The organism is Alicyclobacillus suci (assembly GCF_017329615.1).
Taxonomy (GTDB): domain Bacteria; phylum Bacillota; class Bacilli; order Alicyclobacillales; family Alicyclobacillaceae; genus Alicyclobacillus; species Alicyclobacillus suci.
This window is the reverse complement of the sequence record NZ_JAFMTW010000008.1, coordinates 57,672-115,342: the sequence shown is the minus strand read 5'-3', so window position 1 is coordinate 115,342 and position 57,671 is coordinate 57,672. Positions and strand designations below refer to the sequence as shown.

General features: G+C 51.5%; 56 protein-coding genes and 3 pseudogenes (2 of these 59 cut by a window edge). 48 read left to right on the top strand and 11 right to left on the bottom strand.

Annotated elements, in window-relative coordinates; genetic code table 11:
- From J3482_RS06450 to tnpC, 3 genes and pseudogenes are all read left to right on the top strand, one after another.
- On the top strand, positions 1–5 hold the 3' portion of the coding sequence (locus J3482_RS06450) for an ATP-dependent Clp protease ATP-binding subunit (RefSeq protein ID WP_146824701.1). The gene continues 2,185 nt to the left of window position 1, outside the view; only the last 5 of its 2,190 coding nucleotides appear in the window; the start codon falls outside the window, past its left edge; the stop codon is at positions 3–5.
- A gap of 245 nt (positions 6–250) precedes the next feature.
- A complete protein-coding gene (gene tnpA / locus J3482_RS22115; RefSeq protein WP_438938609.1) occupies positions 251–550 on the top strand; it encodes an IS66 family insertion sequence element accessory protein TnpA in 300 nt (99 codons plus the stop codon).
- A gap of 171 nt (positions 551–721) precedes the next feature.
- Positions 722–1,862, top strand: a pseudogene (gene tnpC / locus J3482_RS06440) (IS66 family transposase); the annotation flags it as partial.
- On the opposite strand, the gene J3482_RS06435 reads toward tnpC, so the two are convergent.
- Positions 1,832–2,191 (bottom strand): hypothetical protein, encoded by a 360-nt coding sequence (locus J3482_RS06435; RefSeq protein ID WP_206922203.1) that lies wholly within the window; start codon positions 2,189–2,191, stop codon positions 1,832–1,834. The pseudogene tnpC and the gene J3482_RS06435 sit on opposite strands and share 31 nt — an antisense overlap.
- A gap of 156 nt (positions 2,192–2,347) precedes the next feature.
- Between J3482_RS06435 and J3482_RS20860 the strand changes: the two are divergent.
- Positions 2,348–2,545, top strand: a pseudogene (locus J3482_RS20860) (transposase domain-containing protein); the annotation flags it as partial.
- Positions 2,546–3,192: 647 nt separating this feature from the next.
- Here J3482_RS20860 and J3482_RS06425 read toward each other — a convergent pair.
- Positions 3,193–4,440, bottom strand: coding sequence for an MFS transporter (locus tag J3482_RS06425; RefSeq protein ID WP_206922202.1), 1,248 nt, complete (start codon positions 4,438–4,440; stop codon positions 3,193–3,195).
- A gap of 828 nt (positions 4,441–5,268) precedes the next feature.
- On the opposite strand from J3482_RS06425, the gene J3482_RS06420 reads away from it, so the two are divergent.
- Positions 5,269–6,585 (top strand): IS1380 family transposase, encoded by a 1,317-nt coding sequence (locus J3482_RS06420; RefSeq protein ID WP_206922201.1) that lies wholly within the window; start codon positions 5,269–5,271, stop codon positions 6,583–6,585.
- A 172-nt stretch (positions 6,586–6,757) separates the two neighbouring features.
- On the opposite strand, the gene J3482_RS06415 is transcribed toward J3482_RS06420, so the two are convergent.
- Entirely contained in the window at positions 6,758–7,306 is a 549-nt protein-coding gene (locus J3482_RS06415) for a hypothetical protein (protein ID WP_152498790.1), read from the bottom strand.
- A 254-nt stretch (positions 7,307–7,560) separates the two neighbouring features.
- Between J3482_RS06415 and tnpA (J3482_RS22110) the strand changes: the two are divergent.
- The 6 genes and pseudogenes from tnpA (J3482_RS22110) to J3482_RS06390 all read left to right on the top strand — a co-directional run.
- A pseudogene (tnpA, locus tag J3482_RS22110) lies at positions 7,561–7,713 on the top strand (IS66 family insertion sequence element accessory protein TnpA); the annotation flags it as partial.
- 16 nt (positions 7,714–7,729) lie between these two features.
- Positions 7,730–7,894, top strand: coding sequence for a hypothetical protein (locus J3482_RS06410; protein ID WP_206922200.1), 165 nt, complete (start codon positions 7,730–7,732; stop codon positions 7,892–7,894).
- Positions 7,884–8,066: an IS66 family insertion sequence element accessory protein TnpB gene (gene tnpB, locus J3482_RS06405; protein ID WP_206922199.1), complete on the top strand. Its 183-nt coding sequence runs from the start codon at positions 7,884–7,886 to the stop codon at positions 8,064–8,066. Before J3482_RS06410 ends, tnpB begins: the two co-directional genes overlap by 11 nt.
- A 411-nt stretch (positions 8,067–8,477) precedes the next feature.
- Complete coding sequence (locus J3482_RS06400) at positions 8,478–10,205, top strand: DEAD/DEAH box helicase family protein (RefSeq protein WP_146824278.1); 1,728 nt, start codon at positions 8,478–8,480, stop codon at positions 10,203–10,205.
- Positions 10,132–11,508 carry a helicase-associated domain-containing protein gene (locus J3482_RS06395; protein ID WP_206922198.1) on the top strand — a complete coding sequence of 459 codons (1,377 nt, stop codon included), beginning with the start codon at positions 10,132–10,134 and terminating at the stop codon, positions 11,506–11,508. Before J3482_RS06400 ends, J3482_RS06395 begins: the two co-directional genes overlap by 74 nt.
- A gap of 169 nt (positions 11,509–11,677) precedes the next feature.
- Positions 11,678–12,247, top strand: a complete 570-nt coding sequence (locus tag J3482_RS06390; protein WP_146824276.1) for a YpiB family protein — start codon at positions 11,678–11,680, stop codon at positions 12,245–12,247.
- 172 nt (positions 12,248–12,419) lie between these two features.
- Here J3482_RS06390 and J3482_RS06385 read toward each other — a convergent pair whose 3' ends face one another.
- Together J3482_RS06385 and J3482_RS06380 are read right to left on the bottom strand one after the other, a co-directional pair.
- Positions 12,420–13,289, bottom strand: coding sequence for a YitT family protein (locus J3482_RS06385; RefSeq protein WP_146824275.1), 870 nt, complete (start codon positions 13,287–13,289; stop codon positions 12,420–12,422).
- A gap of 79 nt (positions 13,290–13,368) precedes the next feature.
- Positions 13,369–14,418 carry a YkvI family membrane protein gene (locus tag J3482_RS06380; RefSeq protein WP_206922197.1) on the bottom strand — a complete coding sequence of 350 codons (1,050 nt, stop codon included), beginning with the start codon at positions 14,416–14,418 and terminating at the stop codon, positions 13,369–13,371.
- A gap of 211 nt (positions 14,419–14,629) precedes the next feature.
- On the opposite strand from J3482_RS06380, the gene J3482_RS06375 reads away from it, so the two are divergent.
- Positions 14,630–15,439 (top strand): undecaprenyl-diphosphate phosphatase, encoded by an 810-nt coding sequence (locus tag J3482_RS06375; RefSeq protein ID WP_146824273.1) that lies wholly within the window; start codon positions 14,630–14,632, stop codon positions 15,437–15,439.
- Between the two features lie 160 nt (positions 15,440–15,599).
- Here J3482_RS06375 and spoVV read toward each other — a convergent pair whose 3' ends face one another.
- Positions 15,600–16,880, bottom strand: a complete 1,281-nt coding sequence (gene spoVV / locus J3482_RS06370; protein ID WP_438938608.1) for a dipicolinic acid transporter SpoVV — start codon at positions 16,878–16,880, stop codon at positions 15,600–15,602.
- A gap of 143 nt (positions 16,881–17,023) precedes the next feature.
- Here spoVV and J3482_RS06365 point away from each other — a divergent pair, with 143 nt between their 5' ends.
- From J3482_RS06365 to J3482_RS06315, 11 genes are all read left to right on the top strand, one after another.
- Positions 17,024–17,359: a nucleotide pyrophosphohydrolase gene (locus J3482_RS06365; RefSeq protein ID WP_223204252.1), complete on the top strand. Its 336-nt coding sequence runs from the start codon at positions 17,024–17,026 to the stop codon at positions 17,357–17,359.
- A gap of 111 nt (positions 17,360–17,470) precedes the next feature.
- Positions 17,471–17,956: a tetratricopeptide repeat protein gene (locus J3482_RS06360; protein ID WP_206918266.1), complete on the top strand. Its 486-nt coding sequence runs from the start codon at positions 17,471–17,473 to the stop codon at positions 17,954–17,956.
- On the top strand, positions 17,898–18,617 hold the full coding sequence (dapB, locus tag J3482_RS06355; protein ID WP_146824269.1) for a 4-hydroxy-tetrahydrodipicolinate reductase: 720 nt from the start codon (positions 17,898–17,900) through the stop codon (positions 18,615–18,617). The genes J3482_RS06360 and dapB overlap by 59 nt, the downstream gene beginning before the upstream one ends.
- 16 nt (positions 18,618–18,633) lie before the next feature.
- Positions 18,634–19,752 carry an N-acetyl-alpha-D-glucosaminyl L-malate synthase BshA gene (bshA, locus tag J3482_RS06350; RefSeq protein ID WP_146824268.1) on the top strand — a complete coding sequence of 373 codons (1,119 nt, stop codon included), beginning with the start codon at positions 18,634–18,636 and terminating at the stop codon, positions 19,750–19,752.
- A 24-nt stretch (positions 19,753–19,776) separates the two neighbouring features.
- On the top strand, positions 19,777–20,784 hold the full coding sequence (locus J3482_RS06345) for a biotin--[acetyl-CoA-carboxylase] ligase (RefSeq protein WP_146824267.1): 1,008 nt from the start codon (positions 19,777–19,779) through the stop codon (positions 20,782–20,784).
- 70 nt (positions 20,785–20,854) lie between these two features.
- On the top strand, positions 20,855–22,297 hold the full coding sequence (locus J3482_RS06340) for a tetratricopeptide repeat protein (protein ID WP_206922196.1): 1,443 nt from the start codon (positions 20,855–20,857) through the stop codon (positions 22,295–22,297).
- A gap of 86 nt (positions 22,298–22,383) precedes the next feature.
- Positions 22,384–25,203: a helicase C-terminal domain-containing protein gene (locus J3482_RS06335; protein ID WP_146824265.1), complete on the top strand. Its 2,820-nt coding sequence runs from the start codon at positions 22,384–22,386 to the stop codon at positions 25,201–25,203.
- Between the two features lie 77 nt (positions 25,204–25,280).
- The gene (gene ku, locus J3482_RS06330) at positions 25,281–26,099 is read left to right on the top strand and encodes a non-homologous end joining protein Ku (RefSeq protein ID WP_206918276.1); all 819 of its coding nucleotides are present in this window, start codon (positions 25,281–25,283) and stop codon (positions 26,097–26,099) included.
- Between the two features lie 144 nt (positions 26,100–26,243).
- Positions 26,244–27,044 (top strand): S-methyl-5'-thioadenosine phosphorylase, encoded by an 801-nt coding sequence (gene mtnP / locus J3482_RS06325; protein ID WP_146824263.1) that lies wholly within the window; start codon positions 26,244–26,246, stop codon positions 27,042–27,044.
- Positions 27,045–27,046: 2 nt separating this feature from the next.
- Positions 27,047–28,075 carry an S-methyl-5-thioribose-1-phosphate isomerase gene (mtnA, locus tag J3482_RS06320; RefSeq protein WP_206922195.1) on the top strand — a complete coding sequence of 343 codons (1,029 nt, stop codon included), beginning with the start codon at positions 27,047–27,049 and terminating at the stop codon, positions 28,073–28,075.
- Entirely contained in the window at positions 28,076–29,371 is a 1,296-nt protein-coding gene (locus J3482_RS06315) for an amidohydrolase (protein ID WP_146824261.1), read from the top strand.
- Here J3482_RS06315 and J3482_RS06310 read toward each other — a convergent pair whose 3' ends face one another.
- Positions 29,372–29,548, bottom strand: a complete 177-nt coding sequence (locus tag J3482_RS06310) for a hypothetical protein (protein ID WP_188332347.1) — start codon at positions 29,546–29,548, stop codon at positions 29,372–29,374.
- 87 nt (positions 29,549–29,635) lie between these two features.
- On the opposite strand from J3482_RS06310, the gene surE reads away from it, so the two are divergent.
- The 8 genes from surE (at position 29,636) to J3482_RS06270 (ending at position 36,405) form a co-directional block, all read left to right on the top strand.
- Complete coding sequence (gene surE, locus J3482_RS06305; RefSeq protein ID WP_146824260.1) at positions 29,636–30,382, top strand: 5'/3'-nucleotidase SurE; 747 nt, start codon at positions 29,636–29,638, stop codon at positions 30,380–30,382.
- 14 nt (positions 30,383–30,396) lie between these two features.
- Complete coding sequence (locus J3482_RS21270; RefSeq protein ID WP_031218728.1) at positions 30,397–30,576, top strand: YpmA family protein; 180 nt, start codon at positions 30,397–30,399, stop codon at positions 30,574–30,576.
- Positions 30,573–31,085: a hypothetical protein gene (locus J3482_RS06295; RefSeq protein ID WP_146824259.1), complete on the top strand. Its 513-nt coding sequence runs from the start codon at positions 30,573–30,575 to the stop codon at positions 31,083–31,085. Before J3482_RS21270 ends, J3482_RS06295 begins: the two co-directional genes overlap by 4 nt.
- Positions 31,086–31,183: 98 nt before the next feature.
- Entirely contained in the window at positions 31,184–31,726 is a 543-nt protein-coding gene (locus tag J3482_RS06290; protein WP_146824258.1) for a hypothetical protein, read from the top strand.
- Positions 31,720–33,255, top strand: a complete 1,536-nt coding sequence (locus tag J3482_RS06285) for an AAA family ATPase (RefSeq protein ID WP_206918307.1) — start codon at positions 31,720–31,722, stop codon at positions 33,253–33,255. Before J3482_RS06290 ends, J3482_RS06285 begins: the two co-directional genes overlap by 7 nt.
- Positions 33,256–33,383: 128 nt before the next feature.
- Positions 33,384–34,679, top strand: a complete 1,296-nt coding sequence (asnS, locus tag J3482_RS06280; RefSeq protein WP_146824256.1) for an asparagine--tRNA ligase — start codon at positions 33,384–33,386, stop codon at positions 34,677–34,679.
- 23 nt (positions 34,680–34,702) lie between these two features.
- Positions 34,703–35,488: a DnaD domain-containing protein gene (locus J3482_RS06275; RefSeq protein ID WP_206922194.1), complete on the top strand. Its 786-nt coding sequence runs from the start codon at positions 34,703–34,705 to the stop codon at positions 35,486–35,488.
- Positions 35,489–35,505: 17 nt separating this feature from the next.
- The gene (locus J3482_RS06270; RefSeq protein ID WP_146824254.1) at positions 35,506–36,405 is read left to right on the top strand and encodes a complex I NDUFA9 subunit family protein; all 900 of its coding nucleotides are present in this window, start codon (positions 35,506–35,508) and stop codon (positions 36,403–36,405) included.
- 51 nt (positions 36,406–36,456) lie between these two features.
- Here J3482_RS06270 and J3482_RS06265 read toward each other — a convergent pair whose 3' ends face one another.
- Positions 36,457–37,587 (bottom strand): D-alanine--D-alanine ligase, encoded by a 1,131-nt coding sequence (locus J3482_RS06265; protein ID WP_146824253.1) that lies wholly within the window; start codon positions 37,585–37,587, stop codon positions 36,457–36,459.
- A 54-nt stretch (positions 37,588–37,641) separates the two neighbouring features.
- On the opposite strand from J3482_RS06265, the gene J3482_RS06260 reads away from it, so the two are divergent.
- From J3482_RS06260 to J3482_RS21525, 12 genes are all read left to right on the top strand, one after another.
- The gene (locus tag J3482_RS06260) at positions 37,642–39,024 is read left to right on the top strand and encodes a UDP-N-acetylmuramoyl-tripeptide--D-alanyl-D-alanine ligase (protein ID WP_146824252.1); all 1,383 of its coding nucleotides are present in this window, start codon (positions 37,642–37,644) and stop codon (positions 39,022–39,024) included.
- A 130-nt stretch (positions 39,025–39,154) separates the two neighbouring features.
- Positions 39,155–41,437, top strand: a complete 2,283-nt coding sequence (locus J3482_RS06255; RefSeq protein WP_146824251.1) for a bifunctional diguanylate cyclase/phosphodiesterase — start codon at positions 39,155–39,157, stop codon at positions 41,435–41,437.
- Positions 41,438–41,581: 144 nt separating this feature from the next.
- A complete protein-coding gene (locus tag J3482_RS06250; RefSeq protein ID WP_146824250.1) occupies positions 41,582–41,821 on the top strand; it encodes an RING finger protein in 240 nt (79 codons plus the stop codon).
- 133 nt (positions 41,822–41,954) lie between these two features.
- Positions 41,955–44,066 carry a S9 family peptidase gene (locus tag J3482_RS06245; RefSeq protein WP_206922193.1) on the top strand — a complete coding sequence of 704 codons (2,112 nt, stop codon included), beginning with the start codon at positions 41,955–41,957 and terminating at the stop codon, positions 44,064–44,066.
- Between the two features lie 434 nt (positions 44,067–44,500).
- Entirely contained in the window at positions 44,501–45,313 is an 813-nt protein-coding gene (locus J3482_RS06240) for a Tle-like phospholipase domain-containing protein (RefSeq protein ID WP_236017951.1), read from the top strand.
- Between the two features lie 44 nt (positions 45,314–45,357).
- Positions 45,358–45,609: a serine aminopeptidase domain-containing protein gene (locus tag J3482_RS06235; RefSeq protein WP_146824247.1), complete on the top strand. Its 252-nt coding sequence runs from the start codon at positions 45,358–45,360 to the stop codon at positions 45,607–45,609.
- A 346-nt stretch (positions 45,610–45,955) separates the two neighbouring features.
- Complete coding sequence (locus tag J3482_RS06230; RefSeq protein WP_146824246.1) at positions 45,956–47,209, top strand: NRAMP family divalent metal transporter; 1,254 nt, start codon at positions 45,956–45,958, stop codon at positions 47,207–47,209.
- Between the two features lie 37 nt (positions 47,210–47,246).
- Entirely contained in the window at positions 47,247–47,771 is a 525-nt protein-coding gene (gene yjjX, locus J3482_RS06225; protein ID WP_188332345.1) for an inosine/xanthosine triphosphatase, read from the top strand.
- 146 nt (positions 47,772–47,917) lie between these two features.
- On the top strand, positions 47,918–48,790 hold the full coding sequence (locus J3482_RS06220) for an aldo/keto reductase (RefSeq protein ID WP_146824245.1): 873 nt from the start codon (positions 47,918–47,920) through the stop codon (positions 48,788–48,790).
- A 384-nt stretch (positions 48,791–49,174) separates the two neighbouring features.
- Positions 49,175–49,996, top strand: a complete 822-nt coding sequence (locus tag J3482_RS06215) for a site-specific integrase (RefSeq protein WP_206922192.1) — start codon at positions 49,175–49,177, stop codon at positions 49,994–49,996.
- A 364-nt stretch (positions 49,997–50,360) separates the two neighbouring features.
- Positions 50,361–51,371, top strand: coding sequence for an FTR1 family iron permease (locus J3482_RS06210; protein WP_146824243.1), 1,011 nt, complete (start codon positions 50,361–50,363; stop codon positions 51,369–51,371).
- A gap of 331 nt (positions 51,372–51,702) precedes the next feature.
- A complete protein-coding gene (locus J3482_RS21525) occupies positions 51,703–51,927 on the top strand; it encodes an SDR family NAD(P)-dependent oxidoreductase (protein WP_328702665.1) in 225 nt (74 codons plus the stop codon).
- Between the two features lie 642 nt (positions 51,928–52,569).
- Here the strand turns inward: J3482_RS21525 and rpsD are convergent.
- The 3 genes from rpsD to J3482_RS06190 all read right to left on the bottom strand — a co-directional run bounded on the left by rpsD (position 52,570) and on the right by J3482_RS06190 (position 54,405).
- Positions 52,570–53,175 carry a 30S ribosomal protein S4 gene (gene rpsD / locus J3482_RS06200; protein ID WP_146824241.1) on the bottom strand — a complete coding sequence of 202 codons (606 nt, stop codon included), beginning with the start codon at positions 53,173–53,175 and terminating at the stop codon, positions 52,570–52,572.
- A 7-nt stretch (positions 53,176–53,182) separates the two neighbouring features.
- A complete protein-coding gene (locus J3482_RS06195; RefSeq protein ID WP_146824240.1) occupies positions 53,183–53,614 on the bottom strand; it encodes a hypothetical protein in 432 nt (143 codons plus the stop codon).
- 359 nt (positions 53,615–53,973) lie between these two features.
- Entirely contained in the window at positions 53,974–54,405 is a 432-nt protein-coding gene (locus J3482_RS06190) for a hypothetical protein (RefSeq protein WP_146824239.1), read from the bottom strand.
- 292 nt (positions 54,406–54,697) lie between these two features.
- On the opposite strand from J3482_RS06190, the gene J3482_RS06185 reads away from it, so the two are divergent.
- The 5 genes in view from J3482_RS06185 to srlE are tightly spaced (at most 44 nt apart) and all read left to right on the top strand, a layout consistent with a single transcriptional unit that may run on beyond the window.
- On the top strand, positions 54,698–54,967 hold the full coding sequence (locus J3482_RS06185; protein WP_206918365.1) for an HPr family phosphocarrier protein: 270 nt from the start codon (positions 54,698–54,700) through the stop codon (positions 54,965–54,967).
- Positions 54,968–54,993: 26 nt separating this feature from the next.
- A complete protein-coding gene (locus tag J3482_RS06180) occupies positions 54,994–56,247 on the top strand; it encodes an NAD(P)H-dependent oxidoreductase (protein ID WP_206922191.1) in 1,254 nt (417 codons plus the stop codon).
- 44 nt (positions 56,248–56,291) lie between these two features.
- Positions 56,292–56,759 (top strand): transcriptional regulator GutM, encoded by a 468-nt coding sequence (locus tag J3482_RS06175; protein WP_206922190.1) that lies wholly within the window; start codon positions 56,292–56,294, stop codon positions 56,757–56,759.
- Between the two features lie 13 nt (positions 56,760–56,772).
- The gene (gene srlA, locus J3482_RS06170; RefSeq protein ID WP_146824791.1) at positions 56,773–57,333 is read left to right on the top strand and encodes a PTS glucitol/sorbitol transporter subunit IIC; all 561 of its coding nucleotides are present in this window, start codon (positions 56,773–56,775) and stop codon (positions 57,331–57,333) included.
- A 34-nt stretch (positions 57,334–57,367) separates the two neighbouring features.
- On the top strand, positions 57,368–57,671 hold the 5' end (the start) of the coding sequence (gene srlE, locus J3482_RS06165; protein WP_146824792.1) for a PTS glucitol/sorbitol transporter subunit IIB. 698 nt of this gene lie beyond the right edge of the window; the window shows 304 of its 1,002 coding nt (coding positions 1–304); its start codon is at positions 57,368–57,370; the stop codon falls past the right edge of the window.

Here is a 57,671-nt window from a genome sequence, read left to right as displayed (position 1 = left end):
AGTAATGTTCAACCTGCGTTGATATTCCGGCAAAATGGATGTTGTGTAACAGAGGCCTGGCGGTTGTCGATGCCAGGCCTCTGTTTTTATCAGTTGAGGCGTAAAACTCCTAGCTTCAGCTATGGGGATATAAGGCGCTCGCCGCTAGGCGAAAGTATCTAATCTTTACACCGTAGTATGATAAAATATAAATATGAGGAGAAAAAGAGCTTACCGATAAAGAATAATGAAAAGAGTGGATTTAGAGTAGTTGCGCGAGACGTGGCGGGAACGCATTGACCAGTTTCGCGCTAGCGGTCTGTCGGGTGCAGCTTGGTGCGCTGAAAATGGCATCAAAGAGCATCAACTGTGGTACTGGATTCGTCGGTTCCCCGATTCACTATCTGGCAATCAACCGCGTTTCGTGTCTGTGTCCGTAGAGCCTCTTCCTCCTTCTTCATCAGGTTCTCCTATTTCCATACGCATCGGTGCTGCCACCATGGAAGTTCAACCGGGATGTGACCTGCAATTTCTTAAGCAACTCGTGAACGTTCTTGCCTCGACATGCTAGACGAGAACTGAACTGGTTGCTGGACGGCCTGTCCGTCACACAGCAACGTGCACATGCCAGGGTCACAGCCACCCGAGTTGTGTAAGATTTGGCAGGGGGGTTGTTGAAAAAACCCGCTCGAAAACGCAGTCACGACAAGAGATTTGGATGTCTTGTGTCGAAACCTTATACATGGAAAATACGAGAACGGATACCCCGGACAAAACTGAAAATCTAGAGGCGTGGTGTACAGCCTTAGAACGAGAGAATGCACACCTGAAGGCACAGTTGAACTGGCTCACGAAGCAAGTGCGCCTCTCTCGGCATCAACAGTTCGGGACACAAAGTGAGCGGTCGAGCGACATCCAAATCCGGTTATTTAACGAGGCGGAGTGGACATCTGAATCGTCTGAGCCGTTACTTCAAGAACAACCGGAGACGGAAACCATCACCTATGAGCGGAATTAAGAAGCAATCCGGTCAACGCGAAGAGTGATTCAAAGATTTGCCGGTAGAGCGAGTAGAATACCGGTTGCCGGAAGAAGAGCTTGGTTGTCCCTGTTGCGGTGAACCCATGCATGAAATGAGTACGCAGGTGCGGCGCGAGTTAAAAATCATCCCGGCCAAGGTACTGGTCGTGGAGCATGTGCAGTACATCTATGGCTGTCGACCATGTGAGCAAAATGGCCCCGCGTTTCCGGGAAGTTTCGCATCTGCATCTGCTGTGGCGTATGTCATGGGTAAGAAGTACGTTGAGGGGATGCCTTTATATCGCCAGGAACAACAGTTTGCAAGACAGGGCGTGGCATTATCCCGGCAGACGCTGGCCAATTGGGTGGTCACAGGTGCGCATCGGTGGTTGCGGCTGCTCTACGACCGCCTCCACACTGAACTGCTTGCACGCAAGTACCTTCATGCCGACGAGACAACGCTGCAGGTATTGCATGAAGCTGGCCGGGCTGCAACGTCAGATTCCTACATGTGGTTGTATCGAAGTGGGAACAACGGCCCGCCCATTGTGCTCTACGACTATCAAGAAAGTCGGTCGAAAGAGCATCCGAAGAAATTCCTGAAGGGATTCGCGGGTTATCTGCACGTGGACGGATATAGCGGATACCACGATGTAGAGAACGCGACACTCGTTGGATGCTGGGCACATGCGCGGCGCAAGTTTGACGAAGCAGTGAAGTCACTGCCATCGTCGGATCAGAAAATGCCAACTGCTGCGCGAGTTGGACTCCTGTATTGCAATGAGTTATTCAAGATAAAGCGTGGGCTCAAAGATAAGATGGCGGAACAACGTCATGAACTCTTAAGCCCCGCGGTTTCTGCCAAATAAACTATATAGCCGTCAATCACCTGTTCGATCGGGTCATATTCAGCGTGATGGGGTAGAGAATGGCCAATCTTGATGAGATAACGCCGATAGGCATGCAGTGCTGCTCTAACGATTTTGTAATCTCCCGGGCGGTTGGCAATAGCGTCATCCGGATTCAGGTACTCGGCGATCAAAGTGTCATGGGACAAGCTGTGCGCCGGGTCATGCTCCATAGACAATGACTGAAACTTTTGAATAATCTCACCATACTGCCTCACAGTTGCTGGTCTATACTCCTCCTTCAGCAAATCTTGTTGGAAATCCTTTGCCGCTACAAATCCCATAATCATGTCACCTCGAATGGTTTTTTCCCGACAAGCGGGTAACATGATTATGTTGTCAGTACAATAGCCATAGGCCAAGCTCTAAAGGCCAACTGCCGTGTTATAGCACATAACTAGCTCGAGGACATAATTCGATTATGTTCGCGCGAACATAATCGAAAAAACTTCCTGTTTGCCAACACGCCGAAGGGCGCAATGGCAAGTGCCATCACGTATAGTCTCGTTGAAACGGCAAAAGAAAATGGACTAGACCCAGTCTCGTATCTCCAACATCTGTTTGAGCAGTTATCCAATCTTGATTGTGAGGAACCGGATGCCTTAAACACCCTACTGCCATGGTCAGAGGAGCTACCGGAGCACATTGAGGTCGGCGTAAAACCAAATAAGCACGACAATTATCCCTGCCGATGGGCGGGGATGATTTGTTTTTTATGCCATAACATCTGGCGAAATACTAGGTGTGCCCTTTTTGACGCTCACTATTCGAACAGTTGCCGAACATGGGCACCATTGATGCTGATGCAATGGCGTCGCTCATGCCGTGATCTAAAGCCTTGCCTGAGCGAACATGTCACCCAAAACGGAAATAACCTTTATGGAACTGAAACATCCCCATCACTCGCTGGTGGGGATGTTTTATATTCTACTTCCGAGCGACGAGCTAGCAATACGTGTGCGTGCTTTGACGCTCACTTATGTGCGATGACAACCGTGGCTCGTTTCTTGCTTTTGCGACGTACTATTGACCAGAACTTTGACCCAAGGAAAGTACGAGTTTTGCTGGCGGCCCATTTGTGTTTCGTTCAGCAACGGAATCTCCTCACGCGTAACGTAGCGTTCGGATATGCGCGGTTTTGTACTACTATGCAGTTGAATTGTGGCGCACTTTTTACACTCATGTGTTTTAAGCTTAAAAATATAAGCGGACGCGGCGTTCCAATTGCCGCGCTGTCATATTTATGTGGATTGGGCGGTGCGGGCTTCATTGCGTATAAGCCCCCTTATGTTGAACAAGCATTGTTCGAGGCGGAATCCTTTAGCTGTCGCTGATTACTCGGCACATATGCAACAAATACTATGACCAGTGCTGCCAAACTCATCAACGTTGTTATTCCGACCATTAAGCTACGTACTCCCAACCAAGTGGCTACAAAACCACCAAACAGTATAAACACGATGTTTAGCAATTGTTGAGGTGGGCCGACCACGCTATTGATTCTTCCCATGTGCGATACCGGCATTATTTTTTGAGTGTATGTAGTGAAGCCCACACTCGCACTTGAGCCAAACAACCCTAAAATGATAAGTCCGATAACAGCCTCCCAGAAAGAATGTGCCAAAGCATACGCTAGATATCCCAGCGCATTGAACAGAGTTCCGATACCTAGAAGCCATATTGTACTGAGCCGCTTGGACATAATCGATAACAGCAGGGACCCAGCAACAAATCCGATTCCTGCGGAAGTGACCATCATACCGTAACCGAGTTGCCCAAGGTGTAGTGCTTGCCGAGCAAAGACAACCTCTTGTGTGTCTGCCGTAAGGGCAAAGATGCCAATGAGTGCGTTCAGACTGAATAAGACGGTAAACAGTCGGTTCTCATTGAGAAATTGGATTGCAGTTTGCCAATCCGTAAAAACAGTACGCCATGGATGCTTTCTCTCCGTAGACGCTTGTGGCACACCCAATTCAGGCAACAAGATGAAGGACGCCGCAGAAACCAAAAAACTCATCGAGTCCAACCACAGAGGGATAGAAGCACTTCCGTGCATCAAGAGCACACCAGCAATAGCAGGTCCCGTCAGAAAGGCACTGTATCGCAAGGTGCTGACAATGGAATTCACTCGTTTTCGTGATTCCTCTGGAACAAGCAACGTTTGATACGGAAGAAATAGACTACCAAAATATGTATTGCCAACGCCGAGTAAAAATAGAATTACGTAAATAGAAGTCAAGTGTGATAGGAGTGGCAAAAAACCGATCAATAGCGCACGGGTAGCCTCGACGCCAATCAGTTGCTTCCTACGGGAAAATCGGTCCGTAATGCTCCCAATCCACGGTCCTACTATTAAAGCCGCAATCCTGGATACAACCCACAACCCGGCAACTGCTGTTGCTGAGTGCGTCTTATTAAGAACAAAGACATTTATAGCAACCAGATATATGAAATCGCCGATAGCAGAGACACCAATGCCGGAAACAAAGATACCGGTCCGAGTAGCTGTCTTTAGCTTGAACTTTCCACCCATGCCATCACCTCACATCACGATTACACCCACTATGCAAGTAATATCGCAGACCAAAACATTTCGCCGACTTACCGTACACCGGCGGTGTTGTATAAAGCTGGTGACGTCGATATCACGGGCAAGTTCCGCCACAGTACCGACATCCACATCAATTCCGACCAACAGCTCTCTCTACAGTGGGTATGTCGAAGCGAGTACGACTCCGAAATACCTATAAGTGCAATCTCCAAAACTTGGTGACTACGTATTGTGTATAGAGAAATTAACAGAGCGTAGAATGATTCTTGATTCTACTAAACAAATCTAAACGGTCAATAAATTCCCTCACTTCTGCGGCGAATGTGTCGAAGTGAGCAAATGGGTTTGCCATGATGGAAAGTAATTGCCATAGTGCCACGTTCACAAACCAAATCGGGTCGTTTTCCAACAATCGGATTCCACGGCTAATTATCCATCGAGGGTACCACTCTAACCCTTGTGGACGCGAAAAAGCTAATGTTCCGACCAAAACAGGCAAAAACGATGCTTCTGGTAACCCCTGTTCAAGGAGCTTTTCTGTAACGGCTGGTCCACGAAATGGGTCATGTGCCAGGGTGTTTAGATTATCCCCAGAATGACCGCACTGGATCAGTGCTGATTTTACTCTTTGTAATAAGAATGGCCATCTGAGTTCCATCTCAGTGTTTAAATCGCGCTTACTTTTAGTAATCCCGGATTTCGACGATTGTGTCCTCATGAACTGGTGTGAATCATTGAAAAGGTGCTCCCCGTATGGCTAAGATGAGTTTGTCAAGAACCACATCTTCGCTAGGAAGGAGCACCTTTTGGGTGAAACAATATAATCATACACGAAGCCAGTTTGCTCGTAAAAGATCTACAATTCATACTCGCTACGATTTGAATGCCGCCACCTCCTTTGGCGGTGCAGCTGGTCTCATAGATTTTGTTTTGGGAACGGGTATTGACAGGGAGTTTTGGGTACATGGATTACGCAAGGGCAGAAACACCCGGTTCCACATGGACGATATTGCTCTGACCGTCATTTTCGGTTCCTTGCTGGGTCAGGAACGGATTTTCCACTTTGAGGACATCGAACAAGATCCCCTGTTGAAGCTGAAGTTGGACGTGCCAAAACTGCCTGATACGACTCTGTTATATAAGGACCTCAAGCGGCTCGGTTCCGACGCTGGCATCAAAGCGATACGTTCGGCGCATAGACAAATCCTAAGGTCACTTCTCCCCAAAGGACAAGGCATCGTGGTCGATATCGACTCCTCTGTAGAGACTGTTTATGGCGCGCAGCAACAGTCCGCTGTTGGATATAATCCACACCATCACGGACGAGCGAGTTTCCATCCCTTGCTGGCGTTTGATTCACTCACTGGTTGTTGTCTCTATGATGAGTTGCGCTCTGGTGACGCCCATACATCAGATGGATTTGCGGATTTCTACAAGGCGATGAAAGACCAGTTGCCGGATGGCGTCAACATTCGTGCCGTCCGCATGGATAAAGGGTTTACCGGAGAAAAAGTGTTTCAGATATTGGAGCAAGATCAGCGGGATTACGTCATCAAACTGAAGTGGACCAAGCGACTCGCACAGTTGGCGCAAGCGCCAAATCTCCTCTGGCACTGCATCACAGAGAGTGACCGGGAACATTGTGACGTTACTTCCATCATGTATCAGGCAACATCCTGGGACAAGCCTCGGCGGGTCGTGATTGTGCGTCGCTTAGACATTGACCCCCAGGAGTGCCTGTGTGCGGATTGGCTCTGGGAATACGAGGCGATTGCCACAACGTTTGACTGGCGCGGCGAGGATGTATGGCACTTCTATAACTTTCGTGGTAACGCTGAGAATCACATCAAGGAAGCCAAATATGGATTTGCCATTGACCGATTCTCCAGCCAGAATTTCGATGCCAACAAAGCGCTGCAAGGTCTAAAGCTACTTGCGTATAATCTACTCCTGCTGTACAAGCACGTCGCGCTTCAACCAGGGGTGCGACAGTGGACCGCCGGACGGCTCAGACGAAGACTATTCCATCTACCTGGGATTCTAGTGCGTCATGCACGCCAGTGGAGCATTCGTCTTCCCGTGTATGCCAAGCATCGGTCGTTGATCATGCTTCATGCCGCCACGTAGATTTTCTTCCAATTGAAAAAGTGGAGTTCATAGCCTGGCTTGGGGAGGGGGAAGTGTGTCCATTGCTCTAGTTCCGTACCATGATTTCACCGTGTTCGCTAACAAATCCACCAAATACTTGAAAACACGCCTCGGTCAATGACCTCAATCACCTAATCGTCGAAATCCGGGTTTATATTTTGTTCCATGTAAAGGATATGGTTTGATTTTTCGGGGATGCTGACGTTTGTGTCCATTGAAGTTTTTGGGATGTAGAAAAAACAATTATAGTTGAGTTTGAGGTTTCTCCAAACCAAACGGATTGGACTAAAGCTGTCGAATCACCTTTTCCGTATGCAACAGCTGTCCCCGGCATTCCAATGTTCGCAGTGTTGGGGATCGTAAGTTCATAGTAATAAGGGGCTTTGGGGATAAGACGCCCTACAGTTGATGAACCTAATGTTTTGGCGAGGCCTGCACGTGATGCACTTGACCATGCCGGATCGCTCAACCAAAAGCTGTAATCTGGGGATTTTCCTTGACTGGCGACTCCTAGATCCAGTGTGAACGTGTTTGATGAGTCTTTCGTCGAACGAACTTTCATAACTTGCCATGTTTGTTTGATCCCAGTCACCGGTGCTTGAGGCGTATACCAATGTTTGTTTGAACATCCTGCGATACTGACGATTGTGACACATGAGCACATGATGGTTGCGATCGTGGATAGAGATTTCTTATTCATGGGTCACACACCTTTACGTAATTATCCATTGAATGCCCTGTAATTCCATAATAAAACAGCGAGTTGTAATACTCGAATAAGTTATCGCTGTACTGGGATGGTGCCTTACATCTTAGATCTAAAATGGATATTTAACAATGCATATTGTGTTTGCTGATACGGAAAATTTTTTGCAGAATACAAGTATGCGTCAAACCGATCACACCTAGTAGCAGAGGCATTGGGGCGAGATAATCTCCTTAAGAATCGGAGCCGTGAGGAGAGTGTGTATCGTGTCAAGGACAGAACTGCAACTAGAGTGGTGGCAACGACTGAAAGAATTTCAAGCCAGCGGTGAAACGGCTACAGCATGGTGCGCCGCTCGGAATATCAGCCTTCACCGCTTCTGGTACTGGTCCCGCAAACTTCGTACGCTGAATCCAGGTGGAGCGTTCCGAAGAAATCCAGTGGCTGTCGGTAGGAATGGGCGAGTCGTCTTGGGAAGATACACTCATCGTTCAAGTGGGCAATGTCCGCATCGAAGTGGGACAGCGCTTCAATCCGGTCCTGTTACAACAAGTTGTCCAGGCGCTGACCCATGCTCAATGAGGGCCATGCTGAGCAGAAGGTTTACCTGGAATGGGATACAGCGGGATTTTGGTTGCACTATCGCCGCTTGGAGAAGGGGCGGTTTCAATGGCCGGAGAAAGCTGTCGGTGAAACGGTGACCATCCATCGTCGGGAGTTACGTTGGGTCGAACTTGTAGACTATGACAAATGAAGCGGCGGAAGCCATCGAACCTTATGAATCGCTCCACCAACGAAATGTGCAATTGGAGCAAAAAGTAGAATACTTGACCCGGCAACTGACATGGTACGAGAACAGTTGCCGAACACGGAGACCAGTGATGCTGATGCAATGGCGTCGCTCATGCCGTGGTCTAAAGCCTTGCTTGAACGAACACGTCACCCGAAACGGAAATAACCTTTATGGCTCTGAAACATCCCCATCACTCGCTGGTGGGGATGTTTCAGATTCTACTTCCTAGCGACGAGCTAGCCATACGTGTGCGCGCTTTGACGCTCATCCCCTGCATATGGAATCTGTCTCCTCAAACTTGCATATTTTGTCCCTTTTCAATGAAGACTACAGGATACCAGTCCTGGATGAAACGGTCCAACGTGGAAAGGAGTGTTTTTGCTGCAAATCTATCCTCAGGATGCCAAGTTCCTATATGTCACGGGAAATACGACGGGGGATGTGGAGGACGGCTCACCATTCGCCAAAATCGACCTCGTGGCGCAACGCCGTCAAAGCATGCCGCCGATGTATCTCTACGAACTGACGCACGAACGATTGTGGAACGCATGCCGCCTTGGATGGAGCGCCGCAGACGTGATTACGTTTTTGCGCGAGTACGCAGTGAGTCCACTGCCGACCAGTATGCAAAGTCATATTTGTCAGGCGATGGAACGGTGGGGGGATTTAGTTTTACAAGAGGTGAATGGACGCCTAGAACTACGCGGCAGCGCCAAGGTACTGTCCCAGATTAGGCAGCATCCTGAAGTGGCTCGTCTACTCGTTCATGCTCGACAACAGTCGGCGATTGTTCGAGCGGATACCCGGGTAGCGCTGAAGATGGCATTGGCGAAGGCTGGTTATCCGCTTGTAGATGACCAGGTGTCGCAGGTTAAGCCACAACCCTTAGACGTCTCATTGACCCCCACTTTACAGCTTCGACCATATCAGGCGGCGGCCGTGGAGCAATTCGTCGCCCACAAAGGGGGAGCAGGCGTGGTCGTTCTGCCGTGCGGCGCCGGGAAAACAGTCGTCGGCGTCGCGAGCCTCGCCAAGCTCCGGTGTAGCGGTCTGGTTCTGGTGCCAAACGAAGCCTCGGCCAGCCAGTGGCTCCAACATTTTCTGAACTGGACCAATCTCGATGAATCGCAAGTCGGGTTGGACGAGGGAAGGCAAGCGCTCAAACCGGTCACTATCACAACCTATCAACGCTTGATGGCAAAGCGCAGGTCCGGCGATTACGCGCATTTTCATCGGTACGCCTCTATCCACTGGGGGCTGGTGATTTACGATGAGGTTCATTTGCTGCCAGCACCTCTGACCCGGCTTGCCGCTGAACTGACGAGCGCACGTAGACTTGGACTCAGCGCGACGTTAATTCGTGAAGATGGACGGACAAATGACGTGTTTTCCCTCATCGGCCCAAAAGTGTATGAAGCGCATGAGGACCAATTGACCGCTCTTGGCTTTTTGTCCGACGTGAAATGTGTAGAGGTTCAGGTTCCTTTGAGCGACGAAGTACGACAATCGTACGATGCGGCCCCATTGCGACAAAAATATCGGATTGCGGCCGATAATCCAGACAAAATGCAGGTGATTGAGGCCCTGTGTCAGCAACACGCGAGCGCGCAAATTCTCATTATGGGCCAATACACCGAGTTTTTACAGCAGGTTTCAGACCGTCTCGGTTGTCCAATGCTAGATGGAGAGACGCCGAAAGAACGACGATTACACGAGTATGACCGATTTCGTCGTGGGCAGACACGCATTCTCGTGCTGTCGCGCATTGCCAACGTCGCAGTTGATCTTCCCAACGCCGATGTCGCTATCCAAGTTTCCGGGTTATTTGGATCCCGACAGGAAGAAGCTCAACGACTGGGTCGAGTCTTACGCCCGAAACCAGGTGGGAAGAATTTTTATTCCTTGGTCAGTACCAGCACACTGGAGGAGAGAAGAGCACGCCACCGCCAACAGTATTTGGTCGAGCGTGGGTTCGCCTACACACAGGTATCCGCCGCTGATATCCTCAGCGAAGGGACGACGGTCCATGAAGTTAAACGAGTGCCTGAATCACGCGTCGGTCGACACGTTAAGGAGTATCGCCCTGTATCAGGAGATTGACTGTTCACTGTATTCGAAGCTTGATTTGATGCAATCCATCCTCTACGCCATGCGGATTCGCGCCCACGTTTACGAGCTGACGAAGCGTTGGGTACAAGAGTGGGGAGATCTGATGACGCGCATCAGTATGTCCAACCGACACGTTTTCTCCGCAGAAGAGATAGATGCGCTCTTCATGGCGACAGGGTTTGAAGCAAATGCCCTCCATCGCGCCCTTTCACAGGGGTGGTTGTTCGCGCGTCGCACACAGTCGCTGCGGCCAACTTACATCATTCCAATGGAAGTCCACGAGACCATTCGCAAATACTTGTTCGACCAGATGAAAGGGCGAGTGGTCGTGCGCACGACGCCGCCTCTCATTCAGCAGGATGAGGCGACCTGTCTCGTTCAGGATTTCCAAACGTTCATCGACTACGTCTCCAACCACGAAATTCAACTCACCACAGGCGGCGCCATGTACAAACGTCACGTCCAACGCCTGATGGAACTGTTTTCGGTTCCTGAAGATCTCACCATTCCAGAATGGCGGTTTGGTTATGGACGGCGTACACACGACTACCCAGACAGGTTGGCCTTGCTGTATGATTTTGCGTACGACCAAAATTTTGTGATTGAGACCGACGAACAGACCCTGGTCGTGTCTGACGCCATTCGAGAGTGGACTGCGTTATCGCGCGCGCAACAGATGCAGCGCATCCTCCAATTTTACATTCGATTGTACAGACGGCCGATTCCGCGGTTGCGCGAGATTGTGGAAGTGATTCGGACCTTGGCACAGGAGTGGGTGGAATCGAATTCAGTCCTGGCTGCTTGCGGCTCCATGGTGTCGCAGTTCTACTACGATAGCAGAGAGGCTGTTTGGAACCAGCGAATTCTGAAAATGTTGACGCACCTTGGCGTCATTCGCCTAGGTTTTGATCAAGAATCTGACGAACAATGGTTTCAAATGACGAATCTCGGTCAAGAATTACTAACACAGGACGAACTTCAACTCGTAGATGAGACATCACAAAGTCAAGCGTCAATTATCGTTCAGCCCAATTTTGAAGTCATGGTGACCGTTCACGACAGCCAAGTTGAATCGGCTCTGTCGCAATTTGCAGATCTGTTGAGTGCAGGTTCGATTCGAATTTACCGGATTCTCGAACAAAGTGTTCAACGGGGACTGGCAGCCGGATACGATTTTGCTCGTTGGCGAGCCACCTTGGCCAAAGCGAGTATCGGGCCCATTCCAGGTAACGTCGAACGGACGCTTATCGAGTGGGAAACGATGCACGCGTCAGAACGTCCACTCAGTTCCTGACAGATGCAACGCGCAACGGCGAATCTGTAAAAGTGAGAAAAACAGACGTCTGCAGGAAAAGTACGTGCCAAAGCAGAATACAATAAACAAACAATTCTCAACTTTTATCGTCCGTGCGACGTCCAGCCGACATCTCAGGAGATAACGTGAATCAGGGAGGAGAATGGCTATGGGAACCATCGTATCAGTTGCTGAAAAGAAACATTTCTTGCGCTGGTTTCTGGCCAATTACGATTTGCAAAGTCGTGAGGCGGAAATGCTGTTGCGTTATATGATGACACGTGAAAACGTCTTGCAACGCGTTCATTTCGTCGATAACTTTCGTCACTTTTCCCGCGTCATCGTCGTGTCGACCACGTGTGTCCATGTCGCGCCGTTTCGGTATTACCGTCGCAACAAGCCGGTCACGACGGATGTCGAGCAGGCGTTCATAGACCTGTACCAACATCCAGATGAAGACATCTACGTAGGATTGTTTTTTAAAGACCGTTCGACATGTCCGGAATTTGCAGCCGTCTTAGAGGAACCCGTCAAACCAGAGATGGATCCGGCGGTGAAAGAAATGCTATCGCTTCAAGCGGAGTGGGTAATCGACCAGTCATTGCGGGCCCATATGCGCAAACAACTGATGAAGGAAGTTGACGACGCCCTCGACTCCGGTGACAGAACAGCTTTCATTACCGCGAGTCAGCGCCTGATCGAATTTGACCGCAGTGAGCTCACACCACTCGGTATCTGACGCCGCGCGTACCCCGAACGCATGGTTGCAGAGATAGTGGGGAATCGAAAGACCAGAGCAAAATTGGAACTCTGGTCTTTTTTTGCGCTTTTCGTAGAACAAGCCGATTTTCGCAATCAGCAGTTGTCACTTGGAGGAACGCTGTCTTTTCATTGGTCCGAGTGGAAAGCACTCAGCGGCTGCGCAGCAAGCCTTTTTTGCGACGCGGATCATCGCCGAATGTAAATCCTTCCCCGGAGATTTCGTGGACGTTGCTGATGGTCATGAACGCGAGGGGGTCAATCTCGTGAACAATTCGCTGAACGCGCACGACTTCTTCGCGACCAACCACACAGTAAACGACTTGGCGGTCTGTACCTGTGTAGCCGCCGGTCGCCTGAATCAGCGTTGTACCGCGCTCTAATTGTTTGTGAATCTCCTCGACGATAGCCATATGCTTGTCCGAGATGATGGTCACAGCTTTCCCATTTTGGGCACCTTCAATCATAAAATCGATGACCCGGCTAGAGACGAAAAGGGCAACCAATGAATACATAGCGACTTGTTTTCCGATGATGATGATAACCACACAAATGACAATAAGATCAATGGCAAACAGTGTTCTGCCCATCGCCATACCACGATAGTGGCGCAAAATCCGGGCGATGATGTCGGCACCACCGGTGGTTGCGCCTGTTCGAAAAATGAGCCCGAGACCAATGCCGGTGACGACGCCGGCGTATAAAGCAGCAAGCAATTGGTCGTGCGTGGGGACTGCAATAAATTTGGTCACTTCACTGAAAACTGAGACGCAAAGGACACCGGCGGTTGTCTTGATGACGAATTCATGGCCAAATATGCGCCACGCCACGACGAGCAATGGGATATTCAGAATGAAGAACGTCACGCCCACTGGCAGGTGAAAGACATAAAGTAAAAGCACAGAAATTCCGACAAATCCGCCTTCGGCTAAATGATTGGCAATCAAAAACGCGTTGAGGCCAATGGAGTAAATCAGTCCGCCTGCGACAATCATGAGCCATTGTATTGGGTCTTTGAACATGCTTGATTTAAGCTCCTTCATCCGTAAATGCCAACACAGACCAATGTGACCTGTACGTGTGGCTATTATACGGGGCCGTTCACACGCGGGGCAAACGGGATTTGTGAAAAGCCAGAATCAAGATGAAGAATAGGCTAACCCAGCCAAACGCGGTATACGCGTATGCGACGATTGCCCGAAAGCCGACGTGGCTGAGGGCGCCTGCGATGACGAGAATCACGGCACTATACACGAGGAACGCTTTGCGACGACGGGTCAGTGTCACCGCCAACGCGTAGACATTTCCAATCAACGTCGAGTAGATTTCGCCAAATAACACCGCAATGAACATCGAAGTTAACCACGGTGAAAAGTGCGATGCAATATAAGCCATGGGGATGGCATAGGCGGTCACCTGCGGCATATAGGAAAATAGCGCAAACGCTACGGCGACAAGCATTCCGCCCAGGCCAATGGCCCCCATCGCCGCGCCTTGTTTTAAGATTTTCAGGTCATTGACCTGACTTCCCAGCGGAACTAAAACGCCGATTGACAAACCGATGTTCATCGCGGCGTAAAGTAAACTCGACAACCAGACCGGGAAGCCAAAACCGTGCACTGGGCTCGCAAGTGCGGATGCGGTCACAAGTTTGTCCGTTGACAACCACGTATGTATGGCGGTATAGAGCACGAACACGACCAAAGTGGGGACAATCACACTGTTGACCTTCATCAGGCCATCCATGCCGAAAAACATCGTGAAAAAGGTGATGATGATGGCGACTGCCACACCCAGTGTAAATGGATAATGAAAGTGTTCCTTAAACAGTTCGCCTACTCCCGCCAACATCGCGACGGTGATTCCAAAGAGCATGAACATGAAGGCGACGTCAATGATTTTTTGCAATCCGGGTTTGAACAGGTAGGCGTTGACGTCGCGAAACGACGTCGCACCTAGTGTCGCGCCTAGCGCCATCAAGCGGTACCCGAGCCACGCAAATAAGAACGTGACAAAGGCGATAGCAAGATATGCAATGGGGCCAAACCGAACAAAAAATTCGTAGATTTCCCGTCCCGACGCAAAGCCGGCTCCGACGACCGTTCCGATATATACGCAGGCGACTTGTAGAGCCATCCATCGTTTTGCCATAACCACACACCCCTCCTATCCCGCACTTATACATATGGACAACTATCTTTAAACATGCCAGAACGCCGCAAATGGACATGCTTCGTACAAGACGACCATATACATGAGAGTAAATCAGGTAGATTGTCCAGTTACGTCGCTCGTGATGGGTCTTGACGGGGGCAACGCTATTGTTTTTGCACTTTGACAACTGCATAAAGGAGGGGTGTACATGACCGTTGTACAAGCCATCATTATGGGCATTGTTCAAGGCGTGACAGAATTCTTACCCATCAGTAGTACAGGCCATGTGGTGCTGGTGGAAAAACTGCTGGGGATTCACGTCGACAGTGACACGCTGTTTATTCTCCTGCTACACCTAGGAACGCTCGCGGCGGTCCTCTATGCCATGCGGCGCGAAGTCCAGTGGCTCATCAAGCACCCAACGTCGCGCATGACTTGGATGATTCTCGTGGCATTGTTGCCGACAGCCGTGGTCGGAGCCATCTGCGAAGAGTGGTTTGAAAGCTTGTTCGATTCCGGTGTCACCATTGGCTTTGAATTTGTCATCACCGGCGTCGTTCTGTGGTGGATGGATAGCGTTGCCGCAGGCCACAAAAATGAGGAGACGATGACTGTCTCCGACAGCCTATGGGTCGGTACGTTGCAAGGAATCTCGATTCTCCCCGCGCTGTCGCGTTCTGGGTTGACCATCGCCGCCGGTTTATGGCGTGGAATGGACAGAGCGGCAGCCACCCGGTTTTCGTTTGTCTTGTCCATCCCGGCAATTCTCGGCGGGACACTGGTGAAATTGGACGATATCCTGGAAGACCCTGCAGCGACGATGGCACTGCCGTGGACGCAAATGATTATCGGTGCGATTGCAGCAGCGATTTCCGGCTATCTTGCAGTAAAAGGTACGAGCTGGTTAATTAGGAACAGCAAAATGCGGATTTTTGCAGTCTATACTTGGGCAGTCGCTGCATTTGTCCTGTATGATCAACTATTCGGACATCACTTTTTCCCTCCGCTTATCGGATAACTTACCGTAGAAAGAGGATAGGACTGTTTGGCGCTAGTACGTAGGTACAATCGTCACACAGTCCTTTTTTATGGAGGCACCACGATAACACGTAACAGCGGGAAGCGTAAAACGCTTCCCGCTGTTCGTCTCTTGTTGTTCTTGTAGTCTTCAGGGTGAATTATTTGATTCGGGTGTGAAAAGCAATAATCCGAACTCTGCGAACCATCAGTAATCCTAGTGACAGCGCAAGTAGGCCGCCGACAATACAGAGCCACAACGCGACTGCCGACGATGAAACCTGCCAAAACGAGTGATTGCTCATGGCTTGGCCCACACCAGTGACAGCCGGAATGTGTGCCATCGCTTGCGTCGCTTTTTGACCCATGCCAAGAAAATACAGAACAACGGTCGCCGCAGCCGCAAACGCCGCCTGTAAGAACCGCGCAAGGAAATAGGGCAGCATGCGAATATCCGTATTGGTGAGGACACTGGCCACCTGGGCATGGACTGCGAGGCCACTCCAGCCAATAATTCCGCTGACCAGCGCAAGTTTCTGTAACAGTGGACCGTCCACGCCGGCAACCTGGGCGCTCCCGATGTCTAACTCCAAGATACCTGCAATCGTGGGACTTACGAGACCGCCGTGGATGTGGAACAGGTGATAAATGACTGCAATTGGGGCACCGATGACGCGCATCAAGCCACTCTTACTCAAAATCTCAATAAATACCGCAAAGAACACAATTAACCCGCAAATCATGATTAAGGTCTGCATGGATTCAGTGACGGCATTCCCTAACAACTTGCCGAACGGGCGACCATCCTCTTCGCGGGCCCGGAGCATCTCTTTGTACGCGCGAACGAAAATAAAACCTTGTGCGCGTTCCTTTGTGCGCGCCTGTACTTCCGCCAGATGATCTTTGTCGTTACGGCCCCAAAATTTAAAGCAAATCCCGACGAGAAACGCGGAGATATAGTGCGAAATCGCGAGTAAACCGCCGACGGCCGGCGATTTGAACATCCCCACGGCAACCGCGCTCAACATAAACAAAGGGTCAGCGGTGTTTGTAAAAGCCAACAGCCGTTCGCCTTCAACCCGTGTACACTGCCCTGTCTCGCGGAAGCGAGAAGCAATCACAGCGTCCATTGGATACCCTGCGGCCAACCCCATCGACAAAGCAAACGCACCGACGCCCGGCACGCTAAATAATGGGCGCATCAAGGGTTCCAGTAACACGCCAAGCCCCCTGACCACACCTAAACCCATGAGAATTTCAGCCAATACGAAGAACGGGAGCAGAGAGGGGAAGACGATTTTCCCAAACACTTTTAAGCCCGCGATACCGGCTTCAAATCCCTCGGTGGGATAGACCACGAGCGCGATCGTAAAAATTACCGCTACTGCAATGAGCACTAGATTTAATAGCTGGCCCTTTTTGCCCCGGCTCAATCTCTTCACTCCTTGTCTTTACCAGATATACAAGCGACAGCTGGTCCGCATTTGTCCTTACCATGCTTATGTCCAAGCCGAACGTTTATGTATCCCAAACAGACTCCGTTATAATGGGGTGGAGACAAGCAGACAAAGGAGTTTTTTCCACCGTGGACTTGAAAGAGATGCAAGAGCGGGTAGACGCGTATATCGGTCAATTCGTCGAAGGTTATTTTCAACCGATGACGCTGGTTGTGCGACTGACCGAAGAACTCGGTGAACTCGCTCGGGAAATCAACCATCATTACGGAGAGAAGCCTAAGAAAAAAGATGAGCCAGACGGGAGTATTGCCTTAGAATTGGGCGATTTGCTATTCGTCATCACCTGTCTAGCAAACCGTCTGGATATTGATCTCAACCAAGCGTTCAACGACGTCATGCAGAAGTTTGAGACGCGCGATAAGTTTCGGTGGACGCGTATCGAGGACAGCCGTGCAAATAATTGATGGATGACACAAAACGCGGCAACGAGGTCGTCTGGACAACCGCACAAGACTTGGGCCAAGGTACAAACCATGCCGTGACCAACTTCGTACACTGGGACAGAGGTGGTCTATATGGCAGCAAAGCGGTTGATTCAGGCGGCATATGCGTATTTGTACATCGGGGACTTTGCCGAGGCGAAAGCCGCGTTTGAACGGGCCATTCAGGCGGAGCCGAACAACCCTCATGTCTATTTCTGCGCATCGGTCACCGCACATCGAAGTGGCGACTATGCGCGTGCCAAGGAATGCATCCAAAAAGCGATGCAACTGAGTCCTGGTATACCGCTCTATGAATCGTACTATGACGCAATTTGTGCATCGAGCGCTGTTGAAGAAGCGAAGTGGCGCTATGTGGAAGGGTATGTCAGTGAGGCGATTTCTTTATTAAAGGAGGCAACTAGACAAGACCCGCTGAATGAAGACGCGCAAAACATGTTGGCGGAGCTCACCGCGTTACATTGCTCGTGGCATGAGGGTGATACAAAAAGGGAGGATATCGATGAGTCAGAACACAGTTCGTATTGCAGTTGCGGGTGCAAAGGGGAGGATGGGTCGTGAAGCGGTGCGCGCGATTACAGCGACACCTGATTTGACGTTAGCTGGTGTTCTCGTCCGCCACGTCGACGACGAAGTCCTGCAAGATTTCGCGACGAGTGTCTACGACGACGCCGTGCGGTTACTCGAAACCGAACAGCCGGATGTCTGGCTCGATTTGACAACGCCTGCGACAGTTGTCAACCACGTCAATCTTGCATTAGAACACGGCGTTCGCCCAGTGGTCGGCGCAACAGGCTATGGCGAGGAAGATTTAGCCCGTTGGGACGAGCTGGCGCAAACCCGAGGCATTGGGGGCATCGCGTGCCCGAATTTTGCCGTGGGGGCGCTGTTGATGATGCGCTTCGCCAAAGAGGCCGCGAAATGGATGCAAAAAGCAGAAATTATCGAGTTGCACCACGACCAAAAAAAGGACAAGCCGTCTGGTACGGCGCTGCGCACAGCGTTGGCCATGGAGACGGATTACGAGGTACCTATACATAGTGTTCGCCTACCTGGGCTCGTGGCCCACCAAGAAGTGATTTTCGGGGGAACTGGGGAAATTTTAACGATTCGCCACGACTCTCTCAATCGGGAAAGCTTTATGCCTGGGTTAATTTTGGCATGTCGGGGCGTCATGCAGTTGCGACAGATGGTCTACGGATTAGAAAATTTATTGTGGTAGAAGGGTGGTGTGCGGGATGCGCATCGGAATTAGTTGTTATCCAACCATTGGCGGTTCCGGCGCCGTGGCGACGGAATTGGGCAAAGCGCTCGCCAAACGAGGTCATGAGGTTCATTTTATCGTGACCGATGTTCCCTTTCGCCTCGGCGCGTTTGTCGAGCACGTCTACATTCACGAACTGGATACGACAACCTATCCGGTTCTTCGAACACCGCCGTATGACTTCTCCCTGGCTGCGCTGATGGCGAAAGTCGCCGACGAGTACCAGCTCGACGTTATCCACGCGCATTACGCATTGCCATTCGCAGTTTGTGGCTTTCTCGCCCGCGAGATAGCCAAGCGTGACGTCAAAGTGGTCACCACGCTGCACGGCACAGACGTCACCGTCCTCGCCCAAGATACGAGCTTGAAGGAAGTCATTAAACTCGGAATTGAAAAAAGCGACGCAGTAACTGCGGTGAGTCGTAGTTTAATTCAACAGACCCGCGAACTGTTCGAAACCGATAAGCCCATCGAATGCATTTATAACTTTATTGATACCAGTGTATTTCGTCCGCAGGTGGGGGAGAAAGTTCGCTCGTGTTTGGCTAAACCGCAAGAGCGGGTACTATTACACGTGTCAAACTTCCGACAAATTAAACGCATCCCCGACGTCATCGAAATCTTTGCTCGCGTTCGAGCGCATGTTCAGGCGCGGCTCTTACTGGTCGGTGAAGGGCCAGAGTACAGTGGCGCTCGGCAGCGCGTCCGCGAATTGGGACTTGAGCCGTTCGTTGAATTTCTCGGGAAGCAGGACGAAGTCGCCACGTTAATCGCCGCAGCCGATGTATTGTTGCTTCCATCCGCAAAAGAGAGCTTTGGGCTCGTGGCGCTGGAGGCGATGGCTTGTGGGATTCCCGTCATCGGATCGATTGCGGGTGGCATTCCAGAAGTAGTGGTGGACGGAGTGACCGGATTTTTGTCAGATGTGGGCGACGTAACGAAAATGGCCACAGATACGTTGCGCTTGTTGCAGAACGATAGACTTTACAACCAATTTTCGCAAGCCGCACGGCGCCATGCTGAATCCCAATTTCACGTGCACGATAAGGTAGGCGAGTACGAAGCGCTGTACCGCCGCGTCTGTGGCGTCTAAAAGGCATAGATTGGGGTGAATTGCTTGGCCAAACAAGACTGGTCGACACGCGACAAGATGCTCGAATTATTCATGTCGGCACCGAATAGAACCATCTCCGGAGAACAACTGAGCGCGGCGCTCAACGTTTCGAGAACCGCGATTTGGAAACAAATTAAAACGCTTGAATCAAACGGTTTTGAATTCTCAGCGACGCCACGTGTTGGCTATCGATTGACGCACGTACCCGACGAACTGATAGGGCCACTGGTATCGCCGCATCTCAATAAGGCTTGCCGCTTGGGGCAAACGATTCTTTGGGCACCGGAGCGGATCTCCACCAACGACACGGCTATCGAACTCGCTCACGAGGGCGCGGTGCATGGACTGGTCGTGACGGCTGCCCGGCAGACAGGCGGCCGCGGGCGACAGGGGCGCGCGTGGCAATCGCCAGCTGGCGGCATGTGGTTTTCCGTACTCGTGCGCAACCCGTGTGCATTGTCGCAAGCGGGCGATTTGACATTGCTTGCGAGCGTTGCAGTACACAGAGCACTTCACGAAAGCGGTGTGGAGACAAAGATCAAGTGGCCGAACGACATCTTGGTCGATGGTCGCAAAATTTGCGGCATCCTTGCGCAAATGCGGGCAGACGGTGAAACTGTCGACTACGCTGTCATCGGAATTGGCATCAACGCGAATTTCCATCGCGACGCGCTGCCACCCGACGTTTCCGACCATGCCACCACCATTCTCACAGAATGTGGACAACCAGTGGATAGGCCGTTGCTACTCGCACGTATCCTCAACCAACTCGACACACTCTACAGTAGCCTCGCACAAGGCGCAGGGGGGTTTGCTGCTGTACGTGAAGAGTGGAAAACACACGCCCATACGTTGGGACGGACGGTACATGTTCGACTTGGAGACACGTTTATTACGGGGTACGCCGAAGATGTGGATGAGCGCGGTGTACTCTTAGTGCGCGATTACGCCGGTGTGCGACACGAATTGCACAGTGGAGAAGTGCTATTCTCCACTTCTGAGAAATTGTAAGCTCGACAAACCACCGCATAATCTCTGTTCTGCCAACGGACGCTATCCCTATACAAAGGGGGCTTCATCCATGCAGAATTTGGAACTGAAGGACATTGCGAACGCGGTTTTGCAAATCCGCGAGCAGGTCCCTGAAGCGGACGCTAGGACGAAAGAACGTATGCTACAAGATCTGGCCATGCTTCGTGAGTTGGCCACTTCTATCCTCGATGCCTGGATGGAAGTCGACGATGTCATTGAGGAAACCATCCTCGAAATTGGCGAGGTGGAGCAAGCAGCTGATCTCGGCCAGGAGAACGCAAATCACGCCGAAACGCCCTCGGAAGTGTGGTCGGCGAGCCGAACCGAATCGCTTTTGCAAGAGCCAGTAGAAATCGCGCAAACTTGGTTCGACTTGTCCTTAAAAGTCGACTGTGCACTGCGCAGGGGCCTTGGTTATTTTGATTTACGCATGTTTGATGAAGCCGCAGCGTCGCTTTCGGAAGCACTCGACAGTCAGGATAATCCTGCGGCACGCATTTATTTAGCGCTTAGCCATTTGGCTGCAGGTCGAATCGATGTTGCTGCTTCGCACCTCGCATACGCTCGGGACGCCGCGACAGACGAGGTGACACTCCAGGCGGTCCTCGAAGTCGAGGTGCAATTGTGCGCTGCCAAGGAAGACTGGCATCAAGCGGTTCACGTATTATATGAATTGCTCAGCCTCGACCCGCACGAAGTGGACGTGTGGTACAACTTAGGGATTTGTCATTTGAAACTTTACGAGTTCGCTGCTGCGGAACGTTGTTTTGCAAAGGTCATGCGTACAGATACGGTTGATGTCGAGGCCATCTTGTGGCGCGCGATGAGCCTCGTGTTGTCTGGGCGCATAGATGAAGGGCGAGCTCTGCTCACCCACTCTGAGCAAATGGGCGAACCACTTGAACAATATGCGTTACTGCGCGTCGTACTGTACTTGTCCACGCAACAAATCCCTCTCGCAGAGCAAACCGCAGCCTCCGTCATCACGAAATATCCGAATCAAGCAGTCGGGTACGAGTTACTTGCGCTTTGCCGCGCCGTTTCACATCGACCGCAAGAGGCGATGATAGCGACAAAACGCGCGCTCACACTTCGCCCCGAAGGCTCACACGCGTTGACGTTGTTTGGCCTGACCAGCTACCTGTTAGGTGATTTTCCGCAGGCACAGGCGGCACTGGAAACAGTGGAGAAAAACGGGGACGCAAGTGCGCTGACACAAATTATTCGCGCGCGCATTGCGGCACTCGATGGTCAAGTCGACGAAGCGCGGCGGCGGCTGGGGCAACTTACTGAACACCCCGGCATGTACGCCAAGCGACTCGCGATTTTGTACCGGGGAATGCTCCATCTGCGCGAAGGCGAATCGGCGTTGGCGAATGCCGACTTCGAACGGGCGGTGCACTTAGGTTTGCCGCCGTCGGCCATTGCCGTCGCGCGAGCTCATGTGGAGTCGGAAATCGAACAATCAGACATGCAGCTTGAACGCTCGTAGGGAAGGCCATGTTTCTCCATGTCAGTCCGAAGCAAGGTTTGTTAGAATGTAAAAAGAGATTTTGGACTGGCCAGGAGGCCTAAAACGTGAATTACGTCGTGATAGATATTGAAACCACGGGGCTCGACCCGACACAACACGAAATCATTGAAGTCGGTGCGGTTCGCGTCGTCGACGGCGCGATTGCCGACACCTTCCACGCGCTGGTGCGACCCGAGACTTCGATACCGAGTGAGATCACGCGTCTGACCGGCATTGATGACTCTCTGGTCGCCAACGCGGAACCTGCATCAACAATTCTACCGAGGCTACTGCAGTTTATCGGCGACGACACACTCGTTGCGCACAACTTGCAGTTCGACCAGCCTTTTTTACAGTACCATGTCGACAAGTTAGGATACACCCTCATCCAACCGGATGGATTGTGTACATATATCCTTGCGCGCGTTCTGTTTCCGACGCTGTCCTCCCATCGATTGACCGCTGTGGCGGAACATGTAGGCATCGTGCCAGATTCAGCGCATCGCGCGCTGTCGGACGCCATGACCACGGCGAAAGTATTTCTGCAGTTAACGGAACAGGTTCTGGCGTTGCCTTATTTGCTCGTCCAACAATTGGCGCAACTCTCTGGGTTATATTCGCAGCGCACAAGTGATTGGCTCACTGAACTAAGCCTCCATGTGATGGCAAAGAAAGCCGATACGATACCGGAAGACTGCGAAGTTCGCGACGGACTTTTGTATACAGCACCGCCGCCGAGATTGGATGACGACAAGTCAAAGCCCAGTACGCGGTCAGGAAAAGATGTCATCCAAGAAGCGTTGGCACTCCTCTCTGCCAACGGACCTTTAAGCGAATTTCTGCCCGGCTATGAGCCGCGTGAAGGACAATTGCAGATGGCGGCCAAGGTCGGCGAGGCGCTGACCGCGCACAAACACGCGGTGATTGAAGCGGGCACTGGTACTGGTAAATCGATGGCATATCTCATTCCAGCCGCGCTCTATGCGAAGGCGACCGGGGAGCGCGTAGTCGTCAGTACACATACGATGGCGCTGCAAGACCAGATTGAGGAACGCGATTTCCCTACGCTGCTGCGATTATTTGAGGGAAAGTTATCGCTCGCGGTACAAAAAGGGCGAAAGAACTATGTGTGTTTGCGGAAAGTGCGCAATGAAGCAGCCACGCTGTCTGAACTGGCGAGTCCCGAAGATATCCAAGGCGTGATGGCGCTTTTGGTGTGGCTGTCGCGGACCGGCGAGGGCGTACGTGAGGAACTCTCCTCGAAATCCGTGAGCCTAGGATTGTGGGGGCGCGTTCAGAGCGAGACGGAGACTTGTATCAACAAGCGCTGTCCATTTTTCCGCCCATGTTACTTCTTCCGTGCAAAAACCCGTGCGCAAGCGGCAGAAATCGTCGTTACCAACCACTCGCTCTTACTGTCAGATTTGAAGACAGATCACCGCGTGCTGCCGAAGTACGAAGCGCTGGTGATTGACGAGGCCCACCATCTTGAAGAACAGGCGACTAAACATCTGGGCAACGAGGTGCACGCGGCACAAATCGCTGCTCTGGGGCACCGGTTAAGCCGCGACCAAGGCCGAAACGGCATCATCAAAGATCTATTAACCCGGTTTGAAACGTCACAGTCCCTGCCGTTCGCCATGGAGGAAAAACTCAAGCGCGCGCAGGAGTGGATTGCAGAGGTGGCGCAGAGTGCAGACGTTGCCTTCGCAGTACTTGGAAATCTAGTACCCGCGGGTAAAAATGAACTGCGGTTGACAGATGACATCTTCAAGCACCCGAGTTTCATTCAGTTTAGTGAACAGATGGCATCGCTGCGGGCGCCCATTCACGCGTTGCGCGAACTGGTCAAGGGGCTACAAGAGTGGGCCAAGACAGCAGCGACAGACGACGAAGCGGGGCGCATTCTCGACGCTGCAGGCTATCTTGATCAGTGGCTGCAAGGCGTCGAACTGTTGGAAGAAATGACCGTGCAAAGTGAAGAACGCGTAACGTGGATTGAACGGCGCGGCTACGGTCGCCCGCGATATAGCGTTCATACGGCGCCTATCGACGTCTCGGCGACGCTTCGCACGCTATTGTTCGATCCGTTGCCAGCGACGATACTCACGTCCGCGACGTTGTCAGTGCGTGGGCGCTTTGACTACACCATCAATCAACTGGGCCTGCGCGATACATTGGACGAACAGCGACTTATCACGGGCATTGTGCCGTCACCGTTTGACTATCCATCGCAAGCGCGGTTATTCGTGCCAAACGACGTGCCTGAACTGGCCAAGATGAGTTCTGAAGAAGCAGCCACTTGGTTGACCGACTCGTTGTACCACCTCGCGGTTGCCAGTGGCGGGCGGCTGTTGGCGCTATTTACGAGCCACCAAATGCTGCGGGAGACGGCCAAACACTTGCGCGCGCCCCTGGCTGCGAAAGAAATTGCGGTGTTCGCGCAAGACGTGGACGGGAGCCGCACCGCGATGCTGGAAGCGTTTCGCAATAACCCGAGAAGTGTCCTCCTAGGTGCACAGTCGTTTTGGGAAGGGATTGATTTGCCCGGCGACCAACTCACCACGTTGGTGATTATTCGGCTCCCATTTGCGCCGCCAAGCCACCCTGTGACCGAAGCGCGGCATGAACGCCTGACAAACTCCGGTCAGAGCCCTTTTTGGGTCGCGAGCTTACCTGAAGCGGTCGTGCGGTTTCGCCAGGGATTTGGCCGCTTGATTCGCACGCGCCAGGACAAAGGGGTGGTTGTCGTCTACGACAAACGCATCATCACTTCGAAGTACGGCGCGACATTTATTCAATCCTTATCCGGCGTGCGTCCACGCGTGGCACCCGAACAAGATGTCCTCCGTCAAATTCGCTCATTTTTGACGCAATCTTCATGAGCGAAATCCGCATGGCGTAGTGTCTGCCAATCCACCCTAACCGACGAGAGCGTGGTTCGGAAAGGGTGGAGAATGGCATGCACAGTATGTGGAAAGGTTCCATTAGCTTCGGCCTCATCAATGTGCCAGTTCGCATGTTTAAAGCTACAGAGTCGCAAAACGTTCGTTTTCGGCAATTGCACAAAGTCTGTAAAACCCCCATCCAATATCACAAAACTTGCCCGACGTGTGAGGTGGAAGTCGGTACAAACGACATCGTGCGCGGCTTTGAGTACGCCAAAGGGCAGTTCGTCGTGATTGAGGACGAGGAACTCGAGGCGTTGACCAAAGCTCGTTCGCAAACACTCGATATCGTTCACTTCACAGAAGCCCACGAAATCGATCCGGTCTATTACGACAACACCTATTACTTGGCCCCTGAGGCAAACGGTCGCAAAGCGTATGCCTTGTTAGCGGACGCGCTTGGCAAGACCGGCCGAATCGCCGTTGCGACCTCCGTTCTTCGGCAAAGTGAAAGCATGGCCTGCATCCGCATGAAGGATGGCGTGCTCATTTTGCAAACGCTGTTCTGGCCGGATGAGATTCGGCAAACCGAAGAACTTCCCTTCGTTCACCAAGCGCCCGAAGTCTCGCCCGACGAATTGGAGATGGCAGAGCGGCTGATTGAGCAGTTGTCAAAGCCGTTCAATCCCGCTGCATTTCACGACGAACGCCGAGAACAAGTGCAAAAATTGGTGGAACAAAAGTTGGAGCACGCGAATCCGGAAGAACTGGCCCCGGCGGCGACAACACCGGCCGCGGACGTCATCAGCTTGATGGATGCCCTCCAAAAGAGCCTGAAAATGGCGGAACCAGCAGTGAAACGAAAGCGCACGTCGCGAAAGAAGTCTTCGTAATCAGCCATCATCAGCCATGCCAAACGACCGACATCACCCTGCAGACAGTACTTGCGCGCGTTTAACCATTGGGGAGATTTGTTTCCCGAGTTTCGCTATAATCAAAGCACTAAGCGACTTTGATTTGATAAGGTGGAGACTTGGATGGACGCAAAATACGCAATTATTGGTGGCACCGGCGTCTACGAAGCCGGTGCTGTCGAAGAGGCTCGGGACGTGCAGATACATACACCCTATGGCGACGTGCAATTGACTGTGGGTACATACGGTGGACAACCTGTGGCGTTTCTCGCGCGCCATGGTCGCGCGCACGCGACGCCGCCGCACAAAGTAAACTATCGAGCCAACATTTATGCGCTAAAAGAAATCGGTGTCGAACAAGTTTTGGCGACCGCTGCAGTGGGGTCGCTCGTGCCCGGGATGCGACCGGGGGACTTAGTCTTCGTCGACGACGTGATAGATATGACGAAAAGCCGCATCAGTACCTTTTTTGGTAAAGATCAGGTCGTACATGTGGACATGTCCGATCCGTACTGCACACGACTGCGCAAAAACTTGCAACAAACCGCGGAAAACCTCGGCTACGCCATGCATTTTGGTGGCACGTATGTCACCGCAGAAGGACCTCGCTTTGAGACGAAGGCAGAAATTCGCATGTTTCAGCGATTAGGCGGCAGTGTCGTGGGAATGACCAGCATGCCAGAAGTCGCACTGGCTAAAGAAGCAGAGCTGTGTTACGCCACCGTTTGCATGGTGACCAACTTTGCCGCCGGCATGACGACAAATGCCCTCACACACCAAGAGGTTGTCGATACGATGCAGCAGAATGTGGAAAAGATCCGCACATTGTTTTATGAATTTATTCGCGCGGACGACGATATTCGCAATTGTCCTTGTCCGCACGCTGTGGGCAATCAAGCACCCTTGCGACGGGAGGACGCGTAACCGTGCAAGCCATTCGTTGGCGCCCAGACGCGCTTGATTTGCTGGATCAGACCAAACTTCCACAAGAAGAAATATGGCACACGTATCGCACCGCCCATGACGTCGCGCAGGCCATTCGCGACATGAAGGTGCGCGGGGCACCGGCCATTGGCACAGCTGGGGCGTTCGCCGTCGCCATTGAAGCCCATCGCCTCCAAGACAGTGGCAATTTGCGCGAGCAACTGCTAGAAGCTATCGCGCATTTGCGTCAAGCGCGACCAACGGCCGTCAACTTGAACTGGGCAATGGACAGAATGGAAGCGGTCATCGCCGCCACCGACGACGATGCACAGCTGGCTCAAGCGCTATACGGCAAAGCATTGCAAATCGCACAGGACGATTTGCGCGTCAATCGCGCCATTGGCGACGCCGGTGCAGCACTATTTGAAACGGGCGTGCGAATTCTCACGCACTGCAACACTGGTTCGCTTGCAACAACTGGGTATGGAACGGCGCTCGGGGTCATCCGCTCACTGCACGCAAACGGTCAATTGACGCACGTGTACGCAGATGAAACACGCCCGTATTTGCAAGGTGCGCGCCTGACTGCTTACGAACTGCTACACGAAAGCATTCCATTCGACATCGTCACCGACAGTATGGCAGGCCACTTGATGCAACAACAAATGGTCGACGCGGTGGTCGTCGGCGCGGATCGCATTGCCAAGAACGGCGACACGGCGAACAAAATCGGCACGTACGCACTCGCGGTGCTGGCTCGTTATCACGGCATTCCGTTTTACGTGGCAGCGCCCACGAGCACGATTGATCTAGCGACGACCTCCGGCGCCGACATTCCCATCGAGCAGCGCAGCGCGCGTGAGGTGACCGAGATTTGCGGGCAACCCATTGCCCCTGTGGGCGCTACCGCGTTGCACCCGGCGTTCGACGTGACGCCTGGAGAATTGGTCACGGGTATCATCACAGAGTTCGGGGTCGTGCGCGCGCCATACGAAAAATCGTTGCCGGCGCTGTTAAAGGAGGCGTTTTAATTGAAAACTGTAATCGAGGTCGGCGGAGCCATTATTGACAAAGACACCGTCATTGCCGAACCGCTCTACTTCGTTTTGGATGGCGATATCATCGAACGGTACGAGCGCGGCACGTATCCACGCGACGGCGGCGAGCCCGTCAATCTGATCCGCAAGCAAAAACGCATCGCGATGCCCGGTCTCGTGAATACGCACGGCCATGCGGCGATGACGCTGTTGCGCGGGGCAGGGGACGACCTGCCGCTTATGACCTGGTTGAACGAACGGATTTTCCCACTGGAAGACAAACTCACCGAGGACGCAATTTATTGGGGAACCCAACTCGCGGCTTGGGAGATGCTCGTCTCGGGCACGACGACTTATACGGATATGTATATGATGATGGATCACGCCGCGAAAGCCGTGGCCGAGTCTGGGATTCGCGCCGTCCTGTCCGTAGGCGTGGTCGGCTTTAACGACGTGTCCCGCGAAAACGGCCTGCACCGTAGCCGCTCATTTCACGGTAACTGGCATCGCCAAGCATCCGGTCGCATCACGGTCACGCTCGGCCCGCACGCGCCTTATACGTGTCCGCCGGACTATCTGACAGAAATTGCGGAACTGGCGAAAGAACTCGATGTGCCCATTCAAATTCACTTGAGTGAAACGCAAACGGAAGTCGTGAATTCGCAGGGAGATCACAACTTGACACCGATTGCGCTCGCCGAAAAAGTTGGCCTGTTTGACGTGCCGACGCTGGCTGCCCACTGCGTGCATGTAACCGATGACGATCTCGACATCATGGCACGCCGCGGCGTGCGCATCGCGCACAATCCACAAAGCAATTTAAAACTGGGTTCTGGGATTGCACCGTTGCCTAAAATGTTGGAAAAGGGGATTGTCGTGGGGCTTGGAACCGATGGTGCGGCAAGTAACAACAATTTGGACATGTTCGAAGAAATGCGCCTCGCCGCGACGCTCCACAAAGGGGTCGCGCAAGACGCTGAGGTGATTCCTGCGGCAGTGGCGTTTGATTTGGCGACTGCGCTGGGCGCGAAAGCGTGTTTCTTGCGCCAACTGCACGGAACCTTAAAGCCGGGTGCCGCTGCGGACATGGTGTTGCTCGATGCGGCGAGCCCACACCTGTTACCACAGCACAATCTGTTGTCAAACGTGGTGTACGCCTGCGGTGCGGATGATGTCCGCGACGTCTTTGTCGCCGGCCGACAAGTAGTGTCCGGGGGCGAGCCGCTGACCATCGACGTCGAACGCGTGCGCGCAGAGGTCGCCCGAATCAAGGAACAACTGATAAAATAGTTACAGCATCAGTTCGTCGGAATCGTCGTAATCCGGTGGGCGCAGCGCAGCACAATGGCGGCACCACCGCGACGTCTCCTCCGCTAAAATAGACAATAAAAGTGCGCGTTCCAGTTGGTGAAATGGGGTATCCGCCTCCGCAAAATTCCGCTCTGCGGTAGGCCAATGGACTGTCATAACACCACCTCCCGCTGAAGTACTCCTAGTATAGGCGAAGCTGGCACCCGTATGTGACACGAATGATGGCAGGAGAGGAGACATTCCATGCGCATACTATTAAGCAATGACGACGGAATTCACGCAAAGGGCATCCAGACGCTGTGCCAGGCGCTGTGCCATCTGGCAGACGTCTACGTGGTGGCGCCGAACCAAGAGCGGAGCGCGTCCAGTCACGGCATCAGCTTACATCGGACCATCGAAGTGCACGAGCTCGAACTGCCAGGTGCCGTCAAAGCATATGAGACCTCCGGCACGCCTGTGGATTGTGTCAAGTGGGCGTTGGCGATGTTACATCCGACGACCCCGTTCGATATCGTCCTCGCAGGCATCAATGCCGGCGCCAACCTCGCGACAGACGTGCTGTACTCCGGTACGGTGGCGGTGGCCGGCGAAGCGTCGCTGCAGGGCGTAAAGGCGATGGCACTATCGCAAGTGGGCCCGCCGTTCAATTTCGAGCCGACTGTCAAGGCGTTGCTCGCCATGCTGCCACAGTTGCTACAGTTGGAACTGCCAGCGGATACGTTTCTCAGTGTCAACTTTCCGCCGGATCCTGACCCGAAAAACGTCCGTTGGACCAAATTGGGTGTACGAAATTATCACGACAGCTTTCGGGTCGAACTAGACGAAAGCGGGCAGCAGGTTTATCGTTATGGTGGAGACATCATCGATGAACACGGGGATGGCGAAACGGACGTGACAGCCATCCGCGAAGGCGCGATTACCATCACGCCACTGCGATATCGGTTCACGAATGAGGAATACTACGGTAAAATGCAATCATTCAAGCATTGACGGACGGTGGAATTGTGGAAACCAAGTTACACGTACTTGCGACGCATCGGTGTTCTAAGACGGAGGATTTGTACTTACTTGTGGATTTCTTGAATCGAAATCTCAAGGATAAGGACATTATCGTCGGGTTGTCCAAAGCAGAAGATCAAGAAGGTGTGATGCAAATCACGCTGTACCGGACAGATGTCGTATGAAGACCTGGAAGATATGGGCCATTACAGTGCCCATCATTCTTCTCATGCTGTGTTGTGCCGTGATTGCGTGGTTGTGGCAAAACGTGTCGACGAACTGGGCGCCTGAAGAACAGGCTGCTCAGTACGTACTCAACCACACGCCAATCGACCACATTGACAGCTATCAGGTGTTTACGGCATCCGGACTGGAAGATGTGTTTCTCGGTACAGATACGTTTGGCCACAAGTGGTACGCGTTTTACATTCCGGCGAAACACACGGCTTACAGCGTGGGCGTCGACCAATTGGTTTCCGCAAAGAAAGTCGAACAGTCGTTGCTCCAGGACAATATACATACCGACACATACAGCATTGGCTACGTGACTGGCGAAGCATCAAAGGCGTTGTCAGCGGAGTCCAGCACCAATGTGGTGTATGAAGTGCGCGGCCGCGAAAACGGAAAGGCAATTTTTGTGTATGTCGATGCTACCAGCGGCCATATACTTTGGCGATATCAATTGTCGGCATAGGTTAGGGAAAGTGGTAATATGTACTGTGAACATACGTTCGGTGCTCATGCTATACTAGGCATGAGCTTGTATGACATCTAAGGGAGGCGATTTACCTTATGTCTCGTGTTCGCCTCGTTCCAATCGTACTCATTGCCATCGTCGCACTTGCTGTGTTATTCGGCGGTTGGCAGGCGTACCAACACTTTAATCTACTCGGACCACTGAAAAAGAACCTGCAACAGGTAAAGGGCGTGCAGACGGTCGACATTCTGACCGGTAGCCCGGATGTGGTACAGATTCAACTCGGTCCGTTTTCCAAATTGAAGAACGGAGACTTGCAACAGACGTATGATGACATTACCAACCAAGTTTCGTCGAGACTGGGTTCTGGAGTCAAACTGCGGTTATCTGACGACCGCAACGGCACGTTGTCGCAAGCGTTAGAAAGCTATACGCCAGTCCTGTTGGAGGGCATTCAAAAGGGCAATTACCGCGAGATGATTGCTCAGGTGACCCAAATGGCGAAACAACAACACATCCAGTGCCGAATTACGATGGACGCGCAATTAAATACCTACATCCAACTCGAGAAGGGTAGTCACTACCTCTATACTGTCATGCCGTATCCCCCTATGCACCAAGGAGGTGCCTCATCTTGATTAAGGAATGGTTGATTGGTGTCGCCGTAGCGGTACTCGTATTCTTAGGGCTGTTACGCATCAATGTATTGCCAATTTTGTTCCTCGTAGGCCTCGGCGTGTTGTTGTGGATTGTCATGGACCGCCGCAATGCCGCAGCGCCGGCAGCCAAAGATGCACCGGTGCGGCACGATATCACGTTTGATCAAATTGGTGGGCAAGAGTCGTCGAAGCACGAACTGAAGGAAGCGCTCGACTTTCTTCGCTACCGAGACAAGATTAAGACTCTGGGCATTCGGCCACTGAAAGGGATTCTCCTGACCGGCCCCCCGGGAACCGGCAAGACGTTGATGGCAAAAGCGGCGGCGACGTATACCGATTCTGTCTTTTTATCTGCTTCTGGTTCAGAGTTTGTCGAAATGTATGTCGGCGTCGGAGCGCAACGCGTTCGGGACTTGTTTCGCCGCGCACGGCAGATGGCGAAACGGGAAAACAAGGATAGCGCCATCATCTTTGTAGACGAAATCGACGTGGTTGGCGGTCGACGTGGTCATCATAGCCATCAAGAATACGACCAGACGTTAAACCAGCTGTTAACGGAAATGGATGGGATGAGCACGACCCAATCGCCGTTTGTTCTGGTGATGGCGGCGACGAACCGGCCAGATATTCTAGATCCGGCGCTTTTGCGCCCAGGTCGTTTTGACCGGCAAATCAAAGTCGATTTGCCAGACAAAGAAGGCCGCCTTCATATCCTTCGCATCATGACAAAGGATAAACCCATTGCGGAAGACGTCAATTTAGACCACATTGCGCGCGAAACCTACGGTTTCTCTGGTGCCCAACTAGAAGCGCTCGTCAATGAAGCGGCGATTATCGCGTTGCGCCAGGAACGGGATAAAGTGACGCAAGAAATGTTCCGCGATGCAGTCGACAAAGTATTGATGGGTGAAAAGACAGGACGTCGGCCGACAGATGAAGAATTGCGGCGCGTGGCCGTCCACGAATTAGGTCACGCGATTGTCAGCGAACTGATGCGCCCAGGTACGGTTTCTCACATCACTATCGCACCGCGCGGGAATGCGTTGGGATTTGTCCGTCAAATCCCAGAGGCAGATCAGTACTTATACACCAAACAGCAACTGGAAGAACAAATTAACGTTGCGTTGGCAGGTTGTTTAGCAGAAGAGCTCCACTATGGCAATCGCAGCACAGGTGCGCAAAACGACTTCGTGCAGGCGTCATCTCTGGCGCGGACCCTGGTGAAATGTGGGCTGTCGCGCCTGGGTATCGTCGATGAAGAACACTTGCCAGAACAGCTTCTCGAAAAGGAAGTCCGGCATATTCTGGCAACCCAAGAAAACGTGACAAGGGATCTTTTGACGCCGTACAAAGATGATATCGAACGGTTTGCCGAACACGTCGTGCAAGAGGAAAGTGTAGACGGCAAAGAGTTCCGCAAATGGATGGAGACGATGCAGCCGCATGCTCTGGCCTCAGCCGCGGTATCTCACCCACACGTCAAGCCAGAACTGACGCCTTCTGTGTAAGCAAAACGAGGAAAGGGAGAGCCGAAAGTTGCCAATCCGGGTGACTTTCGGCTTCTTTTTACGATTGTGAGGTGTTTCCTCCCTTTGTTATAATCATTTTGATACGATGCTGACCTGGAGGGAAAGTTGTGAGTACGAAAACGACAATTGCCCACGTGGGTGATTTTGCTGGACAAGCAGTCACGCTGGAGGGCTGGTTATACAACAAGCGTTCAAGTGGTAAAATCCAATTTCTTCAGGTTCGCGATGGTACAGGCTTCATTCAATGTGTCGCCGTCAAATCAGAGGTTGGAGAAGAAGTCTTTGCAGCATGCGATAGTCTGACGCAAGAATCGTCGCTTCGCGTTACCGGATTGGTACGCGCAGACGACCGCGCGCCAGGCGGTTATGAACTGACAGTGCAACATGTCGAAGCCATTCAGATATCTCACGAGTATCCCATTACGCACAAAGAGCATGGCGTAGACTTTTTGATGGAGCATCGCCACCTGTGGCTGCGCGTGCCAAGGCAACGTGCCCTGCTTCGCATTCGCGCGGAAGTCGAACGGGCTGTAGCTGACTTCCTCGATGGCCATGGATTTACACGGGTCGATTCGCCGGCGTTGACGCCTTCCTCATGCGAGGACACTACCGAGTTGTTTCAAACGCAGTATTTTGATCAGGAGGCATACCTCACTCAAAGTGGTCAAATGTACATGGAAGCTGCCGCGATGGCGCTCGGCAAAGTATATTCTGCCGGCCCGGCCTTCCGCGCAGAAAAATCGAAGACCCGCCGACACCTCATCGAGTTTTGGATGATTGAACCCGAGATGGCGTTTGTCGAGCACGAGGAAAACCTGAAGATCCAAGAACAATTTGTCGCACATATTGTAAAGCACGTGCTAAACCACTGTGAAAGTGAACTTCACACGTTGGGTCGCGACATCCAAGCGCTGTCGCGTGTCGAGGCGCCTTTCCCGCGCATGAGTTATGATGAGGCAATTGACTGGCTGCAAAAGCATGATTTTGATATCCAGTGGGGAGATGACTTCGGCTCACCACACGAAACAGCTTTGGCAAACCAATTTGACCGACCGCTGTTTATCGAACGATATCCAACGGCCATTAAGGCGTTTTACATGCAACCGGACCCCAATCGTCCGGAGGTCGTATTGTGCGCGGATATGCTTGCGCCAGAGGGATACGGTGAGATCATTGGAGGAAGCCAACGCATTCACGACTATGCGCTGCTTAAACAGCGTTTCGAAGAGCACAAGTTGCCTGAGGATACGTACGCATGGTATCTCGATTTGCGGAAGTACGGTTCCGTCCCACACTCCGGATTTGGACTGGGGTTGGAACGTACAATTGCTTGGATTTGCGGCATTGAACACATCCGAGAAGCCATCGCATTTCCAAGGACGCTGTACCGTCTCTATCCATGATGTTGCGAGAAGGGGGAAAATCTATGAAACCGTCCGCTAGGCAATCTGCGAACGGGGACTTTCTGGGTACCCCTTTTGTAGCATTACCGTACGACTTGTTGAAGAACTATGCCGACTTAGGCATTCACGCGCACGAAATGATTATGCTCTTACAGATTCTCGCTAGCGGGCAAATCCGTGGTACAACCGAGCTGTCCGCGCAAGATTTGGGCGACCTGTGTGGCATGAGCAGCAAGGAAATTATGTGGTCCGTCGAACGGTTGGTTCGCGAGGGATTGCTCGGCATCGGTGAACGTTTTGACGACAGCGGCGCGCACGTCACGTATTTCGACTTACAACCATTATGGCAACGCCTGCGCGGGAAACCGGCTCCATCGTCGACCGCACAATCCCGAGTCTGGCGGCAGGATCCTGTCACGATGTTTGAAGAGGAGTTCGGACGTCCGTTGTCCGCGCTCGAGTGCGACCAAATCCGCACGTGGCTCGGCCCCGAGGGATACCCTGAATGGATGGTCGTCGAAGCCCTTCGGGAATCGGTTCTAGCAAATAAATACAGTTTCAAATATATTGATCGGGTACTTTTTGACTGGCAACGCAACCACATTCAATCGCGTCAAGACTTGGAGCAGTATCGCCAACAACATCGGGATCGGATTCGCGATGCCCAATCGCCAAAGCGGTCGCAGATGAAAGAGACACCACCGCCGCGCCGCGCCGCTACCAGCGCGACTGAACGCAGCAATGCGCCGAAAGAAGCGACGCGAGATGAACGGTACGCAAGTTTCTATGAACTGTTCCCAGAAAGCTAATAGGGGCGTGAGGCCGAATGCGAGTATTTGTGACGGGAGGGACAGGGTACATTGGTGTACCCGTTGTCCGCGAGTTGGTGAAACGCGGTCACGTTGTCACATTGCTCGCACGTGACGAGGCCCGCGTTCCCAAAGATCTAGCTTCCCGGGTGCATGTGATAGCCGGGGATTTGTCCGATGCGACCGCCCTGCAAATTGGGGTCGACCAGACAGATGCGGTTGTGCACTTAGTTGGGATTATCCGTGAATTTCGCCGTAAGGGTGTCACGATGCAGACGGTGCACGTAGACGGGACTATGCGCGTTCTCGAGGCAGCGCGGCGGGCTGGCGTCCGACGGTTTTTGCACATGAGCGCGCTCGGTGCACGCGTTGGCGCCCGAAGTGGCTACCATCGGTCAAAGTGGGAAGCGGAGACGCTCGTCCGCCAAAGTGGACTAAGGTTCACCATTTTCCGTCCTTCTGTCGTGTTTGGCGATGGTGGACCTGGTTCAAATTTCGTTCAAGAGCTGGTCACTTTGGTGAAACGAGCGCCTATACTGCCCGTCATTGGTCATGGTCGTTTTCCGCTGCAGCCGGTACATACCAGCACCGTTGCTGCTGTCTTCGCGCAAGCGTTAGATATGGATACAACGATTGGGGAAACGTTTGACGTAGGCGGACCCGAGGTTGTGGAATACGGCCAGATTTTGCAGCAAATACGCGAGGGACTCGGCAGTCGGAAATTGTCTATTGAGATTCCATTACCCATCATCGAGACGTTGGTGGGCGCCTTGGGCGTGATGGGAAATCCACCGCTGACGATGGATCAGCTGACGATGCTTGTAGAAGGCAATGTCTGCACAAACGGGGATAGGCTATACGACATCTTCGACCTTCAACCAGTGCCTTTTTCGATTTCCCGTAATTTGTTCAAATAAAAAGGTGGAGCGAAACGTTTCGCTCCACCTTTTTGACGCCGAATTACCGAATTACTCGGCGTCAAAGCTACGGCGTAGCTCTCGCTTTTCGTTATTCCGCTCAATAGCCAATTCAATCAACGTATCCAGCAGTTTTGCATAAGACATCCCGGAGGCTTCCCAAAGCTTTGGGTACATGCTGTATCGCGTAAAACCTGGCATTGTGTTGATCTCGTTGACCAGGACGCGGCCTGTAGACTTTTCAATAAAGAAATCGATTCTCGCCAGACCACTGCAGTCAATCGCTTGAAACGCTTGAGCCGCGTAGCGGTCGATGGCAGATCGCTGTTCTTCGGTGAGCTCCGCTGGAATAATAAGCTTAGATGCCCCGCCGATGTACTTTGCGTCGTAATCGTAAAACTCATTGGACGGAACAATCTCACCAGGAACGGAGATCTGAGGTGTATCGTTGCCGAGGACCGCGACTTCGACTTCGCGTACGTCCAGACCTTCTTCGATGATGACTTTGCGGTCGTATTGCGCCGCGAGTTCCACAGCACGTTCCAGTTCCGACCGATTTTTCACCTTCGAGATACCTACGCTGGACCCCAAGTTCGCCGGCTTCACAAAACAGGGATAGCCAAAAGCCGCCTCAACCTCCCGAATGATATCGTTTGATCTCGCTTGCCACGTCTTTCGCGTACACCCGACGTAGCGCACTTGTGGCAACCCGACAGATCCAAACACTTGCTTCATCACGATTTTATCGAGTCCCACGGCCGACGCGAGCACACCGGCTCCGACGTATGCCACATCCATCAGTTCGAGCAGGCCTTGAATCGACCCGTCTTCGCCGTACGTCCCGTGCATCACTGGAATCACGACGTCGACATCGCTGGCCAGCGTCGCTGGCACCGGTGCAGCTGTAGATTTCGGGACAATCGGCGTCAAGCCGCCGACTTGTTGATTGATGAAGCTCGCAGGCGACCCGGATGTGACCTGGGCTTTTTGCTCTTCTTCCAAAGCCTTCATCGCATTCTTTCCGACATGCCACCGGCCGCTCTTCGAAATTCCGATGGGTACAATGGTATACTGATGGGGATTCAGTGCCTCCATCACAGACTTTGCAGATTGAAGCGAAACCTCGTGTTCGCCAGATTTTCCACCGAATACGACACCAACTTTAATGCGCTTCACAGGCACGTATCGCAACTCCTTTGTCAGGAACATTTTGAGTTGAAAAGGTAGGGATTATCCTTGACTCCAATAACCTTGCGAGCATTGGCGGACATCGTCGGTGCAATTTCCACACAAGGCGATGACCAAACGCTCGTCACCGGCGTCAACGTGGACCATCGTCAGCTTCGCCCTGGCGACGCGTTTGTCGCGTTCGTCGGCGAGCGCGTCGATGGCCATGACTTCGTTGAGCAAGCCTTCGACTGCGGTGCCAGTGTAGCGATTGTGAGCAAGCCCGTCAAGACACATGCCGGACCAATCGTCGTCGTCGAGCACCCACTAACCGCCATTCAACGTTTGGCAGCCCACGAAAGATCTCTTTTTACTGGCCCTGTCATCGGTATCACCGGCAGTAATGGCAAAACGTCAACAAAGGAAATGGTCGCCGCCATCCTCTGCCGTTTAGGGGACTGCTTATATACAAAAGCCAACCAGAACAACGAATTGGGCTTACCTTTAACCATTCTACAGCGAACACCGAAACATCGTTCCATCGTTTTGGAGATGGGCATGCGTGGTGTCGGGCAGATTGCGCAACTTTGTGAAATCGCCAAGCCTACCTTAGGGATTATCACGAATATTGGCCATAGCCACCTTGAAATTCTCGGCAGTCAAGAAGCCATCGCGAAAGCTAAGGGAGAACTATTGTTATCGCTCCCATCAGACGGGCGGGCGATTTTGCACGCTGAAGATCCATGGTTACAAAAAATTGCGGTGTCTTCGCAAGCCCCCGTCGTGTGGTATGGCTTAACAGATACGAGTGACGTATTTGCTTCTGATATTCAGTGGAAAAACGAAGGAATGACCTTTACGGTACATGCTAGCGGGCAATGCCAAGCTATCAGTTTGCCAACGTTTGGCGTCCACAATGTGCGAAACGCGCTGGCCGCCATTGCAGTGGGTCTCGAGGTCAATTTGTCGTTACAGCAAATCGCGGATGGCCTAGCCAGTCTGGAGGCATTGACCGGGCGTTTGCGCGTTGTAGAGGCGCCAGGCAACGTGACGATTATCGACGACTGTTACAACGCGAGTCCATTGTCGATGACGGCGAGTCTGGAAGTCTTGGCAGCCTTGGCACCACGGGGCGCACGTACAGCTATTCTCGGTGACATGTTTGAACTCGGCGATTACACCGAACAAGGACATCGGGAAGTGGGTATTAGGGCGGCGGAATTTGCCGTAGACCGATTAGTTTGTATCGGCGAAGCGGCTAGGTGGATAGCCGAGGAAGCTATCCGCCATGGTGTGCCATCTGTCCATCACGTGCCCGACACATCCACTGCGATGGAGCGCCTATTTGATTGGGTAAACGAGAACACAACTGTACTTGTCAAGGCGTCTCGCGGCATGCAATTAGAACGGATTGTCGAGCGACTCGTGGCTCCCCCAACGCCCAAAGACTGAGGCAACAGCCGTCACCCGGATTGCCACTTTTCGGAACCCACCCTACGATACGAAATTTAGCACAACCTTTACACAAACTTTGCAAGCGTTTTGTAGAATGGGCAGCGAGATCGTTTAGGAGGCTTTCCGTATGGTGGTCCGAACCCGCTTCAAGCACTTTCCTTTCCGAGCGAAGGGGGCGGTGTCCCTCTTCTTTGACGACGCGCTTTTAGACCTCATAACGCGCCAACCGGTAGGGATGATTTTTCTCGATATCGATACCAAAACAGAGGCGAAAGCAGGCCTCTGGGGCGGACATATCGACTTGCAGCGGGCACTCGGTGGGGTGCGCCTTGTCGCTGGCTGTTCAATCCTTGCAGTACAAACCGTCTCGACACACGTATTTATCGCGGTACAATTCATCGTGCCGGATGGAAATTTATCGACGCGTTTATACGAAGCGGCGATTCACCTCCACCAAGACCTAGTGGCGTCCCTGACGCAGGCGTCTAGCGATACAAGTGAAAACGTCCGCTTCCACTTCGGTACCGCGGTGATTCGACCAGATGGCACAATGAATCCCACAGACCTCGTTTACGAGGGCATGGTTCGCGCGCTCATGGCAGCGAAGTCAGACGATAACACGAATCACCGGACGCGCCAAGCAGCCTTGGTCGACATTATCAGTCGCGGGCGCATCAAACCCGTCTATCAGCCAATCGTCTCCCTGTGGACTGGGGAGGCCTTTGGCTACGAGGCGTTGTCGAGGACGCCGGAACACAGCGAATTTGCGTCGCCAAACCAGTTGTTCGACTTTGCCGAGCGCGAGGGGCAATTAGAAGCATTGGAAGAAGTCGCGCTGCGCTCGGCTATCCTTCATTATCAACCACTTCACCAAAGCCAAAAGCTCTTTCTCAACATTCATGCCTCGATGTTTTTCGGAAATCACGCGGGCATTGAACAAGTCCTCTCCGTCCTTGAGCGCCGCGCATTAAAGCCGTACGACATCGTATTGGAGTTGACTGAGCGGCGGGGAATTGACGATTTTAACGCGTTTCGCAAAGCTATCCAGCGATATCGGCAAAAAGGTTATCTCATCGCCATCGACGATGCTGGCGCAGGCTACTCGAGTCTACAGACGATTGCAGAGGTGCAGCCTGACTTTATCAAGATTGACCGAAGTCTTGTTGCTGGCGTTCATATGGACAAGACCAAGGAAGCCTTACTCAAAGCGCTATGTCATGCCGCTTTGGCTTGTGATTCGCGCGTGATTGCGGAAGGCATTGAAACGTACGAAGAACTTGTGAGCGTGACGGAGATGGGCGTGCCCTATGGTCAAGGATACTGCCTTGGCAGGCCCGCTGCAGAGCCTGTCGCCATCTCTGAACAGGCACGCACGCACATCCGGCGTGCAATGACGTCAGACAAGGCGCATGTGCATGTGACCACGACCATTGGCGACATTGCGCAACCGACAAAAACGTTTGGACCAACGGTCAAAGCCAGTGAAATCGTCAATTTTTTCAACCAGAATGATCAGGTGACAGGTGTCGTCGTCGTAGACGACCAATCGCACCCCCTGGGACTGGTGATGCGAGAAAAGTTATTTCGCAAACTAGCCACCAAATATGGCGTCTCGCTGTTTTGGAACCGGGAGATTGACCAAGTCATGGACCACCAGCCGCTGATTCTGGATGAATCGGTGTCTGTGGAAAACGCGTCCGTACTGTCGATGGCGAGAAATGCGGACACACTCTATGACCTCATTATTGTGACCCGCGATGGCAAATTAATGGGTGCAAGCAGCATTCAACTGATTTTGAGTTCCATCACCAACGCGCAGTTGGAATTGGCACGGGACGCCAATCCACTTACGGGACTGCCAGGGAATCGGCGCATTGATGTCGAATTGTCCCGCCGAATTTCATCGGACGACGGTTTCTGTATTTTTTATATCGATCTCGATCATTTCAAATGGTTCAACGATGCCTTTGGCTTTCAAAAGGGAGATCAGATGATTCGCTGTCTCGCCGATGTTCTGAAGGATGTCGTGCACAACGCGCCGGTGCACGAAGCGTTTGTGGGACATATCGGCGGCGACGATTTTATCGTGGTGACAGAACCTGGATATCACCAGGAACTGGCCACAGCTATTCAAGCGCAGTTTACACAAGAAGTCCATCGGCTCTTGCCAAATAGTCGCGAACGCCTATGGCACATTCGTAGTCGTAGTGGCGAAATGATTGAGTCAGAGGGTCTGACTTTATCCATCTCGATACTTGTCTGTGAACCACCACATATCACGCAGAGCCTAGAGACGCTATCTGCTTATGCGGGCGCATTGAAACAAATGGCAAAAGATGGTTTGGGTAACAAAATTGTGTGTGAAAGCATTCAAAATTTTTCCCAAAATGAATTAAGAAGGGATCCATGACCATAGATTTGTTCGATACGCAAAAAAATTACGAGAAATTAATACATTTTTGTCCGGGTTTTCGATACACTAAAGTTGTTTGATATCACTGAAAGTTCCTATCCGCTATCCGATTGCCCAACAGGCGATAAGGAGGAATGCTAGGTGGTCACTTGTCCAATATGCAAAGAACTGTTACAAGAACTCACGTCTATTCACTGTGTCGAGCGACATGGCATGTCCAAAGCGAAGGTTATCGAACAGTTCGGCAAGCCAAAACGGCTTTTCCTCACATTTGCTGCAGAGAGTACAGTTACAACCCCCACTATCAGTCCGCGCGATTACCTGAATTCCCAACTGCTTACCGACAGACTAAACTCGAAGACACGCAAATTTCACGTGTAGCACATGCGAGAGCGTGTGCGCCAGACATTATCGCACCGATTTAAATCAACCTTTTACGGCAAGAGGAATATTTCGATAATTGAAACAGCAACATGAGAATTTCCTGACCAGTAGGTGGAAAGAGGTAACCGCGATGACGAAACGGCGATGTCAAGTAGATGACTTTGCAAACTTTACGCTAGTCGGCGACATTCAAATTTCTCCGGATGGGAAACGTGCTGTATTTTCCCGGCAAACCACATCCATCCAGGAAGATAGCTACGAAGTACAACTCATGTACGCAGATTTAACGACAAGATACGTCAAACCACTGACGACGGCGGGCAAGTCAAATCATGCGGCAGTGTGGTCTCCAGATGGCTCGCAAATTGCATTCATCAGCAATCGGGCGTTTGGAAAACAACTCTGGGTTATTCCGTCGACTGGCGGAGAAGCTGTTCGCATCACAGCGTTTCGTCACGGTATCTCGCAACTACGGTGGTCCTCGGATGGTCAATCTGTCTACGCGCTGGTGCCGGCATCTAAAAACGCACAAATAGAGGTCTTTCCTGCGGAGATGACAACATCCGAAGCCAAGGAAATGATTGAAAAAGAAAACAAGAACTGGGCGGACACTCCGAAGCGGTACGACGAACTCTATTACAAACGCGACGGCGCGGGTTTATCGCAACTGCGATACGCTCAGCTTGTGCGCATCGACTGTGCCAGCGGATTGCATACTCAACTCACACACGGAGACCAAGACATTCGTACTTTCGCGGTCGCACCAGATGGTCTATCGCTTTATTTTACCAAAGGGCGAAATCGAGAATTTGAATGGTGGTACGCCGACTTATATCGGTACGACATGATTTCTGGCGAGACCTCTTTGGTGTCAGAGCAGTTCATTTTCCACGAGTTGCAATTTTCCCCGGACGGCAGCGCGCTTGCGGCCCTCGTATATGATGACGCATTCAACATCTACCAGTCGGCTACACACCTGAAATTGTATGTATTCAGTTCAAACGGCGAAGTCCGCGCACATCTTACTGAGTCTTTCCCAGATGACCTAACCAATTCAAATTTGTCGGATCTGCGGGCAGATACTGGCGACCGTTCACTGACGTGGTCCTCAGATGGGCGTCACATCTACGTGCTCTCGACGCGCGAGGGGCGTGGGGAAATCGTTCGGTTCCATCTCGACGGTTCGACGCCACAAGGAGAAATAGTCGCAGGGGGGACGCGCGACATTTATGCGTTTGGTCTCGCAAATACGACCCTGGTGTTCGCATACGCCACCGCCGTCAACCCCAGCCGCATGGTGTGCTATGCGCTACATCGAGAGCCTACATATCCTGGTCGAGCAGCGAGAACGCCGGAAGGCAGAATGGATGAAGTGACGCCATCGGCGGACTTCCTCGAAACGGAGCAAACCATTTACGCACCAAACGACACTTGGCTAGAAACGGTAGAAGTCAGTGAACCTGAACCTTTTTGGTACCGTTCCGCAAATGACTGGTGGGTGCAAGGTTGGGTAATGCGGCCAGCCGGGTTCCAAGCCGGAAAAACCTATCCAGTGATTCTCGAAATCCACGGTGGACCTCAATTAAATTATGGCTACGCAATGTTCCACGAAATGCAGTGGTTTGCCGCAAACGGCTATGCGATTGTCTATACCAATCCCCGTGGGGGAAAGAGTTATGGCCAGACCTTTGTCAACGCGGTGCGTCATCACTATGGTGAACAGGACGCAGCCGACGTCATCAACGGCCTGGACGCCGCGCTTGAGAGATTTGACTTCCTCGACAAAAAACGGGTAGCCGTGACAGGCGGCAGCTACGGTGGTTTCATGACAAATTGGTTGGTTGGGCACACCAATCGATTTTTTGCGGCAGTATCGCAACGCTCGATTTCCAATTGGGTTTCGTTTTATGGATGCTCAGACATTGGCCCCTTGTTCGTGGAATCGCAACTCGTTGAAAACGCAAAGAATAATCTAACGAAACTTTGGGAGATGTCTCCGCTGAAATACGCGCAGTATGTCGCAACGCCCCTGTTGTTACTGCATTCAGAAAATGATTTACGATGTCCGATGGAACAGGCCGAGCAGTTTTACACGTGGCTTCGGAGCCAAGGAAAGGAAACGCAACTTGTCCGCATCCCGAACGCAAGTCATGGACTGTCCAGGAATGGTAAACCCTCACTTCGAATCAAACGCTTAGAAGCGATTTTGGATTATATCGACGAGCACTTGCCAAATGAATAAGAGGCCGACTCAAGGCATCGGTGCTGGTAATTCCATCTGATGTTCGCACAACATGATGACGGACAAACCATTCGGTACGACCACCCTGCCATCTAGCGCTCGCTTGACTCCACATCGCAAACCAAGCGAGCGCATGTAGTGAATCATGCCAACCCACGCCTCATCAGCGCGCCTCCTGCGTCCCCGTGCGCACGTCCACGTACAGATTCCAAACATGGATACAAAAAGATACACGGCAAACTGACGCAGTATGCTATAATATGGTATCAATCACGATGTAGCCGCTTTGCAGAGTGACCTCTGAAAGGGTGTATGAGTACTGCATGAAGGGTTCCGTATATTGGACACGAGTCGTTGGTTCTACAATTGCCAGCGTACTCCTTATCATTCCTTTTCGATTTATCACCGTAAACGCAGTCGTGGGGAATGAAACGATGGCGCCTGCCAGTGCGACTCATGCGTCCACAAGTTACACTGGAGGCGTTTATGACGGCGTGCTGATGAAAATGTCGGACTTGTCTTATTCGAATTTAAGTCCATACCAACACGAGAGCCTTCACTCGCTTGGCGAACTGGCGGCACGTGGCCAAGGGCCAAGTGGCATTTACAAACAGGTGGCCTTGGTGAATCAAAAGGACTGGCATCTTTCGTCCACACAAGCAAATCAGTACTTTTTTTCCGACTTGTCCGGTTGGCGGATTGTCGCCACGGATAATCAAGAACAATACGTCGGTTTTTACGGGGTGGCATACCAAAAGGGCAACACCATTGTCATCGCGTTTCGCGGTACAAATGACGTTGAAGATCTCGTTTCTGACGCGGGAATTTACTTAGATGTCCCACCGATTGTAAATCAAGAACTTCCAGCCGAGCAATTTGTGAACCACATTCGCAAAAGCCTTCCGACGGGAGATTATCACATTATTTTTACGGGACACTCCATGGGCGGGTGGCTGGCGCAATACATGTACCTTCAATACGTCCACAAATACGCTGGATGGCAGGTTGAAGGTGCCACCGTATTCGACTCCATTGGCACGAATTTTCACCCGAATCCGACAGACGCGCAACGCGTGAAGGATTATCGATTCCAAGGTGATATATTTAGCCACTATGGGTCATCACTGGGCTCCGAAATCAGAATTCAAGATGGCACGCCAAATGAGTCCTTGTATGACAAACATCAGATGTTTGACTTCTATGGTTACTTTTACGGGAAGGTCCAAGCGCAAACTGACAAGGCTTAACCCGTGCCCATTGTCGTGGACCGACCTGCAAAGGAGGAGTCCTGATGATGGAGAAAATAACCTACCAGATAGGTCGCCGAACGCTTATCGGGTGTTGTTGGACGCCTGAACCGCATCAGTCCCCTGTCGGCGTCGGCGTCATTCTTCATGGAATCGGTGAACACATTCTTCGCTACCAAGCGTTTGCCGAGCAGTTGGCGAAGGCCGGATATCTCGTTTATGGATATAATCAACGGGGTCACATGTATTTTGTATGGAAGCAACAGGCCCGAAGGACCCGTCTTACACTTGACTAAGTGGCTGGCTAAACGATATGCCAAAATTCGCGGCCCTACTGCAACCAGTGTCGTTTTGACATGGCTGATTTTTGGCACGTACAATCGCCTTTTCGGCCGAACCGAACAAATTTTGACTGGCTGAGCCGCGACGAACACGAGGCAGATCTCTACCTCAGCGACCGCGACTGCGGATTTTCCCTCACAACCGCTTCGATGTACGACATGTTTCGCACCTGACAACAGATACATCGACCCGACCGGATTCGACAGCTCCCTCTAGTCACTTACTTTCTGGTTAGAGTAAACTAACTGCGTATCTTCACGCGTTCGAATTCGTAGATACGTAGATAAGAGGTTACGATACATGGACTCTATGACCCAAAACATCACAGGCCAAAGCGCGCTGAAGCGGTTATTTTGGATGCTCGGCATATTCGGCCCAGGCATTATTGTCATGCTGGCAAACACGGACGCAGGTTGTATCATCACCGCAGCGCAGTCCGGAGCCGCGTGGGGATACGCGATGGTTCTTCCACAACTCATTCTGATTCCAATTGTCTATTTGGTTCAAGAGATTACTGTTCGCTTGGGCGTCGTGACAGGCAAGGGGCACGGCGAGTTAATCCGCGAACGCTTTGGTCAAAAATGGGCGATTTTCTCCGTTTCAACACTTTTCCTTTCGGCAATCGGGGCACTTGTGACCGAGTTCAGCGGAATTGCGGGCGTTGGTGAACTATTCGGCATCTCTCCGAAATACAGTGTGTCCGCAGCCACCATCATCCTGATTTTGTTAGGATTGACTGGAAGCTACAAGCGCGTCGAGCGGATCGGAATTGCGATGGGGCTGTTTGAACTTTTGCTGGTACCTGCAGCTGTGATGGCTCATCCAAGTGGACACCAACTTTTACACGGACTGGCGACCATCCCCCTTGACAACCACAGTTATGTGTTTCTGTTAGCCGCAAATGTGGGCGCGGTGATTATGCCGTGGATGATCTTTTACCAACAATCGGCTGTCGTCGACCGAAAACTGACGATGCGCCACCTCAAGTCAGCCCGCTGGGATACGTTCGCTGGGTCTATTTTGACGCAGGTTGTGATGATTGCGGTTGTTATCATGATTGCCGCGACCGTAGGCCTACACAATCCACAACGTTCTCTCAACACCGTAGCTGATATCGCGCAGGGGCTACTTCCATTTTTGGGCCCAACGGGTGCCAAGGTCATTTTCGGGCTGGGGATGCTCGGTGCTAGTTTTGTCGCTGCGCTCGTCGTGTCGCTCGCCGGCGCGTGGGGAATTGGTGAGGTGGTTGGTTTTCGGCACAGTGTCAATAACAAAGTGAAAGACGCCAAGTGGTTTTACCTCATCTACTCGCTCGCGCATATCGGGGGTGCGTTTCTCGTCTTCAGCGGCATCAATCTAGTCAATCTCGCGGTGGATACGGAAGTGATGAATGCCTTACTTTTACCGATTGTACTAGGTTTTTTGCTACTACTTGAAGCAAAGGTGCTGCCAAAGGCGTGGCGGATGCGGGGAATCTACAAATATATCGTGTGGATCATCTCGCTTGTCATCATGTTGTTCGGTGTCTATATGGGTATCCAACTCATCTTTTAATCGATGGCCAAAAGTGTGATTCAGGGAGGTTCATTGGATGATAAACGTGATAGTAGGGTCTAAGAATCCTGCCAAAATTGAGGCGGTCGCGCGCGCGTTTGAGGCGCTTGGAATCCCCGCGCAGATGCACGGTGAAACCGTCCCGTCTGACGTATCTGAGCAACCGTTTTCGAACGAAGAAACGATGAAAGGCGCAGTGAATCGGGCTCGCCACGCCATCGCGTTGGCGTCGGTCGACTACGCTGTTGGACTCGAAGGCGGTGTCGAGGAAGGCCCCTACGGACTCCTCCTGTGCAACTGGGCAGCAGTCGTCAGTCGCGATGGCTTTGTCAGCGTCGGTGCAGGTGTCCAAATTCTTTTGCCAGACGAAGTGGCTATCGAAGTGCGCCGCGGTCGTGAGCTAGGGCATGTCATCGACGAATGGGCAGGAGGTAAGCATATCGCAAAAGGGGAGGGAACCATCGGCATTCTCACCAATGGTCAGATCACCCGCGCACACATGTTCCGGGATGCCACCATTTGTGCGCTATCCACGCACTTGCGTCGAGGGGAAAGTGTGTAGATGTTTCGCACCGGATCGACACACTATAATTTACATAACATATATTCTGTCGTCTGGAATCAGGTGCGCAGCAGGCACATGGAAATTTGGAGTGGTGACCAAGATAGAGTAGACTAATATTACACGCCTTATGGGGAGGAATACATATGAGCACGAATCATGTGACTGCTGCAGCATCAGGGTCGTTTTCGATTGGCGGTGACTTGCCAGTCAATCGGTTAGGTTATGGATCAATGCAGTTGACAGGTCCCGGTGTCTGGGGTGACCCGAAAGATCCGGACGAAGCTATCCGCGTTCTTCGCCGCGCCGTGGAACTTGGTGTCACGCTGATCGACACAGCGGATGCATATGGCCCCTTTGTCGCAGAAAAATTAATCAAACAGGCCTTGCACCCATACCCGGACAACCTGGTGATTGCAACGAAGGTGGGTCTAACGCGATGCGGCCCGAACGACTGGCGCCCGGTCGGCCGCCCGGAATACTTGCGGCAACAAGTTGAGCTGTGCCTGCGCCATCTGGGCCTTGAGCGCATTGACTTGATGCAATTGCACCGGATTGACCCGAAGGTTCCGCTCGCGGATCAAATTGGCGAACTCGCCTTACTGCAAAAAGAGGGTAAAATTCGCCACATCGGCTTGAGTGAGGTCACGATTGACGACGTGAAAGCAGCCAGCGAATTCGCGACCATTGTCACGGTACAAAATTTGTACAATGTCGCGAATCGAGATGCTGAACCGTTGCTCGAGTATTGCGAAGCGAACAACATTGGATTTATACCTTGGTTCCCACTGGCGACCGGCGAGCTGGCTAAGGAAGGTGGCCCGCTTGACGCATTGGCCAAGCAACACAATGTGAAGCCATCGCAACTTGCCTTGGCATGGTTGCTCAAGCGCTCCCCGGTCATGTTGCCGATTCCAGGTACATCCACCTTGTCCCACTTGGAAGAAAATATCGCAGCAGCGGGTATCAAATTGAGCGACGAGGATTTCAAAACACTCGAGAACGCCGTTCAAAGTTGACTCTCCATTTATTGTCGCCCGAGATAAACTCGGGCGACAAATCCTATTTTGTCTAAATCATTAGCTGAGGAATATATGGAATCCATCAAATAATGGTCATTTAGTGATATCATCCTCAATTAGATTAAAAACCCACATTTAGAAGTGGGTTTTATTTACAAATCATTACTAGCGATAATTAGATGTTATCGATAGTAACAGTAGGTGTTATTAATGGACGTAAATTACATAACAAATTATGGGCATGAAAATACACTATCTAATTCAGAAACATTAGATACAATAGATGACTCACTCAGATATTTTTTAGAATCCGCTAACTCAAAAAGCACTCGAACGAGTTATTTGAAAGATTGGAAGCAATTTATTGCTTGGTGTGAATCGATGCAGTTAAATCCGTTTCCTGCCGACGATGTCACAGTAGGCCGATATATTTCTTATTTAGCGATGGTCGGAAGGAAAAGGAGTACCATTCGGCGGCACATGACCTCAATTGCAGAAATGCATCGAAGACGTGGAATCGAGGACGTGCCAACAGAATCCCACGCAGTCAAACGAGTCTGGAAGGGAATTCGCAACGACAAGAAGCGTGAACGGGTTACCAAAAAGGCGGCGACGTTAATCGAGGATATCCGAGCGATGGTCGCCGTCCAGCCCGACACACTTTTAGGGCTTCGCAATCGACTGGTTTTGTTGATTGGCTACGCAGGTTCATTTCGTAGATCAGAAATCGTCAGTTTGCAGTGTGAAGACGTCAAATTCGTACGAAATGGTGTGGAAATCCTGCTCCGGTATAGCAAAACGGATCAGATGGGCGTTGGGCGAAAAATTGCCATTGGCTATGGAACGCGCCTGGATACCTGCCCTGTCCGCAACTTACAGGAGTGGATTGAAAGAACGGGTATCTCTGCGGGCCCGCTGTTCCGCCGATTCACGCCACAAGGGCGTATCACAGACAAGGGATTATCGGCACAGATGGTGGCACTGATCGTCAAAGACGCGGCTCGACGTGCAGGATTGCCGAACGCGCATGAATACTCAGGTCACAGTCTGCGTGCAGGAGCTGCCACGCAAGGCGCTCGAAACAAAGCGGACGCGCACGTCATCATGAACCAGACGGGCCACAAGAGCCGAGCCATGCTCGACGAGTACATCAGAGAAGCCAATCTCTGGGACGATACGTTGACCAACTACTTGGGTTTGTAGGTGGTAAAATAAAAACAGATTTGAGCGCAGCGGCCGCTCGAAACTTCCTCATTCGAACTCAAGGCGCCCCGGTCGTCAAACAACCGACCGTCCCTGATGACATTGCTGACGCGGAGGGTTATCTCGCTTCTGATTTCCGACGCCGGCGACATCTCGGGTATCAAATTATCTCTCCTCCATTGGCTGAACCATTGCGCCCGACGAAATTTTTATAAATTAGTTCGAACTAACTCTTGACGTTAGTTCGAACTAATCGTAATATAAGCTCCATGATACATGACTGTTTTAGTCATGTATCAAGTCGGGAATGTCGCCATTTCGTGACTATCCGAAAGATTGATATATTTAGGAGGAGATATGGGCAATGAGTCGTGCACTCAGAACCAGCCTTGTTTGTCTCGGCGGCGCCGTAGTCATTGCAGTTCTCGTGTGGCAGGCGATTACTTCAGCGGGGAATCCGGACCCAACCGCACACGGCATTTCACCAACCGCCGGCATTGTAGATACCGCTGTCCTGGTCTATCGCGAAGGTTTGGAATGCATCTTAGTTCTATCGGCAGTCATCGCAGGACTAATTCGGACTCAAAAAGTATACTGGAAACCCATTGCCGGCGGAGCAGGTATCGGATTCCTAGCCACACTAGCTACCTGGTTCGTATTGGTGGGTATCTTAGCACTCGTCACGACGACGGCTACGGAAAACAGTGTGCAAGCGGCAACTGGATTATTGGCGATTGTCGTACTGCTCATCGTAATGAACTGGTTTTTCCATCGCATCTACTGGACCGGTTGGATTTCATTTCAAAACCGGAAGAAAAAAGAACTGATTCAATCCATCGAGTCTTCTGATACTGCTAGCGCGGAAGTCGCAAAATCAACCGCGTACAAGGGCTTGGTTATCTTGGGATTGGCCTCTGTGTATCGCGAGGGATTTGAAGTAGATATCTTCCTCCAAAGTATTCGGCAGCAATGTGGCACGGCCAATGTCGTCCTCGGTACAGCGTTCGGCATGGTTCTTATTCTCTTAACTGGGTACTTCACCTTCCTTGCACATAAACGGCTACCTTACAAGAAAATGCTCGTGTTTACAGGCATCTTACTTGGTGTGGTGTTTGAAATTATGGTTGGGGAGCAGGTCAATGAAATGCAGTTGGCGAACTGGATTCCGACGCATAGCTTGTCCGTGAATTTCCCAGATTGGGCTGGTACGTGGTTCTCCATTTTCAATAACTGGGAAACAATTATTGCGCAAATTGCTGCCGCTGTGTTTGTCATCGGATCGTTCTATGCGGCACGCAGTGAAAAATTCAAACCGCGCCGGACAACGCCGTCTACGACAAATGCAGCTTCTAACTTGGAACCTGCAGAAAATTGATGAGCAACCATGCAAAGTGACCGTCGACTACATACATTGCATACGCTGTAGCGCATTTCACACCCCCTTAATGTGACCTGCGCGGTAGAATCCCATGTCTGCCATGGCTGATGACTTTGTCATCATCACCTGGAAACATGGGATTTTTACATGCCTTCGGAGACTCCACGAATCATTCGGGTGGTGGCAAACAAAACAATATGCAACATCCACAAGGAGATACGGTTTATCTTCATTGCCGTAGTATGGATTCTAGTTGGCAGAACCATCTTATAAACAGCCAGTGTATCCGTAGAACATCTAACCTTTCGGTGCCTAGGGGGATCGTGCAATGATTAATTATCGGGGGAAAATAGCACTCGTAACGGGCGCTTCAGGAGGCATTGGAAAAGCCTATGCCAATGCGTTAGCTGCGAAAGGTTGCCACGTGATGCTCGTGGCCTCGCTCGCCGCTTTCCAACCAGCACCGACCCTGGGGCTGTATACGCCGCGACCAAAGCATTTGTACTGTCATTCAGTCATTCACAGAGGCACTATGGGCGGAGTACCGGCATGAGGGAGTCCGATTTCTCGCATGGTGTCCGGGCGCCACACAAACAAATTTCTTTGATGTCGCTGGTTCTTACGCCGCAGCAGGCGGGACGACATGTTCGACGCCTGAAAAGCCTGAAAAGGTAGTCCAAGCGGGTTTTCGGGGAATTGAACGGGGCAAAGTTATATTGTAGAAGGGGGAAACTATTGGGCCGCACAACTTCATCGGCTCATTCCACGGAAAACGGTCGTTCGCTTGATGGAGCGGATAATGGGGGCACAACAATCATAACCACGATAGATTATGCGGTGAAGCAGGAAGGGGGGACAACAAAACACAACTTAAAACGAATCAAGTGCGTCACAGCTTCACAGAAACAACCGCTCAGATCATGGCGATGAAATTAAACACCAGATCTGAGCAGCGTTCCGTGTCAAGCACACAAAACTCACTTGAAATCGATAGGCGAGTTGAGCAATCTGCGAAACGTCACTCGGAGTTGATCTTGATGCCGCGTAATATTAACAATTTTGATTTGTTGACCATCTACTGCACGGCGTAAGTCATGGAGAGACAATTGGTTTTGGATGCCATTCGATTTAGAGAAAACAACCGTCTCAAAATGTTGTTCACCCATGTCCATCCCACACTCCGGAGATGATGTGTTTAACGCGAGTAATATTCGACAATCAGCGTCTCATTGACCGACACTGGAATCTCACCACGAGCCGGGATTCGCTCAAGCGTACCCGTCGTCGACGCCTCATCATAGGTGAGATAAGGCGGTCGTGAAATCGTTCGTTCCAAACTCTCTTTGACAATTGAAAGTTTGGCGCCTTTCTCCGTCAATCCGATCACGTCACCAATATGAACTCGATACGACGGAATATCCACCCGTCGGCCATTGACCGCAATATGCCCGTGATTCACCAATTGACGCGCGCCATCGATGGTATTGGCGAATCCGAGACGATACGCCACGTTATCTAAACGCGTTTCCAAAATGGTCATCAGTGTATCGCCGGTCACTCCAGGTCGCCGCGCTGCCTCGTCATAATAGCGGCGGAATTGTCTTTCCTGAACTGCATAAATATGGCGCAATTTTTGTTTCTCCAGGAGTTGCACGCCGTACTCACTGCGCTTGACGCGTTTCGTTGGTCCGTGTTGCCCCGGGGGATAAGGGCGCTTATGAACCGGGCACTTAGGTGAGCCGCAAAGGGCTTCTCCCGCAGTCCGGCAAAGTTTGTGTTTTGCACCCGTTCTTCTTGACATAGTTTCATTACATCTCCTTTGGTAATTCATTTGTGGACCATGCAAATTGCAGATCTTGAACCGTTGCAATATGTACGTTCTCTTCAGTCAAGCAGATTAGTTCGTACTCCACCTCTTCAAAGAACGCGCAGATAAGGGCCACTACGTCTCTGGCCGTCATGTCTTTACAGGACTCCACGGAATCGGAGAGAAGAATGGGCCGAAACGATTTTCCGACTTTTACATACGCAACTGCACGAATTGAAATTTCATCTTCGCGGCTCGCCATCACTTCACAAACCACGTCAGATGAAAAACGGATTTGATTGAATACATCGTCTATACACTGTTTGATGGACAATACCTTCGCAGAAGGAAGCGTGTAAAGACGTGAATTCATGTCGCTACATAAGGTGCGCTGTACACATCGTTCCACTTCTCGTTGCCATATCAAATCCATTCTCCCACTCCTTTGATCAGCAGACGAGTTGTTAGCACAATCTAATCAGTTAAATTAGTTTTTGCTAACACCTATAATAAAACCAATGTTGACTCCATTAGTCAAGTTTAATTTTCGCACCCCTGCTGCTTCATTTCGTAAACCCGTCGTAAACCCGTCATTGCTGCACATCACACGAGGATATATTCCGGCGATGGCACTTAGTTTAAAGAACAGATAACGGAAAAGGGGAAAAGAATCCAATAGGGGATGACTCAACCACTGTACTACGTCGGTTTGAGTCATCCCCTAAACATTGCTAGGTCGATGCATCCTACAATCAAATCCGAAACGAACGGACATCTCAGACGCGTCGAGGTTTATAATTCGGAATCCCCTAAAATCACGTCTCCATAATCTTTGCAGATATAAATCCTCGATTTATGCTTACCGGAAACCGCTTTCACAAGAAAATAGGTATTCGAAGGTTCAATTTGCGTACTCACAATTGTCCCCGCAACTTTTTCGCTCGTGTCCAACGCGTAAAAATGTACCGTATCCCCAAGATGATAACTGTGTGGCAACGCGTCAGCAGCGCGTTTGATCCCAACACACTCTGCAGCTTTCAGAAAGTGCGACGAAATAGCAGTACGTGCCGCTTCACCGCGTTTAGCCATCTCAGCTTCCCATGATCTACGCAGTTGAGGATTTCGCACAATGCCGCTCCATTTTTTCACTTTTCCCGACACCTTGTCTTTTCCGTGAGAAATCACACCAAGACCCAACATTCCGTAGGTTCGAAACCGACTCATCTGCAACCACCTCCATAAAGGACCGCCCGTCCCGTCATGCGTATGATATCCGCACCGACGCTCTGTTCATTCAATTTTGTCGTACATTCCATCAAAATTCTTCACGTGCGCTGTCTCTAATGAAGCTATCATCGACCGTTTTTATGCTTGTGTCAATATTTATAAATTAAAAATCATTTGACATTTTAAAGCTACCTCCGTATGATCGTTTTAACAAATGTATCACGCATTATCAAATGATAAAAGTGGATGGGTAACCAAATTACAGCGTCCACGACAAAGGAGGAAACATATGAAGGAATTGACATTACAAGTGCACTTGGAACAAGGGTTACACGCCAGACCTGCCTCAATGTTTGTGAAGAAAGCGGATACATTTGTGTCGGACATCTTCGTTGTTAAAGATGGGCGAAAAGCAAACGGAAAAAGCATTCTTGGATTGATGGGATTAGCAGTAACACAGGGGTCTCAAATCACACTGCAAGCGAGCGGCATCGATGAAGACTTGGCTATTTCCGAGTTATCCAAAATGCTCTTGTCTGAACACGAGATACACATCTAAGCACCCATGCGAAGGAGGAAATCAGAATGTCTATCTATCAAACATTGCAAAAACTTGAGCAAGCAGGCGAGCGAATTGGCGTTGCGGTCATTGGCGCGGGGCAAATGGGGCGGGGCATGATTGCACAAATTTCGAAAATCCCTGGGATGCAGGTTCGCGCCGTATGTGACATTCACCAAGAAGCCGCACAAAAGGCGGTTGACGCGTATTGCCGTTATACGAAAACTCCACATCCGAGCGTAATGGTGGAGTCCGACTTCCAGAAAGTGATTGGTCACCCAGACGTCGATGTTGTCGTCGACGCGACTGGCATTCCGGAAGTAGGCGCAAACGTTGCACTGATCGCGCTTGCAGAACACAAACATCTCGTGCTTCTCAATGTGGAGATGGATGTGACAGTGGGATCGATACTCTCCTCTTGGTTCAAATCATCGGGCCTTGTTTATACGGGCGCAGCCGGTGACGAACCGGCAGTAACGCTCGAACTCTTTGAATTTGCCAAAACAATGGGGCTCGAAGTCGTTGTTGCCGGAAAAGGAAAAAACAACCCTTTTATTCCATTGTCCAATCCAGATTTGTGCCGGACAGAAGCGGAACGCAAGCACATGAATCCACACATGTTAGCTGCTTTTCAAGACGGAACAAAGACGATGGCTGAGATGAACTTACTGAGTAACGCCACAGGATTACTTCCTGACAAAACGGGCATGCATGGAGTCTCTGCAGATTTGAAAACGGTTACTGAAAAACTCCGCCTCGTCGAGGAAGGAGGATGCCTAAGTCGGCAAGGTGTCGTTGAGTACGTTCACGGCCTCGCGCCTGGCGTGTTCGTCATCGTCTCGAGTGACTTAGCCGAAGTCACTGAAGAACTCAAGTATCTTTCTGTTGGAGACGGCCCATATTACGTACTTTATCGCCCGTTTCATCTCGCCAGCTTAGAAACACCCATTTCCATCGCTCGCGCTGCACTCTTGCAAGAACCAACTATCGCGCCGATTGGCGGCCCAGTCTCTGAAACAGTGGCCGTCGCGAAACGGGATATGGCCCCGGGGGATGCGCTAGATGGAATCGGCGGATACACGGTGCGGGGAGTCATTGAGGAACACGTCCATGCAACCAAAGCTGGACACGTCCCAATCGGTCTCATTTCACCGAAAGCACGGGCGAAACGGCACATCGCTACAGGGACGTTTATCACCTACGAGGACGTCGAATTAGATCAAACGACGACAGTTTGGCACTTGCGCTCCCTTCAAGACAAATTGTTTCCAACCGAGTAATGACCAAATAATGCCGAGATAACGCGTTGAAGGGTGTTGATGGTATGCATACTGGCAATCTAATCATCCTCGTCGGAAGTGCTTGGATTCTGCAATATATACTGACTTGGTTTCAGCTTCAACATTATCGCAAAACCATGCGAAAACTGGTCATCGCGTATCAAGGCCAAGCGCAATACGCCCTATTCTCTGGTGTGTGCCGAAAAGCGCTCGGGAGGGGGGCAATTGTTATCGCTATTATCGACCAGCACGAAGTTGTACACCGCTGTGAAGTTCTTTCCGGAATCAGTGTATTCGCAAAATTCAAACCGTTTCCCGGCCAAGTTGGAAAAATGCTCGGTGAAATCGGGCAAGAGGCCAACCACATCCTCGTCCAAAAACGGGGCGTAAGCGCGAGGCAAAAATCGCAGGCGAAGGCGCTCCTGATGATTGTCGAGAACGCCCAACGTTCCTACGCGGAAAAGCGTCATCAAGCAGGTCACGGGCTTCGTACGCAAAAGGCGATACCATAAGGAGGTCATAGAAATGGAAGTCATCCAATGGCTAGGTTCACACTTTATCGGACTGTTTGACGCGGGTGGAAAAGTATTTATGAGCTACGTAACAGGCATCATTCCCACCCTAGTGGTGCTTTTAACGTTCACGAACACGGTCATAAAACTCATTGGTGAAGACAGAACGTATCGAGCTGTGCAGTTTGCATCCAAGTATCTCATTCTACGGTATACATTAATGCCGATTCTTTCTGTCTTAATCTTGACTAATCCGATGGCATACACCTTTGGACGCTTCTTGCCAGAACGACAAAAACCAGCTTTTTATGATTCCGCAGTATCGTTTGTCCATCCCGTAACCGCTTTCTTCCCGTATGCAAACGCTGGCGAACTATTCGTTTGGCTAGGGATTGCAAACGGAGTTGAAAAAGCTGGTTATTCCATTGGTCCACTCGCCGTCCGTTACTTTTTGCTCGGCATTGTCGTGATTTTCATTCGCGGTGTGGTCACCGAGCGCATTACAAACATTTTGGCGAATCGCCTCGAAAAGAAAACGGGCGCAGTCGTTACACGCGCGTCCAGTACGCTGTGAAATCATGTGATTCTCATGAATTGGAGGGCTATATATGGCGACCGTAAAAATTAGCAAAGGGTCAGGTGGCTGGGGAAATGGACTCATCCTCAAACCAGAAGGCAATCGAAACAAAGTCGTCAGCGTGACAGGAGGGGGAATCCATCCAGTGGCGCAACGCATTGCTGAATTATCTGGTGCCGAACCAGTGGATGGATTCACCAAATCCGTGCCAGAGGAAGAAATGATGTGCGTCGTAATCAATTGCGGTGGTACTGCCCGAATTGGCGTATATCCCATGAAGCGCATTCCTACCGTAGATGTTTTACCGTCTTCTCCTTCAGGGCCGCTTGCAAAAT

Excerpts from the sequence above, each read along its gene's own strand:
- J3482_RS06435 (WP_206922203.1), bottom strand. The coding sequence starts at position 2,191 with ATGGGATTTGTAGCGGCAAAGGATTTCCAACAAGATTTGCTGAAGGAG.
- J3482_RS06425 (WP_206922202.1), bottom strand. The coding sequence starts at position 4,440 with ATGGGTGGAAAGTTCAAGCTAAAGACAGCTACTCGGACCGGTATCTTT.
- J3482_RS06415 (WP_152498790.1), bottom strand. The coding sequence starts at position 7,306 with ATGAATAAGAAATCTCTATCCACGATCGCAACCATCATGTGCTCATGT.
- tnpB (WP_206922199.1), top strand. The coding sequence starts at position 7,884 with ATGCTCAATGAGGGCCATGCTGAGCAGAAGGTTTACCTGGAATGGGAT.
- J3482_RS06395 (WP_206922198.1), top strand. The coding sequence starts at position 10,132 with ATGAAGTTAAACGAGTGCCTGAATCACGCGTCGGTCGACACGTTAAGG.
- J3482_RS06390 (WP_146824276.1), top strand. The coding sequence starts at position 11,678 with ATGGGAACCATCGTATCAGTTGCTGAAAAGAAACATTTCTTGCGCTGG.
- J3482_RS06385 (WP_146824275.1), bottom strand. The coding sequence starts at position 13,289 with ATGTTCAAAGACCCAATACAATGGCTCATGATTGTCGCAGGCGGACTG.
- J3482_RS06380 (WP_206922197.1), bottom strand. The coding sequence starts at position 14,418 with ATGGCAAAACGATGGATGGCTCTACAAGTCGCCTGCGTATATATCGGA.
- J3482_RS06375 (WP_146824273.1), top strand. The coding sequence starts at position 14,630 with ATGACCGTTGTACAAGCCATCATTATGGGCATTGTTCAAGGCGTGACA.
- J3482_RS06360 (WP_206918266.1), top strand. The coding sequence starts at position 17,471 with ATGGCAGCAAAGCGGTTGATTCAGGCGGCATATGCGTATTTGTACATC.
- dapB (WP_146824269.1), top strand. The coding sequence starts at position 17,898 with ATGAGTCAGAACACAGTTCGTATTGCAGTTGCGGGTGCAAAGGGGAGG.
- bshA (WP_146824268.1), top strand. The coding sequence starts at position 18,634 with ATGCGCATCGGAATTAGTTGTTATCCAACCATTGGCGGTTCCGGCGCC.
- J3482_RS06340 (WP_206922196.1), top strand. The coding sequence starts at position 20,855 with ATGCAGAATTTGGAACTGAAGGACATTGCGAACGCGGTTTTGCAAATC.
- ku (WP_206918276.1), top strand. The coding sequence starts at position 25,281 with ATGCACAGTATGTGGAAAGGTTCCATTAGCTTCGGCCTCATCAATGTG.
- mtnP (WP_146824263.1), top strand. The coding sequence starts at position 26,244 with ATGGACGCAAAATACGCAATTATTGGTGGCACCGGCGTCTACGAAGCC.
- J3482_RS06310 (WP_188332347.1), bottom strand. The coding sequence starts at position 29,548 with ATGACAGTCCATTGGCCTACCGCAGAGCGGAATTTTGCGGAGGCGGAT.
- surE (WP_146824260.1), top strand. The coding sequence starts at position 29,636 with ATGCGCATACTATTAAGCAATGACGACGGAATTCACGCAAAGGGCATC.
- J3482_RS06295 (WP_146824259.1), top strand. The coding sequence starts at position 30,573 with ATGAAGACCTGGAAGATATGGGCCATTACAGTGCCCATCATTCTTCTC.
- J3482_RS06290 (WP_146824258.1), top strand. The coding sequence starts at position 31,184 with ATGTCTCGTGTTCGCCTCGTTCCAATCGTACTCATTGCCATCGTCGCA.
- J3482_RS06275 (WP_206922194.1), top strand. The coding sequence starts at position 34,703 with ATGAAACCGTCCGCTAGGCAATCTGCGAACGGGGACTTTCTGGGTACC.
- J3482_RS06270 (WP_146824254.1), top strand. The coding sequence starts at position 35,506 with ATGCGAGTATTTGTGACGGGAGGGACAGGGTACATTGGTGTACCCGTT.
- J3482_RS06255 (WP_146824251.1), top strand. The coding sequence starts at position 39,155 with ATGGTGGTCCGAACCCGCTTCAAGCACTTTCCTTTCCGAGCGAAGGGG.
- J3482_RS06245 (WP_206922193.1), top strand. The coding sequence starts at position 41,955 with ATGACGAAACGGCGATGTCAAGTAGATGACTTTGCAAACTTTACGCTA.
- J3482_RS06240 (WP_236017951.1), top strand. The coding sequence starts at position 44,501 with ATGGCGCCTGCCAGTGCGACTCATGCGTCCACAAGTTACACTGGAGGC.
- J3482_RS06235 (WP_146824247.1), top strand. The coding sequence starts at position 45,358 with ATGATGGAGAAAATAACCTACCAGATAGGTCGCCGAACGCTTATCGGG.
- J3482_RS06230 (WP_146824246.1), top strand. The coding sequence starts at position 45,956 with ATGGACTCTATGACCCAAAACATCACAGGCCAAAGCGCGCTGAAGCGG.
- yjjX (WP_188332345.1), top strand. The coding sequence starts at position 47,247 with ATGATAAACGTGATAGTAGGGTCTAAGAATCCTGCCAAAATTGAGGCG.
- J3482_RS06220 (WP_146824245.1), top strand. The coding sequence starts at position 47,918 with ATGAGCACGAATCATGTGACTGCTGCAGCATCAGGGTCGTTTTCGATT.
- J3482_RS06215 (WP_206922192.1), top strand. The coding sequence starts at position 49,175 with ATGCAGTTAAATCCGTTTCCTGCCGACGATGTCACAGTAGGCCGATAT.
- J3482_RS06210 (WP_146824243.1), top strand. The coding sequence starts at position 50,361 with ATGAGTCGTGCACTCAGAACCAGCCTTGTTTGTCTCGGCGGCGCCGTA.
- J3482_RS21525 (WP_328702665.1), top strand. The coding sequence starts at position 51,703 with ATGATTAATTATCGGGGGAAAATAGCACTCGTAACGGGCGCTTCAGGA.
- rpsD (WP_146824241.1), bottom strand. The coding sequence starts at position 53,175 with ATGTCAAGAAGAACGGGTGCAAAACACAAACTTTGCCGGACTGCGGGA.
- J3482_RS06195 (WP_146824240.1), bottom strand. The coding sequence starts at position 53,614 with ATGGATTTGATATGGCAACGAGAAGTGGAACGATGTGTACAGCGCACC.
- J3482_RS06190 (WP_146824239.1), bottom strand. The coding sequence starts at position 54,405 with ATGAGTCGGTTTCGAACCTACGGAATGTTGGGTCTTGGTGTGATTTCT.
- J3482_RS06185 (WP_206918365.1), top strand. The coding sequence starts at position 54,698 with ATGAAGGAATTGACATTACAAGTGCACTTGGAACAAGGGTTACACGCC.
- J3482_RS06180 (WP_206922191.1), top strand. The coding sequence starts at position 54,994 with ATGTCTATCTATCAAACATTGCAAAAACTTGAGCAAGCAGGCGAGCGA.
- J3482_RS06175 (WP_206922190.1), top strand. The coding sequence starts at position 56,292 with ATGCATACTGGCAATCTAATCATCCTCGTCGGAAGTGCTTGGATTCTG.
- srlA (WP_146824791.1), top strand. The coding sequence starts at position 56,773 with ATGGAAGTCATCCAATGGCTAGGTTCACACTTTATCGGACTGTTTGAC.